Raw genomic sequence first — 54,079 nt, 5'->3', positions numbered from 1 at the left:
GCCGCGAGGCGGTGATCGAGTTCGATGCCATCCGCGAAGTCACCCCGATGAAGAGCCATGCCCACGCACGCAGGGACCGCGGGGATCCCTCTTATGCCGCACTGGAGATCAGGCCGTGAATGCCATTCGTATCAACGTCTCATTCGACATGCGCTCGCCGGGCTGGGCAACGCCGACGCACGAACTGTACCGCGCGGCTGTCGAGATGGCCGCCTTTGTCGACAGGATCGGGGCCGACCAGATCGGGCTGATGCAGCATCACGGCTCCGAGGACGGGTACCTGCCGCAGCCTTTCACGCTGGCGGCCGGCATGGCGGCGGTGACCAGCCGTATCCGTTTCATGCTCGGCGCGGTGGTGCTGCCGCTGCACGATCCGGTCGAATTGGCCGAGCAGATCGCGATTGTCGACCAGATGTCGAACGGACGGCTCAATGTCATTTTCGGCGCCGGTTATGTGCCGTCCGAATTCGCCATGTTCCGCAAGTCCCTGAAGGACCGGGCGCGGTTGATGGACGAAGGGCTGGAGGTGATCCTGCGCGCGCTGCGGGGCGAAAGGTTCGAGTTCGACGGTCGCCCGATCTACGTCCGTCCGCTTCCGGTGCAGGCACCGGAGGACATCGTCATGGTCGGCGGCGGGGTGCCTGCATCGGCCAGGCGCGCGGCGAAGTTCGGCGTCGGCTTCGGGCCGATGAAACCCGAACTCGTCGACCTCTACCTTGCCGAATGCGAGCGGCTCGGCCACGCGCCGCGCACCCATTTCCGCCCGACGCCGGGGATGCCGCTGGCAGTCCATCTTTGCGAGGACCCCGATGCGGGCTGGGAAGCCATCGCGCCCCACGCGGTCCATGTCATTACCGAATATGCCAAGTGGGCCGAGCAGGAAGGCGATGGTTCGAACTCGCCGTTCAAGGGCCTTACCGATCCGGCGGTGCTGCGCCAGGCGGGCATGTTTGCAGTCTGGACGCCGGATCAGCTCGTCGAGAAAGTGCGCAGCATGGGCGGCGTGGGCCATGTCGGCTTCCAGCCTTTGCTGGGCGGACTTTCACCCGAGGAGGGGTGGAAAAGCCTCAAGCTGTTGGAAGCGACGATGCCGCGACTGAAGGTGGTTGCGGCTGAAGTTTGAAGGCAGGAAAGAAGTCCTGGGGCCCTTCGACCAGCTCAGGAGATCCCCCAGACCCGCAGAATGTCTTCGCCGCGCGCCACCTAGCCGGAGTGCGCCCCTTGCGGCGCAGCCAATATGTCTCCCGACGCCGGCATGAGCGCGCAACGCGGTTGGTCCGCGTAACCTAGACGATATTGGGGGTGCAGGGGGGCTATGCTCCCCTGCTTATTCCTTTTCTTCCCGATACAGCCGGCGCAAAATCTCCAGAAAAGCGCTCCGTCTCGCGCTCCCGGCGTGCAGCAGTCCCACCTCGCGCGTGAGTTCGAAATCGCGCACCGGCACGAACTGCACCGAGCCATCGGCGAACCCCTCCGGCATCATCCCGACCCCGGCGCCGCTGCGGATCACCGAGAGGACGCGCTCGTCGCTGGTGGTCTTGAGCACGAAGCGCGGGCGGACGCCGCGCTGGGTGAAGAAGCGGTTGATCTCCGGCAGGGCCTCGCAGTGGCGGCGCAGCGCCATGCGGTCCCTCGCGAGTTGTTCGGCGAGAATTTCGCGCTCGGCGGCCAGGGGATGGTCGGGCGGCAGTACCATCATGTAGCGTTCGCGGGCGAGGACCTCGGGCTGGTAGCGCGCGTGGTGGGGGCGAACGACCGTAAGGGCCACGTCGATCCGCCCGCGCTCCAGTCGCTCGGCAAGATCGCGCTCGCTGCCGTCGAGCAGTTCGAGCGCTTCGCCGCCGCCCTGTTCGCTATGCTCGGCCAAGGCGCGGCGTATCACGTAGGTCGGAATGGTGCCCAGCACGCCCACGCGCAGCAGGCTTGGTTCGGCGGCCTCGGCCAGTTCGACCAGCGCGTGCTCGTATTCGGCGGCGATGCGGCGGGCGCGGACGAGGAAACGGCTTCCCGCCGGAGTCAGGGCAACGCGCTGGCGATCCCTGTCGAACAGGCGCGCGCCCAGTTCGCGTTCCAGCTTGGCGATCCCGGCGGAAAGCGTCGGCTGGGTGACGCTGACCGCCCGCGCCGCGCGGCTGAAATTGCCGGTTTCGGCCACGGCCAGGAAATAGCGCAGCAGATATTGGTCGATCATAGGTGTCATCTATTACGAAGGGCGGAAACTTTCAATTTCCGCTGACCTTTCGGCTTGTCTACATAAGTGGGGCACATCACTCGAACGTGGGAAGCGGCCTGAGCGGCCCGACCGGAGAAGGAAGCATGAGCGCACCAGTGCTCCAGACCAGCCTGAATCTCGACAGCCCCGAAGCGCTGGCGCGTGATCGCCATAACCGCGCGCTGGTGGCCGAACTGCGCGGGAAAGTCGCCAAGGCGGCGCTCGGCGGGAACGAGAAATCGCGCGAACGCCATGTCGCGCGCGGCAAGCTGCTGCCGCGGGAACGCGTGGAGCGGCTGCTCGATCCCGGCTCGCCATTGCTGGAACTGGGGCAGCTTGCCGCGGAAGGACTCTATGAGGACGACATTCCCGGCGCCGGGCTGATTACCGCCATCGGCACGGTTTCCGGTCGTCAGTGCATGATCGTCTGCAACGATGCCACCGTGAAAGGCGGCACCTATTACCCGATCACCGTGAAGAAGCACGTCCGCGCGCAGGAAATCGCGCAGGAAAACAACCTGCCGTGCATCTACCTTGTCGACAGTGGCGGCGCCAATCTGCCGCATCAGGCCGAGGTGTTTCCCGATCGCGACCACTTCGGCCGCATCTTCTTCAACCAGGCGCAGATGTCCGCGAGGGGCATTCCGCAGGTCGCCTGCGTGATGGGAAGCTGCACCGCCGGCGGCGCCTATGTTCCGGCGATGAGTGACGAGAGCGTGATCGTGAAGGAGCAGGGCACGATCTTCCTCGCCGGGCCGCCGCTGGTGCAGGCGGCGACGGGCGAAGTGATCTCGGCCGAAGACCTTGGCGGCGGCGATCTCCACAGCCGCAAGTCGGGCGTGACCGACCACCTTGCCGATAACGACGAGCATGCGCTGACCATCGTGCGCGATATCGTCAGCCATCTCGGCCCGCTGCACCATCACGATCAACCGCTGCGCGCGCCGCGTCCGCCCAAGTACGACCCGGAAGAACTCTATGCCATCGTGCCGGAGGATGTGCGTGCGCCTTATGATGTGCATGAGGTGATCGCCCGCATCGTCGATGGCAGCGAGTTCCACGAGTTCAAGGCGCTCTACGGCACTACCCTTGTCTGCGGTTTCGCGCATATCCACGGGCAACCAGTGGCGATCCTTGCCAACAACGGCGTGTTGTTCTCGGAGAGCGCGCAGAAGGGCGCGCACTTCATCGAATTGGCCTGCCAGCGCCGCATCCCGCTGCTGTTCCTCCAGAACATTTCCGGCTTCATGGTCGGCGGCAAGTACGAGGCGGAGGGCATCGCCAAGCACGGGGCCAAGCTCGTCACGGCTGTCGCCACCGCCACCGTGCCGAAGATCACCGTGCTGATCGGCGGCTCGTTCGGCGCGGGCAACTATGGCATGTGCGGGCGTGCCTACGATCCGCGTTTCCTGTTCACCTGGCCCAATGCGCGTATCTCGGTGATGGGCGGCGAACAGGCGGCTTCGGTGCTGGCGACTGTCCACCGTGATGCCGCGACGTGGTCGCCAGAGCAGGCGGAGGCGTTCAAGGCGCCGATCCGCCAGAAGTACGAGGATGAGGGCAACCCCTATTACGCCACCGCGCGCCTGTGGGATGACGGCGTGATCGACCCGGCGCAGACCCGCGACGTGCTGGGCCTTGCGCTGGTGGCCTGCCTTGAGGCACCGATCCCCGAGAAACCGCAATTCGGCGTGTTCAGGATGTGATGGCGATGGCCAAGGATACTCTTTTTGTGCTCGATTTCGATTATGCCGATCCGGCTCTCGGCGGCGAGCGCCGATTCTATTGCAAGGATTGCGTGACGGTCGAGGGCCTCCTGGCGCTGTTCCCCGAGCGGGCGGGCAATATCGAGGTTGTCCGTGTCGGCTGGCCGCGCCCGCGCGCGGCGGTGGTCGCCATGCTGGGCGAGGCCAATCAGAACCTCCCCGCGCTTGCCTTTGCCGAGGGCGGTTTCGCGGGCGACATCGAGGGCGTCCTTGCGGCGCTGCATACCCGCCACGGCTTTCCGGAGCGTCATCCATGATCCAGTCGTTGCTCATCGCCAATCGCGGCGAGATTGCCTGCCGCGTCATCCGCACGGCCCGCCAGATGGGTATCCGCACTGTTGCCGTCTATTCCGATGCGGACGCCGATGCGCTGCATGTGCGCGAGGCGGACGAGGCCCTGCATATCGGCCCTTCACCGGCGCGCGAGAGCTATCTTGTCGGTGAGAAGATCCTTGCCGCGGCAAAGGCGACCGGGGCCGAGGCGATCCACCCCGGCTACGGCTTCCTGTCCGAGAATGCCGAGTTCGCGCAGGCGGTGATCGACGCGGGGCTGGTCTGGGTCGGGCCGAACCCGTCCTCGATCACTGCGATGGGCCTGAAGGACGCGGCGAAGAAGCTCATGGCCGAAGCCGGGGTGCCGGTGACGCCGGGCTACATGGGGGCTGACCAGGCCCCTGCCTTCCTGGCCGACGAGGCCGCGAAGATCGGCTATCCGGTGCTGATCAAGGCGGTGGCCGGCGGCGGCGGCAAGGGCATGCGGCTGGTCGAGGCACCGGATGCCTTCATCGACGCGCTGGCCTCGTGCAAGCGCGAGGCGGCGTCCTCGTTCGGCAACGACCATGTGCTGATCGAGAAGTACATCGCCAGCCCGCGCCACATCGAAGTGCAGGTCTTCGGCGACAGCCACGGCAACGTCGTCCACTTGTTCGAGCGTGACTGCTCGCTCCAGCGCCGCCACCAGAAGGTGATCGAGGAAGCCCCCGCCCCCGGCATGGATGCGGCGACGCGCGAGGCGCTTTGCGCCGCCGCCGTGCGTGCGGCCAAGGCGGTGGACTATGTCGGCGCCGGCACCATCGAGTTCATCGCCGACGGTTCGGGCCCGCTTTCGGCCGACCGCATCTGGTTCATGGAAATGAACACGCGCCTGCAGGTCGAGCATCCGGTGACCGAGGAGATCACCGGGGTCGACCTCGTCGAATGGCAATTGCTCGTTGCCAGCGGCCAGCCGCTGCCCAAGGCGCAGCAGGACCTCGAGATCCATGGCTGGGCGATGGAGGCGCGCCTCTATGCCGAGGACCCGGCCAAGGGCTTCCTGCCCAGCATCGGCACGCTCGAACTGCTCGAGTTCGGCGAGGCCGAGGGCGGCCGCATCGACACCGGCGTCTACGAAGGCGCCGAAGTCTCGCCGTTCTACGACCCGATGATTGCCAAGGTCATCGCCTGGGGCGAGGACCGCGACGAGGCGCGCGGGGCGCTGGGCGAGATGCTGGAGGACACCGCCGTCTGGCCGGTGCGCACCAATGCCTCGTTCCTCGTGAAAGCCCTGCAGCATCCCGACTTCGCCGCGGGCAAGGTCGACACCGGCCTGATCGGCCGCGATGGCGAGGCGATGGCCGAGGCGCCCGTGCCCTCGGACGAAGTGCTGGAGGCTGCCGCCAACTCGCTCGTGCCCGTCACCCCGCTCGCCGGTTTCCGCCTCAATGCTGCGCCCGTGCGGTCAGCATGGTTCTCGCTCGACGGCGAGAAGGTGGAGATCGCGCTGACGGGTGAAGGCAGCGAGGAGCCCGAGGCGGCCGTGCTCGTCACCGAGCAGGGCCAGGCCTGGCTGCTCACCCCCTGGCGCCGCGACGGCGTGCATGGCAGCGCCGATGCCTCGGGCGCGATCCTGGCGCCGATGCCGGGCAAGGTGATCGCCGTCGAGGTCGTCCAAGGCCAGACCGTGACCAAGGGCCAGAAGCTGCTCACGCTCGAGGCGATGAAAATGGAGCACACGCTCACCGCGCCGTTTGACGGCACGGTCGCCGAACTCAACGCCGTTGCCGGAGCGCAAGTGCAGGTCGAAACCCTGCTCGCCCGGATCGAGGAGAGCGAATAATGCCCGGCAAGTTTTTCGACGAATGGACCCTCGGCGAGCGCATCTCCCACCAGCCCAGCCGCACCGTTACCGAGACCGACAACCTCCTGTTCTCGGCGATGACGCACAACATGCAGCCGCTCCATCTCGACGCCGAATTTGCGAAGCAGAGCGAGTTCGGCCAGATCCTCGTCAATTCCACTTTCACCTTCAGCCTTGCCGTCGGCCTGTCCATCGCGGACACCACGGTGGGCACGCTCGTCGCCAACCTCGGCTTCGACAAGGTGGTGACGCCCAAGCCCACCTTCATCGGCGATACGCTCACCTGCCATTCCGAAGTGGTCGAAATGCGCGAGAGCAAGTCGCGCCCCACGCAGGGCATCGTCGTGTTCAAGCACGAACTGACCAACCAGCGCGGCGAGATCGCGCTGTCGATGCTGCGCACCGTCCTCCTCAAGAAGCGAGACGCCTGATCCGGCCCGGTTGACACTGTTGACACGGTCCAGAGGAAAAAACCGCCTCCAGGCCGTGAAACGTGTCACCTTGCGGGTTGAACCGTCACCTTATGCGCGAAAAGTGTCACCTTGCGACCGCGCAAGGCGACACTTTCCGCCGGTGCGTGTCACTTTGTGAAGCGCCGCGCCCGCTTTTCCCACCATGTCAAAGATCGTCTCGCGCGGGATCATGGCAGGGCGCGGCGATGTAGGAAAACGCTTTGCGTTTTGAAGGAAGAACAAGGGCAAATGCGAGGGCCATCGCCCTCGCGCTCCCACAACTTGGCGGCGTTGTGGCCAAACACGGCGTCAGGACTGGGTGTGAAGCTGGTGAACAGAGGGCCGGTAGCGGAATGTCGCGTTCGGAGAGGCGCGAGTGAGATAGCTGCCGATTGGGCATGTCGGAAAACATCTTTGAACAGGGGTTCCGACGCATTTTCAATCCGACGAGGTTTTCCATACAATCGCCTCCACGCGAATGCCAAGAAGCGGCGGGCGAGACGTGTTCTGGCGGAATTGCGTGCCTCCTGTACGGAAAACATGTGTTTTTCGACAGGGCAAAACTGATGGTCGGGTTCACCTCAGAGCCGCCGAAAACCCAGCGGCTATGATCTCGATTGTAGGCCTTGGAGTAGCTGCTATGCTGCCCTGCGATGGATAGTAACACGATCATAATTTCTAAGGGCATGGAGCGCGTTTGCGCTGATTTCTCGCAGCAGATTGCCGCCTATGGCTTCACTCAAACGAAAAAGTGCCTTTGGCTAAGGCAGCACGGAAAATACGCTGAAACCATCTATTTCCACAGAAACGGATCATCATACGGTAAGCCGCGAACGCCATCAGTCGACCTCCGTATAATGCTCGGCTTAAGCGCACCAGATGACGCGTCCATAGGTCCGGTGAGCTTAATCAGTGACCATACTCGACGACCAAATGGGTATGCGTATCACCATCGCTTCAATGCACAGACCTGGAGCACCTACGAGCGATGCTTGGAAGAACTTCTTTTGTTTGTTGATGAGATTGCAGTGCCTTGGTTCCGCAAACAGGTGAGCAGTCTGCCGGTTTGAATGGTTTCGAGCTTTATGCCGAAAATCAGGTGTTTTCCGGCATGGCCGGTTTGGGGAGCGTGGCTTCGGGTGCTGAGCGACCGACTAGGGCGCGCAGCCGACCAGTCGCACACGCCCCGTCGAGGTTATTCCGGAAAGCGGTTCTCAACGACATGGAAGTGTTCCTCGTCTGAAAAGCCGCGCCCCACGTCATACAGATAAAGGGTTACGGCACAGGGCTGATCAGTTGCCCAAATCACGGCTTCGTTGACCGAGACTGCTTCGAGGCTTGCGTAATCGACCGTTATTGCAGGATGGCTTTCTGGGGCCTGGTCCGCATCATCGCAACTGTTGTCATGTTCAACTGCTTCCACGATGGCGTTCACTTCTCGCCAACGATATGGGCGTTCACGCCGGTCTATGATGTTCCAAATCATAGACGCTATTTACGGTAGGCGCTTTCGCTTGCAACGTCAGTTTACCACCCATCAGGGCTGCTGAGGAGCTTGGGCGGCGAGGAAAACCGGACGGTCGGCTACCTGTCGCGTGAAATCAGGCGCTCAGCGACTTCGATGGGCGCAAAGACGTCGCCTGCGTGCGCGAGTCCGATGGCATCAGTGTCGAGGGCCCCTGTCTCGCCTTGGAAATCCGCCCCGGAATAGACCTTAGCATGCCGCCCACGAAGGTTTAGCGAGTGCTGCGTTAGATAACCGAAGGCCGGCACGCCACCTGATTACTCCGCCGGCACCGGTCTCGCACCCGCGGTTTCCGCCCGGGGCGAGGCGGCAGGCCTTGACACCCTCCGGGCCGGAACCGCCGCGAGACCCCATGACCCCGACTGGCGGCGCATCCGGTCTTCGTGCGACCCCCCGGATGCGCCGTCCCGTTCACCCATCGCATCATGCACTCGATAGCCCGCGCCAGCCGACGCCGGGCTGGCCAGAGTGGGTGCCAGAGCAGGTCGGCTGCGTCAGTGCAACCGGACGCCCGCGGGCATCGTTAACGTGCTGACGGCCTCATCCTCCCGCTCGGCACCGGCCAGCAGCATCGAGACATAGGCCGCCAGCAGCGCCAGCGCGAGCGTGGAGCCTTCGCAGATCACTTCCTCCGAACCATCCGCCAGCACCAGCGTGGCCAGGCACGAACCGGCGCTCCCGCGCGAGATCATGCAATTGAGGTCCGGCCCCAGGATCGCCAGCACCGCGCTTTCCCCCGCCCCGCAGGCCAGCATCGCGGCGATCGCCGCCGGTTCGAAGGCATGGCCGACCAGCCCGTCGGGATCATGCAGCAGCAGCACCGCCTCGCGAATGCGATCGTGCTCCTCCGCCGGGGCGCTGCCCGCGCAGTCGTGGAGAAAGTCGCGCAGGCGCGCGGTCCATACGTCGGTTTCGGAAACTCGTTCGATCACGGAACTCGCCATCGTTGCTAACCCGGTCCATGCGGATGCGCCAAAGTCCCCAAGTGGGCCCGACTGTCAATCCGCACAAACAACGTGGGCTTTCACCCCGTATCAGGTTGCTACAGCCTCTCCGTTCATCGTGAAACCGGTATTCACGCTTCTGCAGCCGCACTTTCCACGACAACCGCCTCCATTATCGAGTTAATTTTCCAGCCTGGCGATCGCATCGAGTTTTTCGCAGACCCATTCCGGCTCGGTCAGCATAAGATCGTGCCCCGTGTCGATATCCCATACCCGCCCTTGCGAGCGCTCGGTGATTAAGGACATGTCCCGGGTGGGAATGGTTGATGTGCAGATGAGATGGCTCTCCGGAATCGCCCGCATGGCCGATTCGTTGGTGAAGACGATCTTCTGCGCAAAGCATTTCCACGGCTGCCGGGTCAGCCGCGCATCGGTCCAGGCCCCCAGAACCGGATCGATCACGCCGAAAAAGGCGGCAAACCCCGGTGCCGGTTCGAGCACCACCTCGACGCCGTCCACTTGCCGCATCGTCTGGCGGGCCTGATCGATCATCACGAAGGCATGGTCGTGCAGCGATTCGCCGTCGCACGGATAGGCCGCGTCGAGATAGACCCGGTGCCCCACCCGGCCCGGCTGGCGATCCGCCGCCCCGGTGATGACCATGCCGCCATAGCTGTGGCCGACCAGGATCACCTCGCGCAGGTCCTCGTATTCCAGCAGCTGGGCAATATCGTCGATATGGGTGTCGAGATCGATCGCCGGGCCCAGCAGATGCTTGCGATCGCCAAGGCCGCTGAGCGAGGGCGCATGGACCTCATGCCCGAGCGCCCTGAGACCCTGCGCCACCCGCTTGTAGCACCAGCCGCCATGACCGCCGCCGTGCACGAGTACAAATGTCGCCATTTTCGTCCTCTCCCCGCCCTATGTTATCGACTGGTAACTTCAGGCGCCCTTGCCCTTCTGTCAATCCGGGCGATAGCCTCCCGGCGATGGAAGCACCCCCTCCCCCCAGCGGCGCCAGAAATGCCCAAGCCACCCGTGCGCGCATTCTCGATGCCGCCAAGCAGCTGTTTTCGACCAGGGGCTATTCGCATAGCGGCATCCGCGAGATCGCCGCGCGCGCCGGCATCAGTTCGCCGCTGCTCCTGCGCTACTTCGGATCGAAGGCCGGCCTGTTCGAGGCGGCGCTGGACCAGGCCATGACGGTGGACCCGCTGCTCGCGGTTGCGCCCGAAGACTTTGCCCGCCATGTGACCGGGGAACTGCTGGGGCGGGCGGAATCGGTCCAGCCGATGCTGATGATTGCCATGGCCTCGGGCGCGCCGGAAGCCGCCGAGATCGCCGCCCGCGTCTTTGCCCGCCGCTGCATCGCACCGCTCGCCGAGGCGATCGGCGGCGACAGCGGCGCGGTCAAGGCGCTGCAGATCTCGATCCTCTCGATCGGCTTCGTGTTTTTCCTCAGGCACTTGCCGCTGACCGGCTTCGGCGAGAACGAACGCCGACAAGTCGCCGATTGGTTCACCCGCTGCCTCGAGGACTTGCGCGGCTGAGAGACCGTTTGGAAATTCACGAGAAGCGAATTTCGCGGCGCCAGCCCGCAAGGGCATTTTCCGGCCAGACTCCGAGGTCTATTCGCAGGCCACCCCGTCGCCGTCGCGGTCCAGCCCGGCGCGATAACCGGGGCTGCCCCGCCGCAACGGCGCCGCTCCCGCCGCGCGCACGGCCGCGCAATTGGGGTAATAGCCGGAACCGGACAGTGGCATGCGCCGCGCCCGCGATGATGGCGATGACGATGGCGATGACGGGCCCTTCGGCGATGACGAAGCGGCGCTTCGGCCGCCGTGACAATGGTAGCCGCCGGTCTTGCGATTGGTGTGGCACCCGGCGGCATCGAGCCCGCCGGGATGGGCCGCGGCAGGCGCGATCAGCAGCAGGGCCGCAAGACAGGTACAGATCGGGAGCGCCGGAACCATGGCCTCGCCATACCGCAAGCCTTGCAGGAATTTAACCGCAATCAGGCCCGGCCCCGAAAGCCGCCGGACGGTGATGCCAGCAGCGGGCCGGAGGCGGACTTTCGAAGCTTGTCCTCAGACCGCCGCCGTCTCGCGCCGGATCATGCCGAAACCGTAGAGCAGATGTTCAAGCTGGCCGTCGGGCACCGGCGGGAAGGCCAGAACCGCGCCGCCATCGCGAATGGCCTCGATCTGGTCCGCCACTTGCTCCAGCGACCAGTCCTGGCGGAAGGCGCCCGCGTTCTCGGTCACCCGGGCCCGCGCCAGGCGGCCGCCCATGGCGACAAACATCTCGCCCGAGGCCGTGCAGCTTTCGTGGCAGAGATAACCGACCATCGGCGCCACCTGCTCCGGCTCCATCGGCGGAAACTGGCTGGTATCGATGCCTTCGGACATGCGGGTGACGGCGGCAGGCACGATCAGGTTGGACTTCACATCATTGTGCTGCCCCTCGATCGCGGCGGTGTTGGACAGGCCCATGAAGCCCGCCTTGCACATCGCATACGTCACATTGTCCGACTTGCCGTAAAGCCCGTTGATCGAACTGGTGAGCACGATGCGCCCGTAGCCTTGCGCCATCATCAGCGGAAACGCCTCGCGCACGACGTGGTAGGCGCCCTTGAGGTGGACATCGAGGACACTGGTGAAATCCTCGTAGGCGAGATCGCTCAGGCTGCCGCGCCGCACGTTGCCCGCCGAGTGGATCAGCACGTCGATCCGCCCGAAGGCATCGAGCGCCGCGCCGATGATCGCCTTGCCGCCTGCGGGGGTGGCGACGCTATCGGTGTTGGCGACAGCCTCCCCGCCCATGGCGCGGATCTCGGCGGCCAGCGCCTCGGCGGGGCCCTCATCGGTGGCATCGCCCGCCATCGAGACGCCGGGATCGTTGACGACGATCTTGCAGCCCCGGCTCGCCAGCAGGAGCGCGTGGGCGCGGCCCAGACCGCGCCCGCCGCCGGTGATCACGGCAACACGGTCATCGAAGCGCAAGTCGGCCATCGGGAAATCCTCTCGGGTTCTTTACGCCAGCCTTGCCCGAAGCACGGCCTCAGGCAACCACTCCGGCGCGGCGCAGCTGCGCAATTCGCTCCGGCGAAAGATCGAGCACCGCTTCCAGAATGGCATCGGTGTGCTCGCCCAGCACCGGCGGCGCGCTCGGCACCGGCTGCGGGGCGTCGGTGAAGCGGATCGGACGACCCACGATGGGGATCGGCCCCAGCGTCTTGTGCTGCGTTTCCACCACCATCTCGCGTGCCGCCGCCTGCGGCTGCGCCAGCGCCTCGGTGACGCCCAGGATCGGCGCATGCGGCACTTCATGCGCGGTGAAGATCGCCACCAGTTCGTCCACGCTGCGGCGCTCGGTAAAGGCGGAAACGATGGCGTTGACCTCGGCCCGCGCGTCGCGGCGCTTTTCCAGCGTGTCGTAGCGCGGGTCTTCGGTCAGGTCCGGCCGCTCGATCGCGCGGCAGATCCGGCTCCAGAACCCCGGCGTCAGGCAGGCGATGACAATGGAGCCCTCGCGCGCCGGGAAGATGCCGTAGGGCACCAGATTGGGATGCTGCGAACCGACGCGGGTGGGATCGCTGCCGTTGAAGAAGGCGAGCTGGGCGATGTAGCCGAGCATGCCGATCAGCCCGTCCATCAGGCTGACGTCGATATGCCGGCCCACGCCGGTCCGCTCCCGCTCGTAAAGGGCGGAGAGAATGCCGATCGGCCCATTGATGCCGCCGACCAGATCGCCCAGCGGAATGCCCAGCTTGGTCGGCAGCCCGTCCGGCTCGCCGTTCATGGAGAGCGCGCCGGACATGGCCTGGAGCACGATGTCGAAACTGGGCCGGTCCCTGAGCGGGCCGGTCTGGCCGTAGCCGGAGATCGAGCAGTAGATCAGCCGCGGGTTGATCGCCTTCATCGCCTCGTAGCCAAGGCCGAGCCGGTCCATCACCCCGGGGCGGTAGTTCTCCACCAGCACGTCGCACTTGGCCGCCAGATCGCGCACCAGCGCCAGCCCCTCCTCGCTCTTGAGGTCGACAACGATGGACTTCTTGCCGCGATTGACCGCGAGGTAATAGTGGCTCTCGCCCTCGCGCAGGGGCGGGAAGGTGCGCGTCTCGTCGCCGCTGCCGGGCGGTTCGATCTTGAACACTTCGGCGCCCAAGTCGGCCAATGCCAGACTGGCGGCGGGCCCTGCCAGCACGCGGGTGAAATCGATCACCCGCACCCCGGCGAGCGGCCCCGCCCAAGGCGTGTCCGTGCTCATCGGCCCGGGTTCTCGCGAAAGAGGGAACGGATCGCGGCCACCGCATCGCGCCCTTCGGGCCTGTGGAGGCCGTAATGATAGCTCTGGCCCATGCTCTCTCCCGTTGCGTTTGGCAGCATTCCTACGACACGGCCCGGACCTTGCGCAAAGGTCCGGGCCGAAATCGCTCCCCCGTTGTTCGGGGCTTCAGACCATCAGGCCTTGCCGGGCAGTTCGGCCACGGCGGTGCCGAAGGCCGAAAGCTCGCCGCGATGGGTCGTCGCCTTCTGCGCCACTTCGACGTACTTCTTGCCGCCTTCCTCGAACTTGCGCGTCACTTCGCCGGTGATGATGATGGCATCGCCATCCGGGTTGTGGCGGCGGATCTGGCAGTTCGACTTGTGGAGGAAGCCGTCGTCACCGATCCAGTCGGTCATGTGATGGGTCAGCCACGAGCAGCGCTCCGGGCCGTAGTCGTAAGCGCCCGGCGCGCCGACTTCGAGCGCGAAGGCTTCGTCCCAGTGCACGCGCTCGGGGCAGTCCGGCACGTTGAAGCGGTTACGGATGCCCAGGCCCGGATGCGCCTTCTGCATCTTGTAGGCCAGCTTGTTGGCGCGGATGTAGAGGCCGCCCCAGCCCTGCGCGTAGCAGATGAAGCCGGTGACGGTCATCGGGCCCTTCATCATCGGCGGCAGCTTGTCGCCGACGTTGACGTCCTCGAAGTAGCGCGGGGCGGCGCCGCGGATCTCTTCCTGGTCGTAGATGTCGTAGAATTCGTCGAGCTGGGCCTGGGTGAAGGGCTCCACGCGGCCGCGGGCTTCGGTGTACTTGGTGCCGCGCTCGCGCGCCTCGTCACGGTCGGTGCGGAACACCCACGAGTCCGCGCCGGCCACCTGCTCGCCGTGCTGGTTGTAGAAATCGACGTGGTAGATCTGCTGGAACGAGCGGCCCGCGAACTTGGTCTGATGCTCGACCAGATCCTTGAGGTAGGCGACGGTGCTGATGGTGTCGCCGCGCAGCACCGGCTTGTGCCAGGTCCAGTCGGCACCCGCCCACATCGCGTGGACGCCCGAAAGGCCGCCGCAGTAACCCGAGACGATGCGGCTGGTGGTGAACAGGAACGAAGGCAGCGCGACGAGCGAGCCGTACTTCGTCTTCGCGGCATATTCAGGGTCGCACCACAGCGGATTGTCGTCGCCGATGCCGTGCGCATAGTGGCGGATCGCATCGCGGGTGGCCTCGTAGTTCCACGGCTCGACGGTGTTCTCGATCTTCACGCCGATGCGGGCGCGCAAGTCGTCGAGACCGGCCTCGGTGATCTTGGGGAACTTGGTGGTAGGCTCTGCTGTCGTTGCCATTTCGGTACTCTCCTGAATATTCAAACTCTGTTTCGTCACCCCCGCGAAAGCGGGGGCCCCGCTTCCTTCTCGCTGCGCCCGCCAAGAAAAGCGGGGTCCACGCTTTCGCGGGGACGACGGGAAGGGTCAGTTCACAGTTGCTACCGCTTCAGCGGCCTTCGCCGCCTCGCGGTCGCGCAGCATCTTGCGGTGGACCTTGCCGGCCGGGTTCTTGGGAAGCTCGTCCACGAACTCCACGATGCGCGGGAATTCGTGCTGGGCGAGGCGTTCGCGGGTGAAGTCCTGAAGCTCCTTGACGAAGCCATCGTCGCCCGCGCGATTGGCGACGACAAAGGCCTTCACCACTTGCCCGCGCTGCTCGTCGGGCACGCCGATCACCCCGCATTCCAGCACGTTGTCATGCCGCAGCATGGTGTTCTCGATCTCGACGGCGGACATCGTCCAGCCGGCCGAGATGATCACGTCGTCCGCGCGGCCGCAGTGGTAGAAATAGCCCTCGTCGTCGATCTTCGCGCGGTCCTTGGTGGTCATCCAGGCGCCGCCCCGCCAGAGCATCAGCTCGCCGATCTCGCCGGGGGCGGTGGGGGTGCCATCGGCGCGCTGGACTTCCAGCTTCTGCCCCGGCACCGCCTTGCCCAGCGATCCCGGCTTCACCGTGAAGTCCGCCGCGCCGGGGTAGTTCACCAGCACCACGCCGATCTCGGTGGTGCCGTACATCGAGCAGACCGGCACCTTGAACGTCTCGTCGATCCATTCCAGCGTCGCCGGATCGATCGGCTCCCCGGTGTAGGACAGCTTGCGGAAGTGGAACGCGTAGTCCCCCGCCGCGCCGCTGTTCTTCATCATCCGGTAGTGCGTTGCCGCCGCCGACATATTGGTGATGCCGTAGTCATCCAGCGCCTTCATCAGCCGCACCGGATCGAAGCGCCCCGCGAAGGTGCCGGTGGTGACGCCCAGACCTAATGGCGCCAGCGTGCCGTGCCAGAGACCATGGCCCCATGCGGGCGAGGACGGGCAGAAGAATTCATCGCCCGGACGGATCCCGGTGCCGTAGAGCGCCGCAAACATCAGCGTGACCAATGCCTTGTGGGTGTGCTTCACCGCTTCGGGCAGCTCGCGCGTGGTGCCGCTGGTGTACTGGAACACGGCGAGGTCGCCGGCCCTGGTCTTCGGCGCATAAGCCGCGGGGAACTTCGCGATCTCGTCCAGCAGGCCCTCGTCCGCGACGATCACGCGCGGGCCGTTTTCCGCCGTCACCGCGCCGCGTGCAAGCTCCGCCTTCTCGGCATTGGTGACGAGGATCGAGGGCTTGCAGTCGTCGATCCTGAGCTTCAGCGCGTCGGGCCCGAACAGCGTGAACAGCGGCACCGAGATCGCCCCGGTCTGCATCGCCCCGAACAGGCAGACGTAGAACGGCAGCGAGGGCTCCAGCATGAAGGCGATGCGCTCGCCCGGTTGCACCCCCTCGGCATCGAGCCAGTGGGCAAAGCGCGCGGCTCCGGCGGCGATCAGGTCGAAGCTGAGGATTTCATCGCGGCCATCTGCGTGGGCGATCCGCACCGCCGCCCGGCCCGAACCATCGGCATGCCGGGTGATGCACTCATGCGCGATGTTGAGCACCTCGCGGTCGCCGTCGAACAGTTCCCACAGCGCCGCCGAGGAGGCATGCGCCTGCGCATCGGCATAGCTCGAAAGATCGGTCAACTTCACCATCGCTCATCCCGCTTGCCCGCCGACACGACTCGCTTGCACGATTCGGGGCCGGCCTTTTGTCCTTGTGTTCAGCAATGGTGATGAAACGCGCTTGTTTTGTAAATATTGAATGTTATTCTATATATTGAACGATGAGCAGCACAGACCCCCTCGAAGACGCCGTGCGCGCCAGCAAGGCCCCCGCCATCGCCCGGGCGGCCGCCGTGCTGCGCCTGCTGGGCAAGCGCGGATCGCCGATGGGGGTGCAGGCCGTGGCCCGCGAACTGGGCCTCGTGCCCAGCACCTGCCTCTATGTCCTGAGGGCGCTGGTGGCCGAGGAATTCGTGGCTTTTGACCCCGATACCAAGCGCTACGCGCTCGATGCCGGCGTGCTCACGCTGGCCCGTGGCTGGCTCAAGCGGGACCAGTTCAACGATCTTGCGCAAGGCCCGCTCGACCGCATCTCGCGCGAGTTCGGGCTGACCACGCTGGGCGTGCAGGTCTTCGGGCTCGACCACATCATCGTCACGGCGATGGCTGAGGCGAGCGAGGCGTTCCAGCTCTCGACGCAAGTGGGCAGCCGCTTCCCCGCGCTCGTTTCCGCCACCGGCCGCTGCATCGCCGCCTTTGGGGTCTCCGACCTCGAAAGCTTGCGCCCGCGCTTCGAGGCGCTGCGCTGGGACCATGCGCCGTCATGGGAAGAATGGTGCGCGCAAGTCGCCGAAGCGCGGCAGACCGGCATTGCCGTGGACGAGGGCCACTACATCGCCGGCGTCACCGTGATCGCCGCGCCGGTGTGGAAGGGCGGGCGCGGCAATGGCGTGCCGACCCACGCCCTCGTTGCCATCGGCATCGGCGCCACCCTGCGCGGCGAGATGGAGCGGGTAAAACAGGCGCTGGTCGGCGCGGCGCGGTCCCTGAGCGAGCATCTGGCGGGGTAAGTTTTCAGGATTTAAGAAAAGAGAGTTTCCCGGGGGATGATCCCCCGGACCCTCAAAATGTATGCCATTGCGCTGACACTATGGCGTAGTGCGTGGATTGCGAGGTTGTGATGCCCTACCAATTCACCGGCAGGTTAGCGCCCTTGTCGGTCGCTCAAGGGCCGATCTGGGGCGCCAGGAAGCCGTCTGTCCGGTTAGGCTTGTCGACCTGAGCGGCCATCAGCCGGGATGGGTGGATTGCTGCCATCCGCATCGCTCATTATCACGTCGTTATGGGCATGAAAGATCAACTTGCGCTTTTCGCCATCGTCATCACCGTAGCGGCATGCTCTAGCTCGGGGCCAAGTATCATTGAGGCCGCAATGACCTGCCCCCCGCTGAGTGGCCCAGAGACTATGATAGTCTGGACCACGAAAGGGACGATGAATGCCGAGCAAGAAGCACAAGCCGGAAGAGATTATCGGCAAGCTGCGTGAAGTTGAGATTGTGCTGGCGCAGGGAGCGAGCACGGCTGAAGCCTGCCGCCGGATCGCGGTCAGCGAGCAAACCTATTATCGCTGGCGGAAGGAATATGGCGGCCTGAAGACGGACCAGGCGCGGCGTATGAAGGATCTGGAGAAAGAGAACCAGCGTCTTCGCCGGGCGATTTCGGACCTGACGCTGGACAAGCTGATCCTGCAGGAGGCTGCCAAGGGAAACTTCTGAGCCCTGCGCGGCGGCGGCGCTGCATCGATCATGTACGACGAGAGCTTCCGGTGTCCGAGCGACGGATATGCCGGGTGCTGGGTCAGCATCGATCGACACAACGCAAGGTGCCGCGCGGGGCGGATGACGAACAGGCGCTGACAGAGGATATCATCGCTTTGGCGAAGCAATATGGCCGTTATGGCTATCGCCGGGTGACGGCATTGCTGTGCCATGCGGGATGGACGGTGAACCATAAACGGGTTGAGCGGATCTGGCGGCGTGAGGGGCTGAAGGTTCCGCTGCGTCAGCCAAAGCGGGGACGCCTGTGGCTCAATGACGGTTCATGCATCCGCCTGCGGCCCGAATATCCGGGACATGTCTGGGCCTACGATTTCGTCGAGGGGCGGACGCATGATGGCCGCAAGTTCCGCATCCTCACGATCATCGACGAGGCCAGCAGGGAATGCCTGGCGCTCATCGTTGCACGGCAGCTCAAGCATGAGGATGTTCTGGCGGCCCTGGCCGACCTGTTCATCTCGCGCGGTCCGCCTGCACATATACGGTCCGATAATGGCAGCGAATTTATCGCGACCGCCGTCCAGAAATGGCTGGGCCAGATCGGCGTGAAGACACTCTACATCACACCGGGATCACCATGGGAGAATGGCTATAACGAAAGCTTCAACGGGTCGCTTCGCGACGAACTGCTCAACGGCGAGATCTTCTACAGCCTCGCGGAGGCCAAGGTACTGATCGAGGCATGGCGGCGGCATTACAACACCGTTCGCCCTCACAGCAGCCTGGGCTACCGACCGCCGGCACCAGAAACGGCGACACCGCCATATCCGGCCTCCGGTTCCGCTTCGCTCCACCTCCGTCCGGATATGGCGGTGATGAGCTTAATGCACTAACAAACCAATCGGTCCACTCGGTGGGGGCAGATCAGGTTAGGCTTGTCGACCTGAGCGGCCATCAGCCGGGATGGGTGGATTGCTGCCATCCGCATCGCTCATTATCACGTCGTTATGGGCATGAAAGATCAACTTGCGCTTTTCGCCATCGTCATCACCGTAGCGGCATGCTCTAGCTCGGGGCCAAGTATCATTGAGGCCGCAACAGGCTGCATCCGCAAGCAGGTGCCAGAGGGTGCGGATGTATCGGAATTAATGGCCCGATCTGTACTAACGGATTGCCAACCACTTCTTAACAAATGGTCGGAAGAGTCGGTTGAGCATTCCTTTGGCAGGCCTCTGGACCGATCCGACTTAGAAATGATGGATGCATTTAAGAACCATCAGGAGGCTACGCACGACTTTTGGATGAAGAGATTGTCGGAAAAATACGCCGCCGCTCACGTCGACTATGACTGAGTTGGGGCGTGTGCTGAAATTCTGCCATGCGCCCATGCTGGTCGTTCAGGGCCGATTTGTCGTCTCCGGAAGCAGCCAGTCTGGTTGCCTTTTCCGACCTGGAGATCTGCGGTCTCCCATAGCGGATCTCGCTGGTGCGGGTTATGTGTTCGCCATGCCGCCCGCCAACCCGCCGACACCGTCGCAGAAGCCCTGCAAACTCACGCCCGAGCAGGCATCTTTTATCCGAGAAGCTGCACAACGTATTTTTGGTGCCGATGTAGTCGTTCGAAATTTTGGCACCGATCCCGACGCTCTTCGCATCCATGTCGAAACCAGCCATGAAGGTGGAGTGGTTGCTGACTTTCTCGGTGCTCTTGTAACTCATATCGATCACATGCCGACCGTGTCGCGTACAGAACGCGGAGCCAAAGCCCGGGGTGAGGCCAAGATCGCCTATCGACAGGGTGAAGTGCTTTAGGCGACTGCGCGCCCTTGTCGGTCGTTGTAGGGCGGATTTGAAGCACCCGAAATCTGACAGTTCGCTTTACTTATCGATCAGATCAGCCAGTGCCAGAAACCGGCTGAGAGCAGTCTGAGGGAATTGCCGATTGGCTGGAATGCGGTAAGCCTCAGGCATGGAACTCAGGTATGTGCATTTATCGCCGGAACAAAGCCCGCCAGAACTAACTTGCGGGCCGTTCCGCGCCCTGGTTGTTTCCGATGTGACGGTTACAAAAGAATGGCGGCATCGCATCGCCAAATGGCTTGTGGCGAGCGGCTGCCTATATGTCATTGCTTGGGGTCTTGAGTGCGAAGACTGGCACGATTCCGTTGATTGGGCGGTCCTCGAAGAGTTCGATTTTGGTGATATCCCCGACCACAAGTTCGTAATGACGACATGGCACGCTATCGAACCATTGTCGGAGGCAATGTGGTTCGCCGAACAATGTGCTTTTCACCCCGACGTCGAACTTGGAGCAACGGTAGTCCTGGACGTTGCACCTGCGGCTAGGGAAGCCGAGATTATGGACGCCTTCCTTGCGAGCCAAGAGACGACTACCAACTAAATATCCGCAATTTCAGCGCCGCAAATTTTCCTTGCGATTCAATCTATGCGCTAGCGATCAACGGACAGGCAGCTATCTGCCCATTCCCAAAGATGACCCGACCTTCCGCAACCGGCCCAAACCGGCCCCTTGTCGAGGACTGGATCTGCCTGTGCCGCGTGACTCCTGGGGATTGCGGGTGGGGTCCATGGTCGGGGCATTGCAGGGGCCGTCGCTTGCCTTGCCTTGTTGTCTCTCGCGCCAATTCAGTGGCGCGCCCGTGATCGGAGCGGGGCCGTGCTGGAGGGCGCGGTTTTAACATGGCACTGGATCTGGTCGGTTCCGATCGGCAGGCGTGCTGGGCGTTGTTCCGGGCGACTGGGTTTCCGGGAGCGGTGCCTTGCAGTGCCGGTTCTTATGGGCGCCGCTCCCGGAGACTTTCGGGGCCGAGATGCTCTGGCCAAGCCGAAGGGTAGATGGCCCCGGCCATGGCGGCCGGGAGGCATGGTCCGCGTTTTGCCCGCTGCTCCGCCGTCAGGCCGGTACCGGGCCCCGGCTCCGGCCCCCGGCTCCGGCCCACGGCACTGGCACTGGCGGCGGGCGGGCGGTCAGTTCACCAGCGCTGCCTCGATGGCGATGCGGATGGCGTCGGAGGTGTGGTTGGCGCCCAGCTTGTTGAGCATGTTGGCGCGGTGGATTTCCACCGTGCGCGGGCTGATCGAGAGCTTTTCGCCGATCAGCCGGTTGGACAGGCCGCTGGCGACGCCGCCCAGCACTTCGCGTTCGCGGCGGGTCAGACGTTCCACCCGGGCGCGGGCCATGACTTCGCGCAGCTTGGCATTGCCCACCGTTTCCGCGCGGGCAATCGCCCGGGCCAGCGTTTCGTTGAGTTCGGCGGCGCCGATGGGCCAGGCGATATAGTCGATCGCGCCGTCCAGAATGGCCTCGACGATGCGGTTGGCGGAAGGCTCCTCGCTGAAGGCGATGATCGGGAACCATTCGCCGTGGTGGGCCATGGCTTCGATCAGGTCATCGATCACCCCGGCTTCGTCATGGATGAGGATCACGCCCGAGCGGGGCCAGGTGCTGGACAGTTCGCTAATGTTCTCGAACGGTTCGACGTGGATATTGCCGCTGGACAGGGCATGGCTGATCGCAGCCCGGCGTCGCATGTTGTTGTCGATAAGGATAAGGTTCGAAATCCGCTCCACGGGTATCCTCCCTATTCGGCATCTGCCTTAGGGGAGATAACCCATGTTGCGGAGCAGGCAGCCGGGCACCTGATCCGAAACCGAGGTACCGGCGGGCCGATCGGGGAAGGATCCGTACAAACGGCAGGAAACCGGTAACCAAAATGGAAGCAGCTGGCGGGGGCGACGGTGTTCAGCCGCCTTGCAGGGCGCGGCCGATCTCCGCGAAATCGCTGCGGAGCGTCTCGATTCGGCGCGGCTCGAACTCCACCGCGCTGTCCAGGATCGTGCGCTGGGCGGCGGCGTAGAGCTGGGTCAGCGCGCCGGCCATGCTGCTTTCGCCCGAGATGCCCAGTTGCAGCGCGGTGATCGCCGTCAGCGCCCGGGTGAGCGAGCGGCTGCGCAGGCCATTGTCGCCGATGCCGTGGGCATGGACAGCGGTGCTGAGCGCGCTCACCAGGTGTTCGTAGCACAAGTGCACGAGGTCCGCCGGCTTGGCGCCGTTGACGCGGGCGTCGAAGTCGACGCGGCGATAGGCTTCGTGCGGGTTCTGTTGGCGACGCATGGGCGGTTTCGACCTAGCTTGACTTGTTCCACTGGGCGATCTGGTTCTGCAGCATCGTCAGTGTCGATTTCGAGGTGCCGATGCGCGTTTCCGACACGGTGAATTGCGAGACCAGCCGCGCCCGCAGGGTTTCCTGCTGGGTGGCGAGGTCGCTCTGGTCGGTGGTCACTTTGGCCAGCAGCTTGGTGTAGCGGCTGATCGAACCGCCCAGCGAGCCGGTATCGGTGGTGGAACTGGCGGCGCGGTAGATCTTGTCGATCGCCGCGAAGACGCCGTTGATGCCATTGGTGAACATCGCCGAGACGCCGTCGGGGTCGGCCGCGAGGGTGGCGTTGAGGCGGGTGGTGTCGAGCGTGAACGAGCCGTCGCGCTGGGTCTTGAGGCCGAGGTCGGCCAGGGTCCTGGCGGCGCCCGTGGCACCGGGCATGATCTGGGTGCCGGCGAGCGCCGAGAGCGAACGCTTGAGCGCGCGGGCGCCGGCGTCGTTGGCAAGGTCGCCGCCGATGGCCGTGGCGGTGCCGAGCGCGCTGGTCACTTCGTTGAGCGCATCGACGAGGTCCTGCATCGACGCGGCGATCGAGGTGGTGGGATCGGCAAAGCTCACCGTTGTCGGCGCGCCGGCATTGGTGGCCTTGAGGGTGAGCTTCACGCCGGGGATCACGTCGGTCAGCGTGTTCGAGGTCGCCGTCATCGACAGGCCGTCGACCTTGTAGGCGGCGTCGCTCGCACTGGCGAGCAGGGTGGCGTTTGTCGAACCGGCGCTCCAGGCAAGGCCGGCAAGGCCGGGATTGGCGCTGTCCTCGGCAGCCTCGATGGTGAAGCCGTTCTTGGCCCCTTCCGCGCCCTTGATCACCAGCTGGGCGCCGCTGGTGGTCTGGGCGACATAGGCGCTGACCCCGGCGTTGGCGGCGTTGATCTTGCTGGCGACGTCGGCCAGCGTGTCGGTGGCGCCGATGGTGAGGTCGAGCGCGGCATGGGCCGTGTCGGCGGTGAAGCTGCTGCCCGAGACGGTGCCGAAGCGCAGTGTCAGGGTGCCGGCGCCGACGAGGTCGGTCCTGGCGGTATAGGCCTTGCTGGCAAGCTGCTGGCCCGAGGCGAGCTTGCTGACTTCCAGCGAATACGTGCCGGTGGGCGTGGTCGAGCCGGTCAGCGCCCCGCTGGCGACCGCGCTGTTGGCGATGCTGGGGGTGCGGGCAAGGTCGCCGCTGCGCACCAGGGTGCCGAGCGAGGTGTCGATCGCCAGCAGCATCGACTTGATGTTCGAGGCGGTGGAGATCTGGGTGTTGAGCTTTTCCGCCTGGGTGGTCAGCCGGTTGTTGCGGCTGGCGAACTGGGCCACGGCGAGGTTGTTGGCCAGCGCCGTCATGTCGACGCCGCTGCCGCCGCCGAGCGCGGTCACCAGCGAACTGGTGGTGAGCGTGGACGCGGTGCTGGTCGTCGAGGTGGTGCTGGTAACCATGGGCGGGGAGAACGGCAGCGCGCGCGCTTGTTTAAGCCCCCGGACCGCCCATCCGGGCGATTTCCAGACGGCCCCTCAGGTCTGCATCAGCATGCGGCTGACATTGCGCGAGAGCAGCGGAATCCGTGCGGCGGCGCGCAGGCCGAGGTGGCGGGCGGCGCGGGCGGCGGGGCGCTCGGCGGTGTAGAGGCCGACGATCATGTTGGTGGCGGTATAGATCGGCCGGCTGGCAAGGCGATGCGCGGCCTCGTAGCGGCGCAGCAGCAGCGAGGAGGCGATGGCATCGCTGCGGCCGCCGCGATGGGCCTCGGCCACCAGCCGCCCCAGCGTGCAGGCGCTGGCAAGGCCGAGGTTGAAGCCATGCGCGGTCACCGGGTGCATGCCGACCGCGGCATCGCCGATGAGGGCGGCGCGGCGCGCGGCGAAGTGGCGGGCGTAGGTTGTCGCGAGCGGGTAGACATGGGCCTTGCCGATCAGGCTCATGCGCCCGAGCCGTCCTTCGTAGCGGCGGGTGATCTCGGCGGCGAGGCGGTCGGCATCGAGCGCGGCCAGCCGCTCGATCTCGGGCGCGGCAAGGGTCAGCACGGCGGAGGACTCCCGGCCGCCGAGCGGCAGCATGGCGATCGTCTGGCCATGGTCGAACCATTCGGTGGCGACACCCTCGTGATCGAGATCGTGGGCCATGCGGCAGACCATCATGGCGCGGCCGGTGCGGTTCACTTGCGCGCCGATGCCCAGTTCCTCGCGCACGAAGGAAAAGCGCGAATCCGCGCCGACCAGCAGGCGGCCGGTCAGCCGGGTGCCGTCGGCCAGTTCGACCTCGGCCCGCTCGCGGTCGGTGCCGAGCGCGGCCACCGCCTGCCCGGCCAGGATCTCGAGATTGCCCTGCGCCTCGGTGGCGGCGAACAGCGCGCGGCGGATGCGGTGGTTGGAGACGAGGCAACCCAGCCGGTCCTCGCCGCTGCCGTCGGCCCCGAACGAGAGGGCGAAGGGCGAACCGCCGTTGAGCACGCGCGCCTCGCGCAGCGGCGAGACCTGCCGCGGGTCGATCCAGCCCCAGGCGCCGAGCGTTTGCAGCGCACGGACGGAGCGATGGGTGAGCGCGATCTCGCGGCCGTCGACCGCCGGTTCGATCAGCGCTTCGAGCGGCTGGCGCTCGACGATGGCGATCCGCAGGGCGGTGTCGGCCAGCGCGGCCGCCAGCGCCAGACCGGCCGGTCCGCCGCCGACGATTATCAGGTCATGGGTCATCGCGCGGGGCTCCAACGATTTATCCGGGATTGGGAAGATAGAAGATAGGAGCGCAAGCGGTGCCGGGCACATGCGATCTGCGCCATGATTCACGTCAAAAATGGCAAGTCTGTCTACAGGCTCGAAGGATCGGGACGGCCATCGGCGTCGAAGCGCACGGTGACCGGCACCGAGATTTCCGGCGCCGCGCGCCGCTCGCCGCGCCTGAGCGAGAGCACGAAGGCCAGGATCGCGGCGACGGCGACATAGTGTTCCTCGCGGATCATGCGTTTCTCGCGGCTGGTGTAGAACACCGAGCGGGCCAGCGCGGGATAGGACAGCACCGGCACCGCGTGTTCGGCCGCCAGCTCGCGCATGGCCAGCGCCTTGTCGCCGCGCCCCTTGGCCAGCACGATCGGGGCGGGCGCCTTGGCCGGATCGTAGGCGAGGGCGACCGCGAAATGGGTGGGGTTGGTGATGACGAACTGCGCTTCCTGCATCGCCGGCACCAGCCCGCCCATGGCGATGCGGCGCTGGCGGTCCTTGATCGCGGCCTTCTTTTCCGGCGCGCCTTCGGCATCCTTGTTCTCGTCGCGCAGTTCCTGCAGCGTCATGCGCAGGCGCATGATCCGCCGCACGATCTGCACCGGCAGGTCGAACATCGCGATCACGAATAGCCCGCCGGCCAGCCAGAACAGCAGGTGGGTGATCGTGCCCCAGGCCCGCGCCGCCTCGCCGATCAGGTCGCCGCGGCCTAGCTGGACGAGGGTGGCCAGCTCGCCGCGCGCCCAGAACCAGGTGATCGCCGCCAGCTGCGACACTTTGGCCAGCCCCTTGGCCATCTCGATGGCGCCGGTCGGCCCGAACATGCGCTTGAGGCCGGAGAGCGGGTTGATGCGCGAGCCCTTGGGCAGCATGTTGCCGCCGACCCAGCGCCCCTCGCCGAACCCGAGCTGCGAGATCAGCGAGACCAGCATGACGCCGAGCCCCAGCACCAGCACCGGCGGCAGCAGCGCCAGCAGCACGTCGAGCAGGCGCTGGCCGGGGGTGAAGTCATCGAGGTCGGCGCGGCTCCAGGTGAAACCCGCCCGCAAGGCGCGCAGCAGCCGGTCGAGCACCCAGGGACCGGCGAGCAGCAGCCAGGCCCCGCCCACCGCCATGCCCGCCGCCGTCGCCATCTCGCGCGAGCGGATGACGTCGCCCTTCTCGGCGGCGTCCTTGCGCCGCTTGGCGGTGGGGGCAAAGCTCTTCTCGCCGTTGTCGTCGCTCATGGGGGGTTCATGAGGGGCTCACGGCTGCAGCACGAGGGCGGCCTGGTCGATGGCCATGGCGGAGAGCCGGGCGACCAGGTCGGTCAGCACCGGGGCGCTCACCAGCAGCGCGGCAAGGCCGCCCAGCACGCCGGCCGGCAGGCCGAGCGCGAAGAGGTTGAGCGCCGGGGCCGAGCGGCCGAGCACCCCGGTGACGACCTGCACCACCATCAGCACCAGGCAGGCGGGCAGGGCGATGGCGGCGCCGGTCACGAACGTGCGCGCGGCAAAGGAGGCGACGAGGGCAAAGCGTTCCGGCCCCAGCCAGGTCTGGCCGGGCGGGAAGGCGCGGTAGCTGTCGACCAGCAGCGCGAACCATTGCAGGTGGGCGCCCAGCGCCAGGAACACCATGGTCATGACCACCGCGAAATACTGGCCGAGCGCGGGGGACTGGGTGCCGGAATTGGGATCGACCGCGACCGCCATGTTCATGCCCATCGATCCGCCCACCACTTCGGCGGCGAGGATCGGCGCGGCAAAGGCCAGTTGCAGCACGAACCCCAGCGCCAGCCCGACCGAGACCTCGCCGCCGACCGCCAGCAGCCCGGGCAGCGACAGCAGCGCCGGGGGCGCGGCGACCGGGCTCCAGGCGCAGACCAGCACCGCCACCGCCCCGGCGACGATCACCCGCACTTGTGCGGGCACCCCGGCAATGCCGAACATCGGCGCGGCGACGAGGGCGGCGCCGATCCGCGTCATCACGAAGAGCAGGCGCCAGAATTCGGCCTCGAGCGGGCCGAAGCCGAAGTCGAGGCCGATCATGGGCGGGTCTGTTCGGCCTGCCCGGTGCGCGCGACCTGGGCAAAGACTTCCTGCGTGAAGTCGCCGATCAGGGTCATCATCGAACCGCCCAGCACCACCAGCACCAGCGCCGTCACCGCCAGCTTGGGCACGAAAGTCAGCGTCTGTTCGTTGACCGAGGTCGCCGCCTGCACCACCCCCACCACCAGCCCCACCGCCAGCGAGGCGAGCAGCACCGGCGCGGCGACCAGCGCGGTGACCCACAGCATCTTGTCGGCAAGGTCGAGCAGGGCGCCGATGTCTTCCATGGCTTCTCTCCCCGCTAGCCGAAGCTGGCCGCCAGCGAGCCCATCAGCAGGGCCCAGCCATCGACCATCACGAAGAGCAGCAGCTTGAACGGCAGCGAGACCACCATCGGGCTCATCATCATCATGCCCAGGCTCATCAGCACCGAGGAGACGACGAGGTCGATCACCAGGAACGGCAGGAACAGCATGAAGCCGATCTGGAAGGCGGTCTTGAGCTCGCTGGTGACAAAGGCGGGCAGCAGGATCGAGAACGGCACCTCGGCGGTGCTGGCAAAGCGCGGGCCGCCGCCGGGACCGGCGGGGTTCGCGCTGGTGCTGTGGGCCATGTCGGCAAACATGGTGAGGTCGCGCTCGCGGGTCTGGCGGATCATGAAGGCGTGGAATTCGCGCCCCGCCGCCGCGATCGCCTGCTGGGCATTGATCCGGTCGGCGGCATAAGGGACGATGGCGGAGGCGTTGACCCGTTCCAGCGTGGGCGACATGACAAACAGCGAAAGGAACAGCGACAACCCGATCAGCACCTGGTTGGGCGGCGATTGCTGGAGCCCGATCGCCTGCCGCAGGATCGCCAGCACCACGAGGATGCGGGTGAAGCTGGTCATCATCAGCACCAGCGTGGGCAGCAGGGTCAGCAGCCCCATGATCAGCAGGAGCTGGAGCGAGAGGCTCATGCCAGGGCCGCCGGGGCCGGAGCCGGTTCCGCCGATGGCGCCGAGGGCACGGTCGAGCGCGCCCGGAACGGCCGAGGGAACCGCGGACTGCACGGCGGACTGGGCCTGGACTGCCAGCGGCAGCAGCAGCGCCGCAAGCGCCGCGCCCAGGACGGCGATCCGCTTCATGGCGCGACCTCTGCGGCAGATCCGGCGGCGCCTTCCGGGGTGGATGCGGGGCGGGCGGGGGCCTCGGCCAGCGTGGTCAGCCCCTGGCGCGAGGCGGAAACGAGGATCTCGCGGCCATGGAACTCGATCACCGCCAGCCGCAGCGTCGGCGAGAGCATCAGCGTCTCCACCACCCGCAGCGAGCGCCCGGCGGCGGGACTACCGGCCCGTTCCTGCAGGCGCCGCGCCAGCCACAGGCAGCCCCAGGCCATGGCGCCGATCAGCGGCAGCAGCAGGATCAGCTTGAGCAGATACCAGACCATCGCCGCCTACTCCGCATCCGAGGCGGCGGGATCGGGCAGCACGGCATCGCCGGTTTCGCCGCCCGCATGGCCCCCCGCATGCCCCCCCGCATGGCTGCCGCCTTCCGCGCCGCCGTCGCTTTCGTGCCCGGTCATCTCGACGATCCGCAGGCCGAAACGGCCATTGTGGGCGATCACCTCGCCCTTGGCGATCGGCTTGCCGTTGACCATGACGTCGAGCAGTTCGTCGGTCATGCGGTCGAGCACGACAAGGCTCTCGGGCCCCAGCGTCAGCACTTCGCGCAGTGTCAGGTGGGTCCGCCCGAGTTCCACCGAAAGGCGGACATCGACGTCGCGCAGGAAGTCCAGACTGCGGGGATGGATGTTCATGGGGCTTGGCTTTCCGTTCTAGAACGCGATCTGAATCTGGACGGCGACACGGTCGTCGAGCTCGCCGACCGCTCCGGTGGCAAACGTGCGCCCGCCCAGTTGCAGCGGCACGCTGCGCGCCACCGCCACCGGCAGCACGTCGCCGGGGCTGAGCGCGGAGAGGCGCGCCATCGGCACGGTCATGTCGACCAGCAGGGCGGTGACTTCGACCGGGATCGAGGCAAATGGTTCGCGGCGGGCATCAGGGCGCATGGGGGGGCGCCTGCCCTGGGCGCGGCCCTTGCCGGCGGCCGGACGGCGCGGCGGCAGGGTCACCGCGGCCAGTGTCGCGACCGGAAAGGAAAGCCGCAGCGACCAGGGGGCAAAGCCGGTTTCCTCGACCTCGAGCGTCAGCATGAGCAGGTCCTCGCCGCGCGGGAAGGGATCGAGCTGGCGCAGGCTGGTGTCGCGGCGCAGGCTGCGGGCAAGATAGGGGGTGGGCCCCTCCAGCGCGGCGCCAAGCGCCTGGCACAGGCAGGTCTCGATCTGGTCGACCAGCAGCAGCGCGGAAAGCGGGAAGGCCTCGGGAATCGGGTCCGGCAGCACGCCGCGGCCGCCGAAGGTGCGGTCCACCAGGCGAAACACGGTCTCGGCCTCGAACGTCGCCAGCAGCGGCAGGCCGCCGGGATCGAGCACCATGAGCGTATGCGCGGCGAGCCCCTCGAGGTCGCCCTGCAGGCTGGCCAGGGTGCCGTCCATCGGCATGCCGGCCGAGACCACCGGCGGATCGCCGCCCGCAAGCCGGGCCAGCGCGGCGGCAAGCGTGCGGCTCAGGCGCTCGCCGATCAGCGAGAGCGCGGGCACCAGTTCGGCCAGGCTCGGCGCCTTGCCCAGCAGCTCGGTGCAATGCGCGGCCTTGCGGTACGTGCCGGAGAGGGTTGCGGGGGCGGAAGAGGCCATGGTGGCGGTCACTGGATGATGAAGTTGCGGAAATAGACGTTGTCGACCCCGCCGACGCCTTCCTTCTGGATCAGCACCCGGTTGATCGCATCGGTCATCCGCTTCTGCAGACGGCCCTTGCCCTCGATCGTGTAGATGTCGTCCTCGGGGGTATCGGCCATGATCGCCAGCAGCGCCGAGCGGATCGCCAGTTCGTGCTTCTTGATCCACTGCAGCACGCGCCCGTCGTAGCGGGTCGAGCAGGCCAGGCTCAGCTGCAGCAGGGCGTCGGATTCCTTGAGGTTCGAGGTGAAATCGTCGGTGAAGGTGTAGTAGGCGGTGCGATAGGGATCGCCGCCCTCGCCTTCGGGTTCCTCGCCGCCTCCCCCTTCGCCTTCGCCGCCTTCCTGCTTGGGCATGAAGGGGTCGGCCTCACCCTTGCGCACCAGTTTCGGGCGGTTGTCTTCCTTCACCTCGTGCTTGCCGCCGCCGATCACACCGGTGGCGACCAGGGCAAAGGCGCCGCCGCCGCCCACCGCCAGCATGCCCACGGCGACCAGGATCAGGCCGAGCTTGCCCTTGGATTTCTTGTCGCCCTCGCTCTCGGTTGCTGCCTTTTTGCTCACAATGCTTGCCCCTCGTCGCTGGTCGGATCAGGCGTAGATGCCGCTGCGGCCGGGTCCGGGGCCGGGTCCGGCGGCCGGGGGCCGGGTGCTTCCGCTGGCCTCGCCGGAGGCCTGGACGATGGTCGCCGCGCTGCCCTGGCGGGCGCGCTCCTCGTCCCTTGCTCCGGACTGCGCGGCGGTTCGATCTTGATTCTGGCGCGAATCTGCCCCGAACGAACCGGTCGCCCCCGGCCCGGAGTGGCTGGCAGACGCCTGTTGCCAGGCCTGCCGGGCCTCGCCGCTGCCGTTGCCGCTGCCGTCCGCAAGGGCGCCATTGCCGGCGCCCGCCGCCAGCGTGGCGGCGAGGCCGGTCTGGACCGCGCTGGCAAAAGCCGGATCGGCATTGGCCATGGTGACGCTGAGGGCGCCGCCCTCATGCCGGAACTGCAGCGATATGGGGCCGAATTCGCCATGGGTGATCGCCGTGCGCACGAGATGGGGGCTGGCCGCCTCGCGCGCCTCGCCCAGCTTGCTGACCAGGGTGGCGAAGTCCTGCGGGCCTTGCGTGGTTTCGCCGGTGCCGCTGGCAGGGGGCGTAAATGCGGAGGTGGGAGGGGCGGCCGCGCTGCTGCCGGAGGCGCCGATGGCGACGGTGTCCGGGGCGCTCTGCGCCAGTGTCACCGGCGCGGCCGGGAGCGCGGGTTGATCTGCCAGCGGATCGGCAGAGGAATTGCCAGAGGGATAGGAGGCGCTGCGGCGGGCCTCGGCCAGCCGGGCGCTCGAATCCGGGGGCGGCGCTAAGGCGGGAGTGCCGGTACCGCCCGCGGTGGGCGCGGCCGGGTCTGTCGCCAGGGAAAGCGTTGCCGGCGCGGGATGGGCGCCGATACTGGTGCCGGTACTGCTGCCGGTACTGCCGAAGTCTTGTCCCGCAAGCGGCGAGGGGCGCAGGGCCGGCACTATCCGGGCGTTCATGGCCAGACCCCCGGCGGCCACCGGGGCCTTGTCCGTCGGCAAGGCGGTCTCATCCGGGCTATCTGGCGCTGCGGTGGGGTTGCGGTTTGCCGGATTTGGGGGGGCCGGATTGGCGGGGGCCGGATTTGCAGGGGCCGGATCGTCCGCAGCCGCATCGACGGGAACCAGTTCGATCGCCGCGAGAGCCACAGCCTTCGGTGCGACCGGGGCGCGTTCACCCGTTGCCGGGGCAAGTGCCGGGTCGCTCGACAACGGCGTCCCGGCAGGCACGGCGGCAGGCAGCGCGGGCACTGCCAGTGCGGGAACAGGCCGGGGCTCGGCCGAGGGCGAGATCGCGCGTGCGTCGCTGCCTTGCGGGGCCGCGGACGCTGCGGTCGCGGCAAGGTTCGGCACCAGCGCCAGCGCGGCGATCGCGGCCGCCAGCGGGGATGGATCGGGGGCCATCGGATCGGCAGCCAGCGGTTCGGGGGCAAGCGGTTCAAGGCGGGGGATGTCTTGCACCGCGCCGCTTTCCCGCGTGCCGGGTTCCTCGCCTTGCGCCTTGGTGACGTCGTTTGCAGCCGCTTTTGCAGGCAGGACCGGCAAATCCTTGCCGGTCGGCTTGCCGCTCCCGATGCTGCTCCCGCTCCCGATGCCGCCCGCGATCGCCTGCAGGCCGGCTTCGGCGCCGCCGAGAATGGCGGCAAAACCGCCGCTTTCGGGGGCCGGTCCGGCACGCGTGCCGAGGCTGGCGGTGGCGGCGCCGGAAGCGGTAGGGGCGGAAAGCGGGGTCATGCCGGTGAAGTCCTCCAGTCGCGCGAGCGGATGCGTTGCCGGGGACTATTCAAGTCCCGTGCCAGATGGGCGACGCGCCGCCAGCGAGGGCACCTGACCGGCTTTGGCGATCATCCGTTCCTGCAAGGCGGCGCGTTCCTCGATGGCGGCGCGGCGGCGTTCGGCCTCGGCCAGTTGCAGCTGCTTGGCGTCCGCAATCGATTGCGCACGCTGCGCGTCGCCCTGGGTGCTGCGCGAGATCGCCGCCAGCCCGCTGGCGAAGCGCCCGACCTGGTGCAGCGCCGCGCCGTCGGCCATCTCGCGGCGCTGGCCGTAGTCCTCGGCCAGTCGCCGGGTGCGTTCGCAGAGCCCGCGCAGCTGTGTCAGCGTGCTTTCGGCCTGTGCGGCCTCCAGCGCGGCATTCTGCCTGGCGACGGCACGGATCTTCTCGAGCCGCCGCAGGCGCAGCAGGCGCTGGCGCTCGGCGTTCATGCCGCCAGCAGGTGGGCAAGCTGCGCGGTGCTGGTGGGCAGGTCGACGACGTCCCCGGCGGGCTGGCCGAGGAAACCGCTGAGCGCGCGGTGCATGGCGATCGCGCGGTCCAGCTGCGGGTCGGCCCCGGCGCGGTAGGCGCCCATCAGCACGAGGTCGCGATTGGCCTCGTAGCTGGCCGACAAGGCCCGGAACTGGCGGGCCAGCGCCTGATGATCGGGCGGGACGATGTCGTTCATCACCCGGCTCAGCGAGGCGGCGATGTCGACCGCCGGATATTGCCCGCGCTGGGCCAGATCGCGCGACAGCACGATGTGCCCGTCGAGGATCGAGCGGGCGGTGTCGACGACGGGGTCGTCCTGGTTGTCGCCATCGGCCAGCACCGTGTAGAGACCCGTCACCGAGCCGCCGCTCGCGGCCGAATTGCCGGCGCGCTCGACCAGCTTGGTGATCGTCGCGAGCGCGGAGGGCGGATAGCCGCGGGCCGCGCCGGGTTCGCCCAGCAGCAGGCCGATCTCGCGCGCGGCGTGGGCGACGCGGGTCAGGCTGTCCATGATCAGCAGGACCCGAAGGCCCCTGGCGCGGAAATGCTCGGCCATCGCGGTCGCCAGCAGGGCGCCGCGCAGCCTGAGGTTCGGCGCATGGTCGGCGGGAACCGCCACGACCACGGTACGCTCCTTCTTCTCGGCATGCATGTGCCGCTCGACGAAGTCCGACACTTCGCGGGCGCGTTCGCCGATCAGGCCGACGATCACCACGTCGGCGCCGCCGGTGCGCGCCGCGCCGCGCGCGATCATGTCGATCAGCACCGACTTGCCGACACCCGATCCGGCCATGATGCCGATCCTCTGGCCGACGCCGAACGTGGTCAGCGCATTGAGCGCGCGCACCCCGGTATCGAAGGGCAGGCGGACCGGGCTGCGGTCCAGCGCGGACGTGCGCACGCCGCCGGCGGGCCATTCCTTCCGGGTGTGGATCGGATAGCCGCCGTCGATCGGCAGCCCCTCGCCATCGACCGCGCGGCCGAGGAACGCCTCGCCCACCGGCAGCAGCCCGGGGCGTCCTTCGGCCCAGACGCGGGCGCCGGGCCGCAGCAGGATGGTGTCGCCCAGCAGCATCATCATCGTCCGCCCGTTGCGAAAGCCGATCACTTCGGCGGCCAGCGAGGCGCGGGGGCCATGCGAGACCCGGCACATCGCCCCGACCGGCACCGAGAGCCCGCTCACTTCGAGCAATCCGCCGTCGCAGGCGGCAACCAGCCCGAACCGGCGCGGCGCCAGGTCGATGGGCTCGGCGGCACAGTCGGACAGGATGGAATCGAACAGGCTCAGCACTGGTCGAGCGCTTCGGCGATGGCACGGCGCCAGGTCGCCGGGCCATCCTCGACCCCGCCGCTGGCGGTCTCGATGCGCACGGTGCCGCGTTCGAGCGCGGGGTCGGGCACGACCGCCCAATCGGCCTGGAGCCGGGGGGCGATGGCGGCCAGATCGTCGGGGTGGAGGTGGATCACCCGCTCGTCGTCGGCGCGCGCCAGCATGGCCACGGCCACCCTGACCCGGCGGGCCAGCGCCTCGGCGTCGAGCGCGAGCGGGGCAATCGCGGCCTCGCACAGCGCGATCACGGTGTCGCGCAGGCGCAGGCGCAAGTCCTCCTCCAGCTGGCTGTCGATCCGGGCGAAGGCAAGGGACAGATCTTCGCGCGCGCGGGCGTCGATCTCGGCGCGGTGCCCGGCCTCGAGGCTGGCCTGGCGGTGGCCCTCGGCAAACCCTTGGGCAAAGGCCTCGCCCACGGGGTCGGGCCGGTCGGCTTCCGGCTCGGCGGCAGGTTGCGGCGCGGCGGGTTCCTCGGCGCCCGCGCCAGCGGGGCCGAAGCGGGCATCGGGACGGAAGGCGGCTGGCCGGGCCAGCGCCGCGAGGAGCTGCGCGACCGAGCCTGCGGGGCGCGCCCGGTCCGCGCCGGGAAACCCTTTCAGCGAGAAGCCGAGGTCAGACATAGTCGTCGTCTCCCGAACCGAACACGATCGCGCCGTCGGCGGCGAGCTTGCGGGCGATGGTCACGACTTCCTTCTGCGCGATCACCACGTCGGCCAGCCTGGTGCGGCCGCGCGCGGCGATCTCGTCGCGCACGCCGTCCGCCGCGCGCGAGGACATGGCGCGGAAGAAGACGTCGCGCTCCTCCTCGCTGATGCCCTTGAGCGAATCGATCAGCACTTCGCTGGGCACGTCGCGCAGCAGGGTGCCCATCGACTTGGGATCGAGCACGAAGAGGTGTTCGAACTTGAACATCTCGTCCTCGATCTGGCGGGCCAGCACCTTGTCGCGGCGGACCAGCTCGCCCATGACCCGTTTCTCGACGACTTTGCCGACGCCGTTGACGATGCCCGCCGCCTCGCGCACGCCGCCGACCTCGAAGGGGCGCTGGCCGTGGCACTCGGTGATCCGCCGCGCCAGCAGTTCCTCCAGCATGACCAGCGCCTGCGGCGAGATCGGCCCGAGCGTGGCGACGCGGTGGACGATCTCGGACTGCGCCGGTTCGGGCTGGGCATGGAGCACGGCGGCGGCGATGTCCGGGTCGAGCTGGACCAGCAGCACCGCCAGCGCCTGGGGATGCTCGTCGCGCACCAGCGGGATCAGCGATTCCGCCGTCAGCCAGCGCGCCAGTTCGAGGCTGGAGTGGCGCGGCGCCTCGGGGACGATGCGGCTCATCAGGTTCTCGGCCTTCACCTCGCCGACCGCGCGGGTGATCATCGTGCGGACCTGGCCGACCCGGTCATGGGCGACAAGCCCGAGCGCCTCGGTCTTCTCGATGAAACCGGCAATGGCCTCGGCGATCAGTTCGGGGCCGATCTCGCCCAGCGCGCACATCTTCTCGCCCAGGCGGCGCAGTTCGTCGGGTTCGAGCTCGGCGAGGATGTGCGAGGTCTGCTCGTCGTTGAGCAGCATCATCATCACCGCGGCATTGTCGGCGGGCAGCAGGGAGGCGGGCTCGTCCATCAGGCGGCCTTGGTTTCGTCGCTGCCGGGATCGTTGATCATCTGGCGCAGCGCGGCGACGGCGCTGTCCGGCTTTTCGGCGACGAGGCGCTGCGCGAGGTCGACCTGGCGGGCGAGCAGGTCGGAACGCGACACGTCGCTGTCCATGTCGATCACCCCGGCTGCGGGAATCGCCTGCCGGCCGAGCGGGCGTGCCCCTTCGGTGGGGGGGAGGATGTCGACCCCGTCGCCGTCATCCTCGTCCTCGTCGTCGGCGGCGGCTTTGCCCCTGGCGGCTTTGCCTTTGCGCTTGCCCTTGGTGCCGCCCGCGCGCTCGCCGCGCAGTGCCCGCACCATCGGCCGGACCCCGATCAGCAGCACCAGCAGCACCGCCAGCACGGCGGCGCCGTTGCGCACCAGCATCGCGAACCACGGGGTCTCGTAGAAGGCCAGCTTGGCGGCGGGGGCGGCGGCGTCGAAGGCGCGGATGACCACCTTGACCTGATCGCCGCGCTGCGGATCGGCGCCGACGGCGGCGCTGACCAGCGCCTGGATGTCCTGGATGTCCTGCGGCTTGGCGCTCTTGAGCGCGGCGGCGCTGATCGCGACCGCGACCGAGATCCGCTTCACCCCGCCGGGGCGCGAGCTCGACACCGAGACCTCGCGCCCCAGTTCGTACATGCGGCTGGAGGAACTTTCGCCGTTGGTCGGCGGCGGGGTCGCACCGGGGGGAGCTCCGGGGGGAGCTCCGGGGGCGGCACCGGGTGCGGGCGCATTGCCCTGCGGGGCGCCGGGGCGGGCCTGGGTGGGCGGCGGCGGGGTGTTGGACAGCACGCCGGGAACGCCGGCGGCCGGGCCGGTGCCGGACTGCTGCGACTGCTGCTGGGTCTCGGAGCGCACGACGCCGTCCTTGTCGTAGCTTTCGCGGGCCTGGGTCACGTCGGCCATGTCGAGCTCGACCTGGGCCTGGGTGGTGAAATTGGGTTCTCCCAGCATCGGGATCAGCAACTGGCTGACCTGGTCGCGCAGCTTGGCTTCCATGCGCGACTGCAGGTCGAGCCGGTCGGAATCGACGCCGCCCCCCGTTCCGCCCCCCGATCCGCCCCCCGTTCCGCCGCGCGACAGCAACCGGCCGTGCTGGTCGGCCACCCGCACCGCGTCGGGCGAAAGGCCGGGGATCGATCCGGCGACCAGGTTGACGATGGCCGAGACCTGGCTGTCCGCCAATTGCCGTCCCGGCTTCAGCCGCACCATGACCGAGGCCGAGGGCGCCACGTTGTCGCGCACGAAGACCGATTTCTCGGCTTCGGCGATATGCACGCGCACGCCCTCGACGCCGTCGATCTCGGCGATGGTCAGTTGCAGGTCGTGTTCGCGTGCGGCGCGCAGGCGTTCGCCCTCCAGTGTGCGGCTGGCCCCCATCGGCAGCTTGTCGAGCAGCTGGTCGCCGCTTTCCGGCGTGGCCAGTGCCCCGTCCGAGGCGACCAGCATGCGGGCGCGGTAATAATCGCCCTCGGCCACGGTCAGCGCGCCGGTCTCGTTTTCGATGCGGTAGCCGATGCCCGCCTGGTCGAGCGCGGCGGCGACGCCGGCCCGGTCGGCATCGCCAAGCTGGGAATAGAGGATCCGCTGCGGCGAGGGGGCCATCGCGTCCCAGGTCAGCAGGGCGCCGCCGACCGCCGCCAGCGCGACGAAGGCGGGCATGATCCGCCGCACGGCGGGCTGGGCGGTGAACGAGCCGATGCGGGTCAGCACCGGCCCGCCCTGGGGATCGGCGAAGGGGGCAAACAGCGATTGCGGAGCCGGCAGCTGCCCGGAAGTCGCAGGCCCGCCCGCGGCGCCGGGGATGTCGGGAACGGCGGGATCGGCCATGGTTCAGTCAGACCCCCAGCCGCATGATGTCCTGGTAGGCGGACAGCAGCTTGTTGCGGACTTGCAGCGTGGCCTCGAAGGCGACCCCCGCCTCCTGCCGCGCCAGCATGACCTTGGCGACGTCGGTCACTTCGCCTTTCTGGTAGGCGTCGGTCAGGGCCTCGGCCCTGGACTGCACGCCGTTCACGCCGTCGAGCGCGTTGTGCAGGCTCTGGGCAAAGCCGTTGGCGGGGCTGTCGAGCGGGATGGAACCGCTGGCGGTGCCGCTGGCGGTTGCGGTCTGGGCGCTCTCCTGCGCGGCGTGGATCTGTTGCAGCAGGTCGCTGCGCTGGATGATCTGCTGGCGCATCGCCATGATCTGCTGGATGCCGCCGGCATTGCCGGCAGCACTTCCGACGAGGCCGGAGATCGCGCTCATCTGCCGCCTCCGGCGGCGCGGCTGGCGATCACGCCGGACAGCGGCGTCACCACGTTGCGGCCGATCTCGATGCCGGCCTCGCGCAGCGAGGCCAGCCGGTAGCGCAAGGTGCGTTCGGAAATGCCCAGCGCGCGGGCGGCGCGCACGCGGCTGCCGCCGCAGGCTTCCAGCGTCTCGACGATGGCGCGGGCCTCGGAGATCTGGACGATGCTGGAGAGGCGGCGCGGGCCCGCGTCGTCGTCGGCGATGAGCGGCACGCCGGGGATGAAGGCGCCGGGGATGGATGCGCCGGGCAGGGCGGGGCCGAGCAGGCGGGCCGGACAGTCGAACACGATGTGTTCGGGGGTGATCATCGGCCGTCCGTGGGCGAGCAGCAGCGCGCGGCGCATGACGTTTTCCAGTTCGCGCACGTTGCCGGGCCAGGCATGGAGCTTGAGCATCGCGATCGCGCAATCGGACAGGCACGGCACCCGCGCCGGATCGGGGGCATGGCGCAGGGCCATCGCGAAGGCGAGCGGGGCGATGTCGTCGGGCCGCTCGCGCAGCGAATCGAGCATCAGCGGGAAGACGTTGAGCCGGTAGTAGAGGTCGGCGCGGAAGCGCCCTTCGGCCACTTCGGTGGGCAGGTCGCGGTTGGCGCAGGCGATCACCCGGATGTCGACCTTGATCGGCCGGGTCGACCCGATCGGCACGACTTCCTGTTCCTGCAGCGCGCGCAGCAGCTTGGCCTGGAGCGGCAGCGGCATCTCGGCGATCTCGTCGAGCAGCAGGGTGCCGCCGTCGGCCGCGCGCATGAAGCCCTCGCTCGACTGGGTGGCGCCGGTGAAGGCGCCCTTCTGGTGGCCGAACAGCATGGCCTCCAGCATGGTTTCGGGCATCGCCGCGCAGTTGACCGCGATGAACGGCCCGCCCGCACGGCTGCTGCGGGCATGGATGAAGCGGCTGAGCACTTCCTTGCCGGTGCCGGTGGGGCCGTTGATGAGCACCGGGATGTCGCTCGCCGCCAGGCGGCTGGCGAGGGCAAAGATCGAGAGGCTGGCCGGATCGGCGGCGATCGGCGCCTCGGGGCCGGACATCGCCGCCAGCAGCATCGCCAGCGAGGCCTCGCTCACCGGGTCGGCATAAGTCACGGCGATGGCGCCGGATGCCGCGCGCGACAAGGCGGGGGCCTGTCCCCGTGCCAGGCGGACCTGACGGGCACCGGAGGCCATCGCCGCCTCGCGGTGGCCGGTGCCTGTCGCGGCGTCGCTCAGGACAACGCCGTCCGGGTCCAGCAGCGAGGCCGTGATGATCGCCGCACGGCGTGCCAGAGGGCCGTGGCGACGCTCGAATTCGGTGTCGAAAGCCTGTTCGGCCATGTCTCCGGTTTCCCCATGGAATTAATGTTCTTCCAAGGGATGGTATGGGTCCCAAACGGCGAACCCTTCGAAAATTTAAGTCCCCGTAGCCCCCCGTAGTTTTGCCCCGCGAAGCGGCGGGATCGCCGGTCTTTTTGCCGGCCTGCGGCAAGCATCCGGCAAGCAGGCGGCTTAATTTTGCCGGTCGCTTGCCGGTCTAGGGTCCGACAGCCGTGCCGGATGGGCCGGCATCAGGGCTGTTTCAAACTTCGGGACACGCAACGGGAGCATTTACATGTCTGTTATCAATACGAATATCAGCGCCATCAAGGCGTCGAACGCATCCAACACGGCCAACAAGATGCTGGGCACCGCGATGGAGCGCCTGTCGACCGGCAAGCGAATCAACTCGGCCAAGGACGATGCCGCCGGTCTTGCGATTGCCACCTCGATGACCGCGCAGGTGCGCGGCATGAGCCAGGGCATCCGCAACGCCAATGACGGCATCTCGCTGGCGCAGACGGCGGAAGGCGGGCTTTCCGAAGTCTCGAACATGCTCCAGCGCGTGCGGGAACTGGCGGTCCAGTCGTCCTCGGGCACCTACCAGTCGTCCGACCGCACCGCGATGCAGTCCGAAGTCACCGCGCTCACCAGCCAGATCAGCGACGTCCTTTCGCAGACCAAGTTCAACGGCAACGCGCTGTTCTCCACCAGTTCGGGCAGCGACGTGACGTTCGATATCCAGACCGGTGCCAATTCGGGCGAGACGATCACCCTGACCTCCTCGGCGATCGACGGCACCAACATCGACGCTTCGGCGCTCGACGTGACCACGGCCACGGCGGCCTCGACCACGATCGACAACGTCGATGCGGCGCTGGCCGACGTCAACGCCACCCGCGCCTCGCTCGGCGCCGGTCAGAACCGCCTCGAATCGGCGATCAACAACCTCACCAACAACGTGACGAACCTTTCGGACGCACGGTCGCGAATCGAGGATGCCGACTATTCGAGCGAAACCACCCAGATGGCCAAGGCGCAGATTCTCAGTCAGGCCTCGACCGCGATGATCGCGCAGGCCAACCAGAGCCAGCAGAACGTGCTCTCGCTGCTGCGTTAAGGCGTTGTCCGATCAGGTGTAATCACCTGGTCGGAAACGGCTCCAAGCCTGCGTGAACCGGGCCGGTCCCCACGGACCGGCCTGCCCAGGGCCCGGCGGGTGTTCCCCTGCCGCCGGGCCCTTTCGGGCGATTCGCGGCGGCGGCGATCCCGTGGTACTCTCGCGCTCGTGGGGTGGGCCTCGGTGAAAACCGCAAGCGAGAGGGAAACCACCATGTCTGACCGGATCGACGAAGCGAAGCTGCACGCCTTCATCGGCAAGATGCTGGGCGACCTTGGCGGTGCGATGAGCGTGCCGACCGTGCGAATCGGCATCAGGCTCGGCCTGTTCGAGGCCCTGGCCGGATCGCCCGCCACGGCGCCGGAACTGGCCGAACGCGCGGGCGGGCTGCATCCGCGTTACGTGCGCGAATGGGCGCTGGCCCAGGCGGCGGGCGGCTATGTCGACTACGATCCCGCGAGCGAGCGCTTCAGTCTCTCGCGCGAACAGGCGATGGTTTTTGTCGTGAAGGACAGCCCGGTCTACCTTGCCGGAGCCTATGAACTGGTGGCGGCGATGATCGAGGCCGAGCCGCGCGTCGAACAGTGCTTCCGCGACGGCCGCGGGGTGCGCTGGGGCGACCATGCCGGGTGCCTGTTCTGCGCGACCGGGGCCTTCTTCCGTCCTGGCTACGTCAACAACATCGTCCAGAACTGGATCCCGGCGCTCGACGGGGTGGAAGCGCGGCTGCAGGCCGGGGCCAACGTGGCGGACGTCGGCTGCGGGGTCGGTTTCTCCACCCTGCTGATGGCCGAGGCCTGGCCGCAGAGCCGGTTCGTCGGCTTCGACTTTCACGAACCCTCGATCGCCGAGGCGCGGCGCCATGCCCGCGCGCACGGAATGGAGGACCGCGTCCGCTTCGAAGTCGCGAGTGCCAAGGAGATCGCCGAGAGCGGGTTCGATCTCGTGACCATGTACGATTGCCTGCATGACATGGGCGATCCGCGCGGCTGCGCGCAGCATGTGCGCGGCATGCTGGCGCCGGGCGGGCACTGGATGGTGGTGGAGCCGATCGCCGGGGACAGCCCGGAGCAGAACCTCAACCCGGTCGGGCGGCTCTATTACAATGCCTCGACGATGATCTGCGTGCCGACCTCGCTCGATCAGGAAGTGGGCGAGGGGCTCGGCGCGCAGGCGGGCGAGGCGCGCATCGCCGCGATCATGCGCGAGGCGGGCTTTGGCAGCGTGCGCCGGGCGACGGAAGGACCGTTCAACATGGTGCTGGAAGCGGCCTAGGTCGCTGGCCCGTCTTTCTGGTCCATCTGGCGCCTCCATCTGGTGGCCAGCCCGGTGCCTTGGGGCCGCCGCCTAGCCGCCTAGTTGGCAAGCGTGATCGAGATGCGGCGGTTGCGCGGGTCGTGGGGGTCCTGCGGGATCAGCAGTTCCTGGTCGGCGACGCCTTCGATGCGCTTGAAACGGTCCGCCGGCACGCCGTCCCGGATGAGCTGCTGGCGGGTGGCTTCGGCGCGCCCGGCCGAGAGGGACCAGTTGTTGCCGGGAACCCCGTCGCGATAGGGGACCGCGTCGGTGTGGCCGCGGATCGTCAGGGCGCCGCCGTCCGGCCCCACCGCCTCGCTGATCGCGGTCAGCAACTGGAGCGCCTGCGGGGTCAGGATCGTCGTGCCGAGCTGGAACATCGAGAAGTCGGCATCGTCGACCATGTCGATCCGCACGCCCTCGGTGGTGTCGACCATGCGCAGGTTCTTGGCGAGACGGCGCAGGGCCTCGGTCGACTGGAGCTTGCGCGACAGCGCCTCCTTGGCGCGCGAGACCCGCTTGATCTTGGTGCCGCCCTCGCGGTTGCCGCCGGTGGTGTCGCGCGGGACAGTGATGGTCTTGGTGCCGGTGCCCCCGGCATGGGGCAGGTTGTCCTTCTCGGTCAGCGACGAGCCGCCGAGCAGGCCGTTGCCCGAACCCGCGCTGCCCTGCTTGGTCTTCACCAGCGTCGGCGAGAAATAGTCGGCAATGCCCTTGCGCTGCTTTTCGGTGGTGGCGCCGACGATCCACAGCAGCAGGAAAAACGCCATCATCGCGGTCACGAAGTCGGCATAGGCGACTTTCCAGGCGCCGCCGTGATGGCCGCCGGCCACCACCGTCACTTTCTTGACGATGATCGGCTTGGGGGCTTCCTTGGGTTTCTTGCTGGCCATCCGGTGTTCTCAGCGCCCGCGCATGGCGTCGAGCAGTTCGGACAGGCCCGGGCGGAACGCATGGCCCAGCCCCGAGCGCGCCGATTCCACCACCAGCGGCTGCGGCCAGCCGTGGAGGCTGGCGATGATGACCTGCTTCACCGCCTGGAAGATCTGCTCGTCCTGCTCGTTGATCTGCTTGAGGCGGCCCGCCATCGGCGCGACGATGCCATAGGCGAGCAGCACGCCCATGAAGGTGCCGACCAGCGCCGAGCCGATCATCCCGCCCAGCACCGAGGGCGGCTTGTCGATCGAGCCCATCGTCTTCACCACGCCCAGCACGGCGGCGACGATACCCAGAGCGGGCAGCGAATCGGCGAGGTTCTGCAAGGCGTGCTGCGGCTCGTGATGCTCGTGGAAATGGGTCTTCATCGCATTGTCCATGACATCCTCGACCGCGTGGACTTCCAGCGTGCCCGAGGAGACGACGATCAGGGTCAGTGTGTCGCAGATCAGGTGGACCAGCGCCTCGTTCGCCAGCAGCCGGGGAAACTCGGCGAAGAGCGTGGAGCTTTGCGGCTCGTTGACATGGCTTTCGAGCGCGACCGGGCCTTCCGAGCGGAGCAGCTTCATCAGCCTGACGGTGAGGATGATGGCGTCGACATGGTCCTGCTTGTTGTGGCGCGGGCCCTTGAACACTTTGCCCAGGCCCCCGCCCAGCGCCTTGATTTCGTGCATCGAGTTGCCGGTGACGATCGCGCCGATGGCGGCGCCGCCGATGATCAGCATCTCGTGCGGGATCGCGTGCATGACCGGGCCGAGCGCGCCGCCGGTCATGGCAAAGCCGCCGAATACCATCACCAGCAGGATGACGACGCCGATGATTGCGAACATGGTTAACGTGTCCCCCCGAAAGGAAACCCGGCCATCCCCGCTGGCCGGGTCGTGAAATCAGCCGAGCTGGCTGAAGAGGTTGAGCGAGGCGAGCTTGCCGAACGTGGCTTGCGAGGCCTCCAGCACGGTCATGGTCTCCTGCAACTGGGCGATGGTGGTGGCGAGATCCGCCGCGCCGATGTCGGATTCCTCGGTCGAGCGCAGCGCCGAGAGGTCGGTGCGGCGATCGCCGGTCACCTCGATCCAGGCGAGCCGGGTGCCGATCACGGTCTGCCCGGTGGTCAGCGAATCGAGCCCGGTCTTGAGGTCGGTGAGCGCGGCGGCGGCAGCGCCGGTCGGATCGCTCGCGGCGCCCTGCAGTGCCTCGGCAACGTTCCTGACCACCGCGAGCAGGTCGGTCGCGCTGCCGCCCGAGCCGGTGAAGGAGAGGAATTCCGGCCCGGTCATCGAGCGGGTGACGCTCTGCCCTTCGCCCAGCGGCAGGGTGCCCGAACTGGCGGTGCCGACATAGACCGCGTTGCCCGCGGCATCGAGCGAATAGGCATCGCCCGAACTGGCCCCGCCGAACAGCGCATGGCCGTTGGAATCGCGGGCATTGGCGAGTGCCAGCAGGTTGGTGAAGATCTGGTCGAGTTCGGCGCCGATCGAGCTGCGCTGGTCGTCGGACAAGGTGGAGTTCGACGCCTGCGTTGCCAGTTCCTGCGCGCGGATCAGCGCATCCGCCATGTCCGACATCGCCGAATCGGCCAGCGAAAGGTCGGCATTGGCGCGCTCGGCAGTGCTCTGGTCGATGTCCGATAGCGCCTCCAGCCGCGACAGCGTGCGCAGCCGCGAGGCGGCGACCGGGTTGTCCGAGGAGCGATCGATCTTCTGCCCGCTCGACAGCTGCGACTGGTAGCTCTCGGCCTGGGTGCGCAAGTCCTTGATGTCGCGGCGCGACCTTTCGAAAAAGGCGGCGGTGCTGGTCGAGACGATCGTCATGACGTGAACAACATGGCGCGGGCTCCGGTCGGACTAGCGGATCGAGAGGATGGAATCGAAGATGTCGGAGGCCACCTGCATGACCCGGCCATTGGCCTGGTAGGCCTGCTGGAAGCGGGTGAGGTTGACCGCTTCCTGGTCGAGATCGACGCCGGACTGCGCCTCCAGCGCGACCTTGGCGCTGCCGGCGATCGACTGGAGCGCATCGCGAGTGACGCTGCGCCCGGCCACCGCGCTGGAAATGCCAAACAGCAGCGAGTTCATGCCGCCCGCCGGGTCGGCGCTGTCGAGGGCGCTGCGCATGGCCTCGAGGTTGGATGCATCGCGGCTGTTGGCGCCGGCGCCGGCCGGGGCGGTGGCGATCTGGCTGCCGCTGGCGAGGGCGATGGCCATGCTGGCGGCATCGCTGCCGGAAAACATCGGCTGGCCGGAATTGCCGTTGAGGTCCACGCCCGAGGCTTGCGCGCCGTTGACGGCGGTGATGATGCCGGCGGCGATGGTGTCGAGCTGGCCGCGCACGTTGGCGAGTTCGGCCAGCGCCTGGTTCTTGCCGGCGATCGAGCCCGAGGCGATAGCCGCCGCTGTCCCGCCGAGCGTGAAGGTCAGGGTGCCGTCGCTGGCCGTCGCCATGGCCAGGCTCGTGGCGGTGCCGCCGCTGACGAGGTCGGGACCGCTGCTGCCGCCCAGGCGCAGTTCGACGGTGCCGTCGCCGGCAAAGGTCGTCGAGGTATCGACGTAAGTGCTGATCTTCTCGAGCAGCGAATCGCGCTGGTCGAGCAGGCTCGACTGGTCGCTCGACGAATCCGACGCGCGCGAGAGGCGCAAGTTCACGCGGGCGAGTTCGGCGGCCAGCGTGTTGACCTGGTCGACCCCGTCCTGCGCCTCGAACCGCAGCCCTTCGCCGGCGGCATCGAGGCTGGAGGCGGCCGTGTTGATGGTCTGGGCCAAGGTGCGCCCCTGTTCCAGCGCGGAGGCGCGCAGCGAACCGTCGACCGGATCGGACAGCAATTGCTTCAGCGCCGCCTCGAAATCGACGATCGAGGTATAGACCCCGGTCTGCTCGACCGCGGCCTCGACGTTCTCCAGCCCCTGCACTTCGGCATCGGCGCGGGCGGCGTCGGCACCGGTGCGGCGCACTTCCGACTGGCGGAACATGTCGGCGTTGCGCACGATGCCGGCAACCCGCACCCCCGCCAGGTTGATCGCGGTGGGCGCGGCGCTGACCGAATTGACCGCCAGTTCGGCGAGCGAGACGCTGCGCCGGACATAGCCGTCGGACGAGGCGTTCGAGATGTTCTGCGCGGTGATGTCGAGCGCCGCCCGGGCGGCGCGGGCGCCCGAATTGGCGATGGCGATGAGGTCGGCGGCCATGGCTTATGCGGCTCCCTCTCCGGCTGGCGCGGGTGTGGACGCGGGTGTGGGCGCGGCTGTGGGTGTGGGGGTGGGCGCAGGTGCGGTGCCGTTCTGCGTGGCGGGCAGGAACCGCGCCATCTGCGCCTCGAGAATGGCGGCAAGGCCCAGCGTGCCGCTCTGCGCGGTGACGTCGGCGAAATGCTCGTCCTGCATCTGGCGGAAGGTGTCGAGCGCCTGGCTGCCGAACAGCGCATCGCCGCCGAAATCGGCCTTGCGCGCGGCGGCCAGCATCTGGCGCACGAACATCGCCTCGAACTGCTTTGCCGTGGCGGACAGCCTGTCGCGGTCGCTGGCGGCAGGAGGCGGCGTGAGACCGGAAAGCGGGGGCGCGATCATGCTCATATCACCACCATCTCCGCCTTGAGCGCGCCCGCCTGCTTGAGCGCTTCGAGGATCGCCACGAGGTCGGACGGGGTGACGCCGAGCAGGTTCAGCGCGTCGACCACCTTGGCCAGCGAGGCGCCGCCCTTGAACAGCATGACCGCGCGCTTTTCCTCGTCGACCGAGAGCGTGGAGTTCTGCTCCACCGCCGTCCTGCCCTGGCTGAAGGGCGCGGGCTGGACGACGGTGGGGCGTTCCTCGACCCTGACGGTGAGCTTGCCGTGGCTGATCGCGGCAGGCGAGAGCCGCACGGCGGAATTGATGACGACCGTGCCGGTGCGGCTGTTGACGACAACCCGCGCCGGGGTCTCGGCGGGGTCGACGTCGATCATCTCGATCGCGGCCATGACGCTGGCGCGGGTGTCGGGTTCGGGGGGCAGGCGCAGCGCCAGCGTCACCCCGTCCTCGACCGAGGCCGTGCCCGGCAGGCGGCGGTTGATCGCATCGCGCACCCGCGCGGCGGTGAGGAAGTCTGCATCGAACAGGTTCCAGCGCAGCACCGCATTGCTGTCGAACCCGGTGGCGACCGCCCGCTCCACGCTGGCACCCTCGGCGATGCGGCCCACGGTCGGGATGTTGACGGTGACGTTGGAGCCGTCCTTGCCCGAGATGCCGAGCCCGCCCACCGCCAGGTTGCCTTGCGCCATCGCGTAGATCTGGCCGTCGGCCCCGTAGAGCGGGGTCATGATCAGCGCGCCGCCGCGCAGTGACTTGGCCTTGCCGATGGTCGAGACGGTCACGTCGATGCGCTGGCCCGGCTTGGCGAAGGCGGGCAGGTCGGCGGTGACCATGACGGCGGCGGCGTTCTTGAGGCCGGGCGAGACGCCGGCGGGCAGGGTCAGGCCCATGCGGCCCGACACCCCCTTCATCGCCTGCGTCAGGTATTCGAGGTTGTCGTCTCCCGAGCCGGGCAGGCCGACCACGATGCCGTAGCCGGTCAGCTGGTTCTGGCGCACGCCCTGGAACTGGCCGAGGTCGCGCACCCGCTCGGCATGGGCGTGGACGGGGGCGAGGAAGGCGATCAGTGCGATCATGCCGAGCAGCAGCAGCACCGGCACCGACACGGTGACCAGCCGGCTGGGCGGGATCGGGGGGAGATCGGGATCGTGGAGCATCAGAACGGCGAGATCATGTTGAAGAACTGGCCGAGCCAGCCCTGCCGCCCGGCGCGCATGATCGCGCCCTTGCCGGTATATTCGATCTGCGCGTCGGCCACCCGGGTCGAGGCGACCTGGTTGTCCGCGTCGATGTCGGCGAGGCGCACGATGCCCGAGAAGCGGACCCATTCGTCGCCCTGGCTGACCAGCATCTTCTTCTCTCCTTTGACGAGGGCGGTGCCGTTGGCACGCACTTCGGCGATGGTGACGGACAGCGTGGCGACCAGCGTACTGGTCTGCGCGGCATTGCCCTGACCATTGAACGACGAGGTGGAGCCGGCGTTAAGCGCGTTGGGATTGAGGAAGGACAGCGGCCCCGCGGTCGGCGGGGTGATCGCGGCGCTGCCGCCTTTCTGGCTCTTGGAGCTGACGGTCTTGGCGGCGGTGGTCGTCTCCACCAGCAGGATCGTCACCGGATCGCCGATGCGCGCGGCGCGGGTGCCGCTGTAGAGCGGGGCATAGCCGGCGGAGACGTTGAAGATGCCGCCGCTCGCCTCGCCCGGCATTGCGGAGGGCAGAGTGGCGGGCGGCAGGGCGGCGGGCGGAAGGGTCGCTTCGAACCCGCTCGGCCTGGGCTTCTTGCGGGCAAGGGCAGGCGGAGCGGCCAGCAGGGCCAGCGCCGATGCGGCCAGCAGGAGGGCGCGCGCGGCCATCGTCACAGCGTCTGGTTGGCGTTGCGCAGCATCTCGTCGACCGCCGAGATCATCTTCGAGTTGATCTCGTAGGCGCGCTGCGTCTCGATCATGTCGACCAGTTCCTCGACGACGTTGACGTTCGAGGCCTCCAGCATGCCCTGCCGGATCTGGCCGCGTCCGTCCTGCCCGGCGATGCCCAGCTGGACCGGGCCGCTGGCGGCGGTCTCGAGCAGGAAGTTGTCCGAGGCGGCCTGGAGCGCTGCCGGGTTGGTGAAGCTGGCGATGGTGATCTGGCCGAGCTGGCTGGGGTCGGCCTGTCCCGCGAGCTGCGCCGAGACGGTGCCGTCCTGCGAGACGGTGACCGAGGTCGCGCCTTCGGGAACGGTGATCGGCGGCTGGACCACGTATCCCTGTGTCGTCACCAGCTGGCCTTCGGAGGAGCGGGTGAAATTGCCCGCGCGGGTATAGGCGAGCTGGCCGCCGGGCAGGCTGATCTGGAAGTAGCCGTCGCCGTCGAGCGCAAGGTCGAAGGTGTTGTTGGTGGTCTGCAGCGAGCCTTGCGTGTCGATCCGCGAGGTCGACTGCACGGCGACCCCGGTGCCGAGGTTGAGCCCGGTGGCATAGACCGTCTCGGTCGACGACTGGGCGCCGGCGACACGCGCGTCCTGGTAGGCGAGCGTCGCGAAGTTGGCGCGATCGCGCTTGAACGAGGTGGTCGAGACATTGGCGAGGTTGTTGGCGATCACGCGCATGCGCGTGTCCTGGGCCTCGAGACCGGTACGGGCTACCTGAAGTGCGGAACTGGGCATGGCTTGCTATCCTCAGCTGTCGATGCGCATGAGCCGGACACCGCCCTCGTCGACCTGACGGGCGGTCTCGACCAGCTTGGTGCGCATTTCGAAGAGGCGCTGCGCCGAGATCATCTCGACGAGTACCTCCGAAGGGTTGACGTTGGACTGTTCGAGAGCCCCGGGAATTACCTGGGCATTTTCATCCATCGGCAGGGCTCCCCCCGGGGCGCCGCCGATCACGCGGAAATTGCCTTCGAGGTCCTTGGCGATCTGGCTGCCGGCGGGGCTCACCAGCTTCAGCCGGTCCACCCGCTGCGGCGGCTGGTCGGGCGTCGCCGGGTCGGCAACGAGGATGCCGCCGTCCTCGGCAATCGTCACCGTGCCGCCGGGCGGGATGGAGATCGGCCCGGCATCGCCGATCACCGGCAGGCCGTCGCCGTTCTGCAGCACCCCGGTCGCGGTGATCGAGAGGTCGCCGCGCCGGGTGTAGACTTCCTGTCCGTCGCCCGCCTGCACCGCCAGCAGCGCCTCGCCCTGCAGCGCGACGTCGAACGGATGGCCGGTGCGGTTGATCTCGCCCGGCTTCATCGAGGCCCCGGTGACCGCGGTGCCGGACAGCGCGCGCACTTCCAGTTGCGGGCCCTCCAGTGTCATCGGCGTGGCCTGCAGGATCTCCGACTTGAAGCCGATGGTCTGGGCATTGGCCATGTTGCTGGCGGTCACCCGCTCGCGGTTGAGCGAGGCGTTGAGCCCGGAGACGGCGGTATAGATCAGGCGGTCCATGGTTCAGCGGCCCCGCGTCAGGTGCGCAAGTTGATGATCGTCTGGGAGATCTGCGTGGCGGTATCGACGGCCTTGGCATTGGCCTGGAAATCGCGCTGGGCGGTGATCAGCGAGACCAGTTCCTCGGCCAGATCGACGTTGGAACGTTCGAGCGATCCGGCCAGCAGCGAACCGTAGAGCCCCGAACCCGGCTGGCCGTACGTGGCCGCGCCGGAAATGCCGGTGGCCTTCCAGCTGGCATTGCCCAGCTGCTTGAGCCCGGTCGGGGCGATGAACGAGGCCAGCGCCAGCACGCCGACGGTGGTGTTGGAGCCGTCGGCATAAGTGGCGACGACCTGCCCGGTGGAACTGATGGTGACGCCCGCGAATTCGGAGCCGGCGGTGTTGGTCGAGGGGATCTGCGCGCTTTGCAGCGTGGTCGAGGAGATCGCCCCGGTGGAATCGACCGGGAAGACCTGGAGCCGCGACCCCTGCGCGTTCTTGACGTAGCCGTTGCCGTCGACCGAGAACGAGCCGGCGCGGGTATATTCGGTCTGGCCGGAGGTGGGCGAGACCACGGTGAAGAAACCCTCGCCGTTGATGGCGACGTCAAGCGCCGAGCCGGTCTGTTCGATCGGGCCGAGCGAGAACTCCTGCTTGATCGAGGAGACGCGGGCGCCGATGCCCACGGTCAGCGCCGGGTCGGTGAGGATCGAGGCCGAGACGATGTCGGCGAACGAGGCATCGCTTTTCTTGAAGCCGTCGGTCTCCGAGTTGGCGATGTTGTGGGCGATGACCGAGAGGTCGGTCTGGGCGTTCTTGAGCCCGGTGAGCGAGGTGTAGAAGGACATCGTGGTCTCCTGCGAAGAGGGGGGTCAGGCGGCGGCCGAAGAGGTGTCTGCGGAACCCGTGTCTCCGGAACCGGTGTCTGCGCTCGCCGTCGCCGCGCTCACCAGTTCGGCGAGCGAGGCCTGGGTGGCGGTCTGGGCGGAGACCAGGGTGTCGAGCTTGGACGAGATCGTGCTCAGCGTGTCCGCCATCGTCGTGGTGGAGGCGAGCGAGGAGAACTGCGCCATCTGCGCCAGCATCTCGGTCTGGTCCATCGGGTTGAACGGGTCCTGTTGCTGCATCTGGGTCATCATCAGCTTCAGGAAATCGCCCTGGTCGAGGTCGGCCAGAGAAGTCTTGGCGGCCGAAGTCGAGGCGGCCGAGGTGTTGGTGATGGTGGTGACGGTCATTTCATCCTCACGGTGTCGAGCATGAGCTGCTTGGCGGTCGAGAGGGCCTCGACCAGGTTCTGGTACTGGCGAGAGGCTTCGAGCATCTCGACCATCTCGGCATTCTCGTCGACGGGGGCGACCCAGACGTCGCCGTTGGCATCGGCCAGCGGGTGGCCGGGGCTGTGCTGGCGCACCGCGGCGGCCTGCTCGCGCTGGACCGCCTGGACATCGACCGAGGCGAGGCCGCTGGCGGCGTCGAGGTCCTCGGCAAAGACCGCGCGGATCGGCTTGTAGGCCCCCTGTTCGCTGCCCGCGACCGAACCCGCGTTGGCCAGGTTCGAGGCGGCCGCGTTCATGCGCACGAGCTGGGCCGACATCGCCCGCTGCGCGAGCGCGAACATCGTCATCGGCGGCTGCCCTCCGCTTACCTGCCCGCCGCCTGCCCGTTCGCCCGCCATCGTCAGTCGCCCCTCAAGGCGCGCGTCACGGTGTCGACGCGGGCGCGGATGAATTGCAGCGTGGCCGAATAGCCCACCGCGTTTTCGGAAAAGGCGATCTGCTCGTTTTGGAGCTCTACCGTGTTGCCGTCGAGCGAGGGCATGACCGGGACGCGGAACTGCGTGGCGCGGTCGGCGGCGGCGGCGAGGGGGCCGCCGGCCTCGGCGGACTTCAGCGCGGCGGTGAAGTCGATGTCCCTCGCCTTGTAGCCGGGGGTGGCGGCATTGGCGATGTTCGAGGCGATCAGGCCCATGCGCCGGGAGCGCAGCTCCAGCGCCTCGGCATGAATCCCGAACAGGTCCTGCGGCATCGTGACTGGCTCCTCAAGGCGTGGGCCCCGTTCACAGCAAGGGGCGTGCCAGTTGCCGGATCGCCGGATTCCGGGCGGCAGCGGGCGGAAGGCGCGGCGGCGGGGCGGCAAGCGCTTGCCGGTTCCGGCAAATCGCCGCCTCCGCCTGAAACCTGCCGGGGCGTGCCGTTCTTTGCCTCGAAGGGAGAATGGGCGCGTGATCGATCCGCATAACCTGCTCGACACCACCAGCGCGGTGATCGTTGTCGGCGGCACCGTGCTGGCGACCCTGCTGCGCTGCGGGATTGCCGATAGCCTGGCCGCCTGCAGGGCGCTGCGCGGGCTGTTCCGGCGCCGTTTCTCGGCGGCGCGGGCGCGGACCGGCCTCGCCGTCCACATCCAGGAGATGCAGCGCGACGGGGTGATCCGCACCGAGCCCTACCGGACCGGCGACGCCGAGTTCGACGAGGCGACCAGCCTGCTGATCGGCAAGCGCTCGATCGAGGCGCTGCATGTCGCCCATGCGCTCCACAAGCAGCGCCGCGTCGAGGCGACCCAGCGGGCGGTGCGTTCGCTCAACCAGGCGGCGGACCTTTCGCCGGTGTTCGGGCTGGCGGGGACGCTGGTCTCGCTCAGCCAGTTGCCGACCGGCGCCGCGGCGGAGGGGGACTTCACCGGGGCGATCTCGCTGGCGGTGCTGACCACGCTTTATGGCTTGCTGCTGGGCAATATCGTGTTTGCCCCGCTGGCCCGGATGGTCGCGCGCCGGGCGGTGGAGGAAGAGCACGAGCGTCAGCGCGTGCTCGACTGGCTGGAGGCACAGGTGATCGACGCGCTGCCCAGCAGCGCGCGGTCCGCGCGGGCTTCGCAGGTCTCGGCGGCGATGGAGGCCGTGCCCGGCGGTGCGCCCGAACCGGCGGCCGAGGTGGAACTGGGGGACGGCGAGGAAAGCCGGCCGGACGGAGAATGGCCTTGGTGAGCGCGCGCACCGCGACGAGCTGGCAGACGTCGCTGGCCGATCTCTCGCTGATCCTGTTCATGCTGATGGCGGCGGCCCTGGCGCATCGGCCGGCGCCGCCGCGCACGGACGCGAAAACGCAAACCGCCCCCCCCGATACGGCTTCCCCCGATAGCGCCCACCCCCAAGCGCCTTCCGCGCAGGGCGAGCCCCTGGCGCTCTATATCGCCGCTCCGGGGGCGCCGCCGCTGGCGCGCTGGCTCGAGAGCCAGCCGCGCGATCCCCGCCAGCAATTGACCGTGACCCTGGCCTATGGTCCCGGTGCCGAGGCGAAGGCACTGGAAACGGCTGCGGCGCTGGTGCGGGAGCAGGGCGGTTCCCTGGCTTCGGCGCGCATCGTCATCGAACCGGGCCCGGGGCCCGGAGTGGCGCCCTTGCGCGCGGCGCTCGCCTTCGACGCGCCTCCACAGGAGGTGCAAACGAGGCAGGCGCCTCCACGGGAGGCGCCAGCAGGGGTGGCACGAAGTTTGCGTCGCGCCGGCGAACAGACCAGCGACGGACGCCCGCCACGATGACCCTTGCCATGCTTGCCCTTGCCGCTGCCGCCTCGGGCGGTTTTGCCGATCTCGATGCGATCGACCGTCAGGTCGCGGCCTTTACCGGCATGCCGATCGGCGAGATCGGCGGTGCTCTCGGGCCGGTCGACCGCCGCTTGCGGCTGGCACCCTGCCATAGCGGCATGGCGCTGTCCTGGCGGGGAAGCGCGCGCGATGGCGGGCAGGACAGCGTGGTCGTGCAATGCGGCGATGTCGGAGGCTGGCGGCTATTCGTGCCGGTGCGCCGTCCGGCGGCGGCTGCTGCCGATGTCCCGATCGCGCCGGTGATCCGGCGCGGCGATGCGGTGGCCATCGCGGTGGCCGGGGAGGGGTTTACCGTGACCCAGCCCGGCATGGCGCTGGAAGCGGGCGGGCCGGGCGACTGGATCCGCGTGCGGCCGCTGGCGGCGGCGAGTGCGGCGGGGCGCGGCCAGGAACTGCGGGCGCAAGTCACCTCGCCCGGCACGGTCTCGCTGCCAATTCCCTGAAATCATGTCCGTTGCGCCGGCTCTGCGCAGATACCCGGAGCCGCTGCGGGCGGGGGACTTAAAACTTTGTGCGCCGCACCGTTCTTCGCTGTGGAATTTGTGAAGGAGCGGCACCATGCCACCTATCGAAGTGGGACCTGCGGGCGCGGTCGGCGCCGCCAGTGCACGGCTTGCCCGCACGGCGGCCGGTGAATCATCGTCCGGCGCAAACGGCGTCACCGTCAGTTCGGAAGCCAGCGCCGCGCGGGCGACCGCGCCCGCGGCCAGCACCGCGGTTGAAGCCAGCGCGGCGCTCGATCCGGGCCAGATCCCGGTCGACACCGACCGGGTCGAACTGATCCGCAAGGCCGTCCAGGCGGGGACCTACCCGGTCATCCCGACCCAGATCGCCGATGCCATGATCGCAGCCCAGGTGCTGCTGTGGAGCCACGAGGGATGACCCAGTCCGACATCAGCCTGGCCCCGCCGCCGGAACTGCACGAAGCCCTGCGGCAAATGCTTGCCGTTCTGGAATGCGAGCGGCAGGCGCTTGCCGGTCTCGACCTCGATGCCATCGTGGGCGTGACCCAGGCGAAGGACCGGCTCTGCGGAACCCTGGACAGCGCCGGGATCATCGAGCTCGACGAGGAATGCCGGGGCATGCTCGAAACCGCGCGGCGGCTCAACGAGGTCAACCGGCAGGTGCGCAACATTATCGCGGCCAATGTCGCCAAGCGCCTGGACGTGCTGACCGGCACA

General features: G+C 67.8%; 62 protein-coding genes (2 of these 62 cut by a window edge). 20 read left to right on the top strand and 42 right to left on the bottom strand.

The annotated features are described in order from the left end of the window. Together CA833_RS05445 and CA833_RS05440 are read left to right on the top strand one after the other, a co-directional pair. On the top strand, positions 1-119 hold the final stretch of the coding sequence (locus CA833_RS05445) for a nuclear transport factor 2 family protein (RefSeq protein WP_242526282.1). The gene continues 385 nt to the left of window position 1, outside the view; 119 of the gene's 504 nt are visible here — the last part of the coding sequence; its start codon lies off the left edge, out of view; the stop codon is at positions 117-119. Beyond that, positions 116-1,123, top strand: coding sequence for an LLM class flavin-dependent oxidoreductase (locus CA833_RS05440; protein WP_242526281.1), 1,008 nt, complete (start codon positions 116-118; stop codon positions 1,121-1,123). Before CA833_RS05445 ends, CA833_RS05440 begins: the two co-directional genes overlap by 4 nt. Positions 1,124-1,327: 204 nt before the next feature. On the opposite strand, the gene CA833_RS05435 is transcribed toward CA833_RS05440, so the two are convergent. Beyond that, entirely contained in the window at positions 1,328-2,191 is an 864-nt protein-coding gene (locus CA833_RS05435; RefSeq protein ID WP_207079469.1) for a LysR family transcriptional regulator, read from the bottom strand. Between the two features lie 125 nt (positions 2,192-2,316). On the opposite strand from CA833_RS05435, the gene CA833_RS05430 reads away from it, so the two are divergent. The 5 genes from CA833_RS05430 (at position 2,317) to CA833_RS05410 (ending at position 7,616) form a co-directional block, all read left to right on the top strand. Then, positions 2,317-3,918 (top strand): carboxyl transferase domain-containing protein, encoded by a 1,602-nt coding sequence (locus CA833_RS05430; RefSeq protein WP_207079468.1) that lies wholly within the window; start codon positions 2,317-2,319, stop codon positions 3,916-3,918. 5 nt (positions 3,919-3,923) lie between these two features. After that, the gene (locus CA833_RS05425; RefSeq protein WP_142637091.1) at positions 3,924-4,235 is read left to right on the top strand and encodes a DUF3088 family protein; all 312 of its coding nucleotides are present in this window, start codon (positions 3,924-3,926) and stop codon (positions 4,233-4,235) included. Further along, on the top strand, positions 4,232-6,073 hold the full coding sequence (locus tag CA833_RS05420) for an acetyl/propionyl/methylcrotonyl-CoA carboxylase subunit alpha (protein WP_207079466.1): 1,842 nt from the start codon (positions 4,232-4,234) through the stop codon (positions 6,071-6,073). The genes CA833_RS05425 and CA833_RS05420 overlap by 4 nt, the downstream gene beginning before the upstream one ends. Further along, a complete protein-coding gene (locus CA833_RS05415; protein ID WP_207079465.1) occupies positions 6,073-6,525 on the top strand; it encodes a MaoC family dehydratase in 453 nt (150 codons plus the stop codon). The genes CA833_RS05420 and CA833_RS05415 overlap by 1 nt, the downstream gene beginning before the upstream one ends. Before the next feature lie 674 nt (positions 6,526-7,199). Then, a complete protein-coding gene (locus tag CA833_RS05410; protein ID WP_207079464.1) occupies positions 7,200-7,616 on the top strand; it encodes a hypothetical protein in 417 nt (138 codons plus the stop codon). A 125-nt stretch (positions 7,617-7,741) separates the two neighbouring features. Here the strand turns inward: CA833_RS05410 and CA833_RS05405 are convergent, their stop codons facing one another. The 3 genes from CA833_RS05405 to CA833_RS05395 all read right to left on the bottom strand — a co-directional run bounded on the left by CA833_RS05405 (position 7,742) and on the right by CA833_RS05395 (position 9,918). Beyond that, positions 7,742-7,981, bottom strand: coding sequence for a hypothetical protein (locus tag CA833_RS05405; RefSeq protein ID WP_242526280.1), 240 nt, complete (start codon positions 7,979-7,981; stop codon positions 7,742-7,744). Between the two features lie 584 nt (positions 7,982-8,565). Next, positions 8,566-9,003 (bottom strand): hypothetical protein, encoded by a 438-nt coding sequence (locus CA833_RS05400; RefSeq protein ID WP_242526279.1) that lies wholly within the window; start codon positions 9,001-9,003, stop codon positions 8,566-8,568. 192 nt (positions 9,004-9,195) lie between these two features. Next, positions 9,196-9,918 (bottom strand): alpha/beta fold hydrolase, encoded by a 723-nt coding sequence (locus tag CA833_RS05395; protein ID WP_207079461.1) that lies wholly within the window; start codon positions 9,916-9,918, stop codon positions 9,196-9,198. Positions 9,919-10,004: 86 nt separating this feature from the next. Here CA833_RS05395 and CA833_RS05390 point away from each other — a divergent pair, with 86 nt between their 5' ends. Further along, positions 10,005-10,565 (top strand): TetR/AcrR family transcriptional regulator, encoded by a 561-nt coding sequence (locus CA833_RS05390; protein WP_207079460.1) that lies wholly within the window; start codon positions 10,005-10,007, stop codon positions 10,563-10,565. A gap of 78 nt (positions 10,566-10,643) precedes the next feature. On the opposite strand, the gene CA833_RS05385 is transcribed toward CA833_RS05390, so the two are convergent. The 5 genes from CA833_RS05385 to CA833_RS05365 form a co-directional block, all read right to left on the bottom strand. Then, the gene (locus tag CA833_RS05385) at positions 10,644-10,988 is read right to left on the bottom strand and encodes an excalibur calcium-binding domain-containing protein (RefSeq protein WP_207079459.1); all 345 of its coding nucleotides are present in this window, start codon (positions 10,986-10,988) and stop codon (positions 10,644-10,646) included. A 114-nt stretch (positions 10,989-11,102) separates the two neighbouring features. Beyond that, entirely contained in the window at positions 11,103-12,026 is a 924-nt protein-coding gene (locus CA833_RS05380) for an SDR family NAD(P)-dependent oxidoreductase (protein ID WP_142637108.1), read from the bottom strand. 49 nt (positions 12,027-12,075) lie between these two features. After that, on the bottom strand, positions 12,076-13,284 hold the full coding sequence (locus tag CA833_RS05375; RefSeq protein ID WP_207079458.1) for a CaiB/BaiF CoA-transferase family protein: 1,209 nt from the start codon (positions 13,282-13,284) through the stop codon (positions 12,076-12,078). Positions 13,285-13,478: 194 nt separating this feature from the next. Next, the gene (locus CA833_RS05370; RefSeq protein WP_142637104.1) at positions 13,479-14,621 is read right to left on the bottom strand and encodes a MaoC family dehydratase N-terminal domain-containing protein; all 1,143 of its coding nucleotides are present in this window, start codon (positions 14,619-14,621) and stop codon (positions 13,479-13,481) included. Positions 14,622-14,747: 126 nt separating this feature from the next. Further along, complete coding sequence (locus CA833_RS05365; RefSeq protein WP_207079457.1) at positions 14,748-16,334, bottom strand: acyl-CoA synthetase; 1,587 nt, start codon at positions 16,332-16,334, stop codon at positions 14,748-14,750. A 131-nt stretch (positions 16,335-16,465) separates the two neighbouring features. Between CA833_RS05365 and CA833_RS05360 the strand changes: the two genes are divergently transcribed. From CA833_RS05360 to CA833_RS05340, 5 genes are all read left to right on the top strand, one after another. Further along, a complete protein-coding gene (locus tag CA833_RS05360; RefSeq protein ID WP_207079456.1) occupies positions 16,466-17,254 on the top strand; it encodes an IclR family transcriptional regulator in 789 nt (262 codons plus the stop codon). A 426-nt stretch (positions 17,255-17,680) separates the two neighbouring features. Then, a protein-coding gene (locus CA833_RS05355; RefSeq protein WP_207079409.1) for an IS3 family transposase occupies positions 17,681-18,852 on the top strand; the annotation gives its coding sequence in 2 pieces (ribosomal slippage) (positions 17,681-17,945 and positions 17,945-18,852; 1,173 coding nt in all). Positions 18,853-18,972: 120 nt separating this feature from the next. Then, positions 18,973-19,311, top strand: coding sequence for a hypothetical protein (locus tag CA833_RS05350; RefSeq protein ID WP_207079455.1), 339 nt, complete (start codon positions 18,973-18,975; stop codon positions 19,309-19,311). After that, on the top strand, positions 19,304-19,771 hold the full coding sequence (locus tag CA833_RS05345; protein WP_207079454.1) for a hypothetical protein: 468 nt from the start codon (positions 19,304-19,306) through the stop codon (positions 19,769-19,771). The genes CA833_RS05350 and CA833_RS05345 overlap by 8 nt, the downstream gene beginning before the upstream one ends. 157 nt (positions 19,772-19,928) lie before the next feature. Further along, positions 19,929-20,360 carry a hypothetical protein gene (locus CA833_RS05340; protein WP_207079453.1) on the top strand — a complete coding sequence of 144 codons (432 nt, stop codon included), beginning with the start codon at positions 19,929-19,931 and terminating at the stop codon, positions 20,358-20,360. A 587-nt stretch (positions 20,361-20,947) separates the two neighbouring features. On the opposite strand, the gene CA833_RS05335 is transcribed toward CA833_RS05340, so the two are convergent. The 20 genes from CA833_RS05335 to CA833_RS05240 all read right to left on the bottom strand — a co-directional run bounded on the left by CA833_RS05335 (position 20,948) and on the right by CA833_RS05240 (position 39,011). Then, a complete protein-coding gene (locus CA833_RS05335) occupies positions 20,948-21,511 on the bottom strand; it encodes a response regulator transcription factor (protein WP_242526278.1) in 564 nt (187 codons plus the stop codon). Positions 21,512-21,722: 211 nt separating this feature from the next. Further along, complete coding sequence (locus tag CA833_RS05330) at positions 21,723-22,094, bottom strand: flagellar protein FliS (RefSeq protein WP_142637122.1); 372 nt, start codon at positions 22,092-22,094, stop codon at positions 21,723-21,725. Positions 22,095-22,107: 13 nt separating this feature from the next. Next, positions 22,108-23,553, bottom strand: coding sequence for a flagellar filament capping protein FliD (gene fliD / locus CA833_RS05325; protein ID WP_207079451.1), 1,446 nt, complete (start codon positions 23,551-23,553; stop codon positions 22,108-22,110). Positions 23,554-23,628: 75 nt separating this feature from the next. Next, a complete protein-coding gene (gene ubiM, locus CA833_RS05320; RefSeq protein ID WP_207079450.1) occupies positions 23,629-24,804 on the bottom strand; it encodes a 5-demethoxyubiquinol-8 5-hydroxylase UbiM in 1,176 nt (391 codons plus the stop codon). Between the two features lie 113 nt (positions 24,805-24,917). After that, complete coding sequence (locus CA833_RS05315; RefSeq protein ID WP_207079449.1) at positions 24,918-26,054, bottom strand: flagellar biosynthesis protein FlhB; 1,137 nt, start codon at positions 26,052-26,054, stop codon at positions 24,918-24,920. Positions 26,055-26,072: 18 nt separating this feature from the next. Continuing rightward, positions 26,073-26,855, bottom strand: a complete 783-nt coding sequence (locus tag CA833_RS05310; RefSeq protein WP_142637131.1) for a flagellar biosynthetic protein FliR — start codon at positions 26,853-26,855, stop codon at positions 26,073-26,075. Further along, positions 26,852-27,142 (bottom strand): flagellar biosynthetic protein FliQ, encoded by a 291-nt coding sequence (locus tag CA833_RS05305; RefSeq protein ID WP_142637133.1) that lies wholly within the window; start codon positions 27,140-27,142, stop codon positions 26,852-26,854. Before CA833_RS05305 ends, CA833_RS05310 begins: the two co-directional genes overlap by 4 nt. Positions 27,143-27,156: 14 nt before the next feature. After that, positions 27,157-27,981: a flagellar type III secretion system pore protein FliP gene (gene fliP / locus CA833_RS05300; protein ID WP_142637134.1), complete on the bottom strand. Its 825-nt coding sequence runs from the start codon at positions 27,979-27,981 to the stop codon at positions 27,157-27,159. Further along, positions 27,978-28,283, bottom strand: a complete 306-nt coding sequence (locus CA833_RS05295; protein ID WP_207079448.1) for a flagellar biosynthetic protein FliO — start codon at positions 28,281-28,283, stop codon at positions 27,978-27,980. Before CA833_RS05295 ends, fliP begins: the two co-directional genes overlap by 4 nt. Positions 28,284-28,289: 6 nt before the next feature. Then, positions 28,290-28,652, bottom strand: a complete 363-nt coding sequence (gene fliN, locus CA833_RS05290; RefSeq protein WP_207079447.1) for a flagellar motor switch protein FliN — start codon at positions 28,650-28,652, stop codon at positions 28,290-28,292. A gap of 18 nt (positions 28,653-28,670) precedes the next feature. Continuing rightward, complete coding sequence (locus CA833_RS05285; protein WP_242526277.1) at positions 28,671-29,603, bottom strand: FliM/FliN family flagellar motor switch protein; 933 nt, start codon at positions 29,601-29,603, stop codon at positions 28,671-28,673. After that, entirely contained in the window at positions 29,600-30,196 is a 597-nt protein-coding gene (fliL, locus tag CA833_RS05280) for a flagellar basal body-associated protein FliL (protein WP_242526276.1), read from the bottom strand. The genes CA833_RS05285 and fliL overlap by 4 nt, the downstream gene beginning before the upstream one ends. 27 nt (positions 30,197-30,223) lie before the next feature. Continuing rightward, the gene (locus tag CA833_RS05275; RefSeq protein ID WP_207079446.1) at positions 30,224-31,921 is read right to left on the bottom strand and encodes a hypothetical protein; all 1,698 of its coding nucleotides are present in this window, start codon (positions 31,919-31,921) and stop codon (positions 30,224-30,226) included. 45 nt (positions 31,922-31,966) lie between these two features. After that, positions 31,967-32,392 (bottom strand): hypothetical protein, encoded by a 426-nt coding sequence (locus CA833_RS05270; protein WP_142637146.1) that lies wholly within the window; start codon positions 32,390-32,392, stop codon positions 31,967-31,969. Further along, positions 32,389-33,726 (bottom strand): FliI/YscN family ATPase, encoded by a 1,338-nt coding sequence (locus tag CA833_RS05265; protein ID WP_207079445.1) that lies wholly within the window; start codon positions 33,724-33,726, stop codon positions 32,389-32,391. The genes CA833_RS05270 and CA833_RS05265 overlap by 4 nt, the downstream gene beginning before the upstream one ends. Beyond that, positions 33,720-34,385, bottom strand: a complete 666-nt coding sequence (locus CA833_RS05260) for a FliH/SctL family protein (RefSeq protein ID WP_207079444.1) — start codon at positions 34,383-34,385, stop codon at positions 33,720-33,722. The genes CA833_RS05265 and CA833_RS05260 overlap by 7 nt, the downstream gene beginning before the upstream one ends. Then, positions 34,378-35,385, bottom strand: a complete 1,008-nt coding sequence (gene fliG, locus CA833_RS05255) for a flagellar motor switch protein FliG (protein ID WP_207079443.1) — start codon at positions 35,383-35,385, stop codon at positions 34,378-34,380. Before fliG ends, CA833_RS05260 begins: the two co-directional genes overlap by 8 nt. Next, positions 35,385-37,235: a flagellar basal-body MS-ring/collar protein FliF gene (gene fliF / locus CA833_RS05250; RefSeq protein WP_207079442.1), complete on the bottom strand. Its 1,851-nt coding sequence runs from the start codon at positions 37,233-37,235 to the stop codon at positions 35,385-35,387. Before fliF ends, fliG begins: the two co-directional genes overlap by 1 nt. Positions 37,236-37,242: 7 nt before the next feature. Next, positions 37,243-37,653 (bottom strand): flagellar hook-basal body complex protein FliE, encoded by a 411-nt coding sequence (gene fliE / locus CA833_RS05245; RefSeq protein ID WP_207079441.1) that lies wholly within the window; start codon positions 37,651-37,653, stop codon positions 37,243-37,245. Beyond that, positions 37,650-39,011, bottom strand: coding sequence for a sigma-54-dependent Fis family transcriptional regulator (locus CA833_RS05240; RefSeq protein ID WP_207079440.1), 1,362 nt, complete (start codon positions 39,009-39,011; stop codon positions 37,650-37,652). The genes fliE and CA833_RS05240 overlap by 4 nt, the downstream gene beginning before the upstream one ends. 274 nt (positions 39,012-39,285) lie before the next feature. On the opposite strand from CA833_RS05240, the gene CA833_RS05235 reads away from it, so the two are divergent. Beyond that, positions 39,286-40,110 (top strand): flagellin, encoded by an 825-nt coding sequence (locus CA833_RS05235; protein ID WP_142637158.1) that lies wholly within the window; start codon positions 39,286-39,288, stop codon positions 40,108-40,110. 213 nt (positions 40,111-40,323) lie between these two features. Continuing rightward, entirely contained in the window at positions 40,324-41,385 is a 1,062-nt protein-coding gene (locus tag CA833_RS05230) for a trans-aconitate 2-methyltransferase (protein WP_207079439.1), read from the top strand. Between the two features lie 80 nt (positions 41,386-41,465). Here the strand turns inward: CA833_RS05230 and CA833_RS05225 are convergent, their stop codons facing one another. The 13 genes from CA833_RS05225 to flgB form a co-directional block, all read right to left on the bottom strand. Then, the gene (locus CA833_RS05225; RefSeq protein ID WP_142637162.1) at positions 41,466-42,299 is read right to left on the bottom strand and encodes a flagellar motor protein MotB; all 834 of its coding nucleotides are present in this window, start codon (positions 42,297-42,299) and stop codon (positions 41,466-41,468) included. A 9-nt stretch (positions 42,300-42,308) separates the two neighbouring features. Further along, positions 42,309-43,172: a flagellar motor stator protein MotA gene (motA, locus tag CA833_RS05220; protein WP_142637164.1), complete on the bottom strand. Its 864-nt coding sequence runs from the start codon at positions 43,170-43,172 to the stop codon at positions 42,309-42,311. A gap of 57 nt (positions 43,173-43,229) precedes the next feature. After that, positions 43,230-44,153, bottom strand: a complete 924-nt coding sequence (locus CA833_RS05215) for a flagellar biosynthesis protein FlgL (RefSeq protein ID WP_207079438.1) — start codon at positions 44,151-44,153, stop codon at positions 43,230-43,232. A gap of 33 nt (positions 44,154-44,186) precedes the next feature. After that, complete coding sequence (gene flgK, locus CA833_RS05210) at positions 44,187-45,524, bottom strand: flagellar hook-associated protein FlgK (RefSeq protein WP_207079437.1); 1,338 nt, start codon at positions 45,522-45,524, stop codon at positions 44,187-44,189. 3 nt (positions 45,525-45,527) lie between these two features. Continuing rightward, on the bottom strand, positions 45,528-45,908 hold the full coding sequence (locus CA833_RS05205; RefSeq protein ID WP_207079436.1) for a rod-binding protein: 381 nt from the start codon (positions 45,906-45,908) through the stop codon (positions 45,528-45,530). Then, positions 45,905-46,981 (bottom strand): flagellar basal body P-ring protein FlgI, encoded by a 1,077-nt coding sequence (locus tag CA833_RS05200; RefSeq protein ID WP_142638093.1) that lies wholly within the window; start codon positions 46,979-46,981, stop codon positions 45,905-45,907. Before CA833_RS05200 ends, CA833_RS05205 begins: the two co-directional genes overlap by 4 nt. Positions 46,982-47,061: 80 nt before the next feature. After that, on the bottom strand, positions 47,062-47,757 hold the full coding sequence (locus tag CA833_RS05195; RefSeq protein WP_142637172.1) for a flagellar basal body L-ring protein FlgH: 696 nt from the start codon (positions 47,755-47,757) through the stop codon (positions 47,062-47,064). A 2-nt stretch (positions 47,758-47,759) separates the two neighbouring features. Further along, positions 47,760-48,548, bottom strand: coding sequence for a flagellar basal-body rod protein FlgG (gene flgG, locus CA833_RS05190; protein ID WP_142637174.1), 789 nt, complete (start codon positions 48,546-48,548; stop codon positions 47,760-47,762). A 12-nt stretch (positions 48,549-48,560) separates the two neighbouring features. Further along, a complete protein-coding gene (locus tag CA833_RS05185) occupies positions 48,561-49,313 on the bottom strand; it encodes a flagellar basal body rod protein FlgF (protein ID WP_207079435.1) in 753 nt (250 codons plus the stop codon). 17 nt (positions 49,314-49,330) lie between these two features. Then, on the bottom strand, positions 49,331-50,143 hold the full coding sequence (locus CA833_RS05180) for a flagellar hook-basal body protein (RefSeq protein ID WP_142637177.1): 813 nt from the start codon (positions 50,141-50,143) through the stop codon (positions 49,331-49,333). 24 nt (positions 50,144-50,167) lie between these two features. After that, positions 50,168-50,530, bottom strand: coding sequence for a flagellar hook capping FlgD N-terminal domain-containing protein (locus CA833_RS05175; protein WP_207079434.1), 363 nt, complete (start codon positions 50,528-50,530; stop codon positions 50,168-50,170). Next, entirely contained in the window at positions 50,527-50,970 is a 444-nt protein-coding gene (gene flgC / locus CA833_RS05170) for a flagellar basal body rod protein FlgC (RefSeq protein ID WP_370584549.1), read from the bottom strand. The genes CA833_RS05175 and flgC overlap by 4 nt, the downstream gene beginning before the upstream one ends. A 2-nt stretch (positions 50,971-50,972) precedes the next feature. Further along, positions 50,973-51,320 carry a flagellar basal body rod protein FlgB gene (gene flgB, locus CA833_RS05165; RefSeq protein ID WP_142637183.1) on the bottom strand — a complete coding sequence of 116 codons (348 nt, stop codon included), beginning with the start codon at positions 51,318-51,320 and terminating at the stop codon, positions 50,973-50,975. 196 nt (positions 51,321-51,516) lie between these two features. Between flgB and CA833_RS05160 the strand changes: the two genes are divergently transcribed. From CA833_RS05160 to CA833_RS05140, 5 genes are all read left to right on the top strand, one after another. After that, positions 51,517-52,278, top strand: a complete 762-nt coding sequence (locus tag CA833_RS05160; protein ID WP_242526275.1) for a MotA/TolQ/ExbB proton channel family protein — start codon at positions 51,517-51,519, stop codon at positions 52,276-52,278. Further along, the gene (locus CA833_RS05155) at positions 52,275-52,832 is read left to right on the top strand and encodes a hypothetical protein (RefSeq protein ID WP_207079433.1); all 558 of its coding nucleotides are present in this window, start codon (positions 52,275-52,277) and stop codon (positions 52,830-52,832) included. The genes CA833_RS05160 and CA833_RS05155 overlap by 4 nt, the downstream gene beginning before the upstream one ends. Further along, the gene (locus CA833_RS05150; protein ID WP_142637187.1) at positions 52,829-53,341 is read left to right on the top strand and encodes a flagella basal body P-ring formation protein FlgA; all 513 of its coding nucleotides are present in this window, start codon (positions 52,829-52,831) and stop codon (positions 53,339-53,341) included. The genes CA833_RS05155 and CA833_RS05150 overlap by 4 nt, the downstream gene beginning before the upstream one ends. Before the next feature lie 115 nt (positions 53,342-53,456). After that, positions 53,457-53,780, top strand: coding sequence for a flagellar biosynthesis anti-sigma factor FlgM (locus tag CA833_RS05145; protein WP_142637189.1), 324 nt, complete (start codon positions 53,457-53,459; stop codon positions 53,778-53,780). After that, on the top strand, positions 53,777-54,079 hold the 5' portion of the coding sequence (locus CA833_RS05140; RefSeq protein ID WP_242526274.1) for a flagellar protein FlgN. It continues 69 nt past the right edge of the window; only the first 303 of its 372 coding nucleotides appear in the window; it begins with the start codon at positions 53,777-53,779; the stop codon falls past the right edge of the window. The genes CA833_RS05145 and CA833_RS05140 overlap by 4 nt, the downstream gene beginning before the upstream one ends.

It is taken from the genome of Novosphingobium sp. KA1 (genome assembly GCF_017309955.1).
In the GTDB taxonomy this organism is placed as follows: Bacteria; Pseudomonadota; Alphaproteobacteria; order Sphingomonadales; family Sphingomonadaceae; genus Novosphingobium.
The sequence above is the reverse complement of the archived record's forward strand: the minus strand, read 5'-3'. Positions and strand labels throughout refer to the sequence as shown.

What these genes read in the sequence shown, in the direction of transcription:
- CA833_RS05185 (WP_207079435.1), bottom strand. Translation starts at nt 49,313, where the DNA reads ATGGACCGCCTGATCTATACCGCCGTCTCCGGGCTCAACGCCTCGCTC.
- fliF (WP_207079442.1), bottom strand. Translation starts at nt 37,235, where the DNA reads ATGGCCGATCCCGCCGTTCCCGACATCCCCGGCGCCGCGGGCGGGCCT.
- CA833_RS05360 (WP_207079456.1), top strand. Translation starts at nt 16,466, where the DNA reads ATGAGCAGCACAGACCCCCTCGAAGACGCCGTGCGCGCCAGCAAGGCC.
- fliE (WP_207079441.1), bottom strand. Translation starts at nt 37,653, where the DNA reads ATGAGCGCGATCTCCGGCCTCGTCGGAAGTGCTGCCGGCAATGCCGGC.
- CA833_RS05215 (WP_207079438.1), bottom strand. Translation starts at nt 44,153, where the DNA reads ATGACGATCGTCTCGACCAGCACCGCCGCCTTTTTCGAAAGGTCGCGC.
- CA833_RS05240 (WP_207079440.1), bottom strand. Translation starts at nt 39,011, where the DNA reads ATGGCCGAACAGGCTTTCGACACCGAATTCGAGCGTCGCCACGGCCCT.
- CA833_RS05180 (WP_142637177.1), bottom strand. Translation starts at nt 50,143, where the DNA reads ATGTCCTTCTACACCTCGCTCACCGGGCTCAAGAACGCCCAGACCGAC.
- CA833_RS05270 (WP_142637146.1), bottom strand. Translation starts at nt 32,392, where the DNA reads ATGAACGCCGAGCGCCAGCGCCTGCTGCGCCTGCGGCGGCTCGAGAAG.
- CA833_RS05275 (WP_207079446.1), bottom strand. Translation starts at nt 31,921, where the DNA reads ATGACCCCGCTTTCCGCCCCTACCGCTTCCGGCGCCGCCACCGCCAGC.
- motA (WP_142637164.1), bottom strand. Translation starts at nt 43,172, where the DNA reads ATGTTCGCAATCATCGGCGTCGTCATCCTGCTGGTGATGGTATTCGGC.
- CA833_RS05385 (WP_207079459.1), bottom strand. Translation starts at nt 10,988, where the DNA reads ATGGTTCCGGCGCTCCCGATCTGTACCTGTCTTGCGGCCCTGCTGCTG.
- CA833_RS05260 (WP_207079444.1), bottom strand. Translation starts at nt 34,385, where the DNA reads ATGTCTGACCTCGGCTTCTCGCTGAAAGGGTTTCCCGGCGCGGACCGG.
- flgB (WP_142637183.1), bottom strand. Translation starts at nt 51,320, where the DNA reads ATGCCGCAGGACCTGTTCGGGATTCATGCCGAGGCGCTGGAGCTGCGC.
- CA833_RS05200 (WP_142638093.1), bottom strand. Translation starts at nt 46,981, where the DNA reads ATGATCGCACTGATCGCCTTCCTCGCCCCCGTCCACGCCCATGCCGAG.
- CA833_RS05335 (WP_242526278.1), bottom strand. Translation starts at nt 21,511, where the DNA reads ATGCGACGCCGGGCTGCGATCAGCCATGCCCTGTCCAGCGGCAATATC.
- CA833_RS05195 (WP_142637172.1), bottom strand. Translation starts at nt 47,757, where the DNA reads ATGGCCGCGCGCGCCCTCCTGCTGGCCGCATCGGCGCTGGCCCTGCTG.
- CA833_RS05345 (WP_207079454.1), top strand. Translation starts at nt 19,304, where the DNA reads ATGACTGAGTTGGGGCGTGTGCTGAAATTCTGCCATGCGCCCATGCTG.
- CA833_RS05340 (WP_207079453.1), top strand. Translation starts at nt 19,929, where the DNA reads ATGGAACTCAGGTATGTGCATTTATCGCCGGAACAAAGCCCGCCAGAA.
- CA833_RS05305 (WP_142637133.1), bottom strand. Translation starts at nt 27,142, where the DNA reads ATGGAAGACATCGGCGCCCTGCTCGACCTTGCCGACAAGATGCTGTGG.
- CA833_RS05205 (WP_207079436.1), bottom strand. Translation starts at nt 45,908, where the DNA reads ATGAGCATGATCGCGCCCCCGCTTTCCGGTCTCACGCCGCCTCCTGCC.
- CA833_RS05410 (WP_207079464.1), top strand. Translation starts at nt 7,200, where the DNA reads ATGGATAGTAACACGATCATAATTTCTAAGGGCATGGAGCGCGTTTGC.
- CA833_RS05235 (WP_142637158.1), top strand. Translation starts at nt 39,286, where the DNA reads ATGTCTGTTATCAATACGAATATCAGCGCCATCAAGGCGTCGAACGCA.
- CA833_RS05420 (WP_207079466.1), top strand. Translation starts at nt 4,232, where the DNA reads ATGATCCAGTCGTTGCTCATCGCCAATCGCGGCGAGATTGCCTGCCGC.
- CA833_RS05395 (WP_207079461.1), bottom strand. Translation starts at nt 9,918, where the DNA reads ATGGCGACATTTGTACTCGTGCACGGCGGCGGTCATGGCGGCTGGTGC.
- CA833_RS05435 (WP_207079469.1), bottom strand. Translation starts at nt 2,191, where the DNA reads ATGATCGACCAATATCTGCTGCGCTATTTCCTGGCCGTGGCCGAAACC.
- CA833_RS05315 (WP_207079449.1), bottom strand. Translation starts at nt 26,054, where the DNA reads ATGAGCGACGACAACGGCGAGAAGAGCTTTGCCCCCACCGCCAAGCGG.
- CA833_RS05430 (WP_207079468.1), top strand. Translation starts at nt 2,317, where the DNA reads ATGAGCGCACCAGTGCTCCAGACCAGCCTGAATCTCGACAGCCCCGAA.
- CA833_RS05375 (WP_207079458.1), bottom strand. Translation starts at nt 13,284, where the DNA reads ATGAGCACGGACACGCCTTGGGCGGGGCCGCTCGCCGGGGTGCGGGTG.
- fliG (WP_207079443.1), bottom strand. Translation starts at nt 35,385, where the DNA reads ATGGACGAGCCCGCCTCCCTGCTGCCCGCCGACAATGCCGCGGTGATG.
- CA833_RS05390 (WP_207079460.1), top strand. Translation starts at nt 10,005, where the DNA reads ATGGAAGCACCCCCTCCCCCCAGCGGCGCCAGAAATGCCCAAGCCACC.
- CA833_RS05225 (WP_142637162.1), bottom strand. Translation starts at nt 42,299, where the DNA reads ATGGCCAGCAAGAAACCCAAGGAAGCCCCCAAGCCGATCATCGTCAAG.
- CA833_RS05370 (WP_142637104.1), bottom strand. Translation starts at nt 14,621, where the DNA reads ATGGCAACGACAGCAGAGCCTACCACCAAGTTCCCCAAGATCACCGAG.
- CA833_RS05350 (WP_207079455.1), top strand. Translation starts at nt 18,973, where the DNA reads ATGAAAGATCAACTTGCGCTTTTCGCCATCGTCATCACCGTAGCGGCA.
- flgG (WP_142637174.1), bottom strand. Translation starts at nt 48,548, where the DNA reads ATGCCCAGTTCCGCACTTCAGGTAGCCCGTACCGGTCTCGAGGCCCAG.
- fliN (WP_207079447.1), bottom strand. Translation starts at nt 28,652, where the DNA reads ATGAACATCCATCCCCGCAGTCTGGACTTCCTGCGCGACGTCGATGTC.
- CA833_RS05365 (WP_207079457.1), bottom strand. Translation starts at nt 16,334, where the DNA reads ATGGTGAAGTTGACCGATCTTTCGAGCTATGCCGATGCGCAGGCGCAT.
- CA833_RS05145 (WP_142637189.1), top strand. Translation starts at nt 53,457, where the DNA reads ATGCCACCTATCGAAGTGGGACCTGCGGGCGCGGTCGGCGCCGCCAGT.
- CA833_RS05230 (WP_207079439.1), top strand. Translation starts at nt 40,324, where the DNA reads ATGTCTGACCGGATCGACGAAGCGAAGCTGCACGCCTTCATCGGCAAG.
- flgC (WP_370584549.1), bottom strand. Translation starts at nt 50,970, where the DNA reads ATGGCGGGCGAACGGGCAGGCGGCGGGCAGGTAAGCGGAGGGCAGCCG.
- fliD (WP_207079451.1), bottom strand. Translation starts at nt 23,553, where the DNA reads ATGGTTACCAGCACCACCTCGACGACCAGCACCGCGTCCACGCTCACC.
- CA833_RS05310 (WP_142637131.1), bottom strand. Translation starts at nt 26,855, where the DNA reads ATGATCGGCCTCGACTTCGGCTTCGGCCCGCTCGAGGCCGAATTCTGG.
- CA833_RS05380 (WP_142637108.1), bottom strand. Translation starts at nt 12,026, where the DNA reads ATGGCCGACTTGCGCTTCGATGACCGTGTTGCCGTGATCACCGGCGGC.
- CA833_RS05175 (WP_207079434.1), bottom strand. Translation starts at nt 50,530, where the DNA reads ATGACCGTCACCACCATCACCAACACCTCGGCCGCCTCGACTTCGGCC.
- CA833_RS05330 (WP_142637122.1), bottom strand. Translation starts at nt 22,094, where the DNA reads ATGCGTCGCCAACAGAACCCGCACGAAGCCTATCGCCGCGTCGACTTC.
- CA833_RS05425 (WP_142637091.1), top strand. Translation starts at nt 3,924, where the DNA reads ATGGCCAAGGATACTCTTTTTGTGCTCGATTTCGATTATGCCGATCCG.
- CA833_RS05295 (WP_207079448.1), bottom strand. Translation starts at nt 28,283, where the DNA reads ATGGTCTGGTATCTGCTCAAGCTGATCCTGCTGCTGCCGCTGATCGGC.
- fliP (WP_142637134.1), bottom strand. Translation starts at nt 27,981, where the DNA reads ATGAAGCGGATCGCCGTCCTGGGCGCGGCGCTTGCGGCGCTGCTGCTG.
- CA833_RS05150 (WP_142637187.1), top strand. Translation starts at nt 52,829, where the DNA reads ATGACCCTTGCCATGCTTGCCCTTGCCGCTGCCGCCTCGGGCGGTTTT.
- CA833_RS05415 (WP_207079465.1), top strand. Translation starts at nt 6,073, where the DNA reads ATGCCCGGCAAGTTTTTCGACGAATGGACCCTCGGCGAGCGCATCTCC.
- flgK (WP_207079437.1), bottom strand. Translation starts at nt 45,524, where the DNA reads ATGGCCGCCGACCTCATCGCCATCGCCAATTCGGGCGCCCGCGCCGCC.
- ubiM (WP_207079450.1), bottom strand. Translation starts at nt 24,804, where the DNA reads ATGACCCATGACCTGATAATCGTCGGCGGCGGACCGGCCGGTCTGGCG.